This window comes from Streptomyces sp. NPDC058674, from assembly GCF_042716505.1.
Lineage (GTDB): Bacteria > Actinomycetota > Actinomycetes > Streptomycetales > Streptomycetaceae > Streptomyces.
Genome location: NZ_JBHXSC010000047.1, coordinates 1 through 57,671 on the forward strand (window position 1 = coordinate 1; position 57,671 = coordinate 57,671).

Genomic DNA, 57,671 nt, shown 5'->3' on the forward strand with positions numbered 1-57,671 from the left:
CCGCGGGCCCCGCGGCACGACGGCGCCCCGCCACCGGAGGATCTCCGGTGGCGGGGCGCCGTCGTGCAGGTGTCGGGCGGTCAGCCGATGGTGCGGTAGTTCAGGTTGCCCTTGAAGAAGACGGGCGCGGTGAGGACCTCGCTGCCGAAGAGGCTCTTGCCGCCCTCGGAGCGGAACACGTTGCCGTTGGCGTCGGTCAGGACCAGGTCCGCCTTGCCGTCACCGGTCAGGTCACCGGGGGACACGGCGTCCTTGTAGGCCTGGTAGCCCCCGCCGACCAGCCAGCGGGCGGCGAACGGCGCGTTCGCCTTGCCGGCGCCCGGGTGGAAGTACAGGTCGCCGCCGTTCGTGATGCCGACCGCGTCGGCGTAGCCGTCGCCGTTGAAGTCACCGGAGGCGACCAGCCGGTACTGGTCCCAGCCGTTGCCGACGTTGACCGGGGCGGCGAAGGCGTTGCCGGTGCCGTTGCCCTGGTGGACGTAGAGGCTGCCCCAGATGTCGCGGGTCAGCAGGTCGCCCTTGCCGTCGCCGGAGACGTCGCCGCCGCCGACGACCAGGTTCGTGACGCCCCACCAGTCACCGGCGATCGACTGGTTCGTGCTGCGGTTGGTCAGGCCCCACTGGTTGAACTGGAACTTGTGGCCCCAGTTCACCTTGTCCAGGCCCGAGGCCACGACCAGCTTCGACCCGTCGTCCGGCCAGACGAAGTCGCCGGCCTTGCGCGGATCGAAGAGCGAGCCGTCGCTCTTGGCGTCGTGCGACCAGTACTGGCCGCCGGCGTCGAGGGTGCCGACGTTGTGCTTGCCGTAGACCGGCGTGACGCCCGAGCCGAGGAAGAGCTCGGTGCTCTTCCAGTTCGAGCCGCAGTCGTACTGCGCGGAGAACAGGCCGTTGCCCTCGGAGAAGTGGCAGAAGAGGTCACCGGTGACGGTGACGCCCATCATGTCGGCCTTGCCGTCGCCGTCGATGTCGTCGGCCGCGATGATCTGGGTGTAGCCGGTCCAGCCGCTGGCGATCTGGTTCCGCCACTCCAGCGGGCCGGCGCCGTTGCCGGTGCCCTTGTGGACGAACAGGTCGCCCGTGTAGGTGCGGCCCATGACGTCGCCGTCGCCGTCGCCGTCGATGTCGCTCAGGCCGACGATCTGGTCGTACTGGTTCCAGCCGCCGCTGACCTTGACCCGGTCCGCGAACGGGTTGGAGAGGTTGCCGGTGCTCTTGTAGTAGTACAGGTCGCCGGCGTGCGTACGGGCGAGCAGGTCCGGACGGCCGTCCTTGTTCAGGTCGCCCGCCGCGATGACGCGGTTGTAGACCTGCCAGCCGGTGCCGGTCCACTTCGGAGCGCCGGCCGTGCCGCCGGAGGTCTCGCGGAGCTGGAGCTTGCCGTCGAAGGTGAGCGTGAGGATCTCGGGGTTCCAGCCGCCGCCGACGTTGCCGAGGGCGATGATGTCCTTGACCGTCTCGGACTCGTCGCCCTCGATGCGGAAGTCGGTGGACGGGTCGCCCGCGGGGGCGCCCGTCGCGAAGACACCGGCGTAGCCGAGGGTCGAGCGGAAGACCAGGTCGCTGAAGCCGTCGCCGTCGAGGTCCAGACGCGGCTGCGCCACGCTGCTCGCGGCCGCGAGGCTCTGCGGAGCCGCGGCGCGCGCGCCCTTGTCCTTGGTGGTCGCCTTCGGTGCCACGACGCCCGGCGCCGGGGTGGCGGCGTGCGGGACGGTGGACTTGGGGGCGGTCGAGGCCTTGGCCGCGGCGGGCGCCGGGCGGTCCGAGGCCTTGCCGGCGGCGGTGGCCTGGCCGACGGAGAGCAGGGTGCCCGCAGAGAGGGCAAGGGCGGTGCAGGCCGCGATGCGGCCGAGGCGCGAAGAGCGCAAGAGGGTTCCCCCGTGATCGCAGGTAGAACCGGGTGGCCGTCACGACGACGACCGGCGCACGCGGAACGCGGCGCTGCGGATCGTCCGTACGTCCCCCCCGGGAAGTGATCACACAGTACCGCTGCGTTTCCCGAGGTAGAAGTGGTTTTCCGTACAACCTTCCGGGCTCGGGGCGATGCGGGGCCGCCGCCCGCTCAGCTCTTGCGGCGGCCCACCAGCTGGGGCTTCGCCTCCAGGTTCTCCAGCCCGTGCCAGCACAGGTTCACCAGGTGGGCCGCGACCTCGGCCTTCTTCGGCTGCCGGGTCTCCAGCCACCACTGCCCGGTCAGCGCCACCATCCCGACCAGCGCCTGCGCGTACAGCGGGGCCAGTTTCGGGTCGAAGCCGCGGGCCTTGAACTCCAGCCCCAGGATGTCCTCCACCTGCGTGGCGATGTCACTGATCAGCGAGGCGAAGGTGCCCGTCGACTGGGCCACCGGCGAATCCCGCACCAGAATGCGGAAGCCGTCCGTGTACGACTCGATGTAGTCCAGCAGCGCGAACGCGGCCTGCTCCAGCAGCTCCCTCGGGTGCCCGGCCGTCAGCGCGCTCGTCACCCCGTCCAGCAGCTGGCGCATCTCCCGGTCCACCACGACCGCGTACAGGCCCTCCTTGCCGCCGAAGTGCTCGTACACCACCGGCTTGGAGACCCCGGCCTTCGCCGCGATCTCCTCCACCGACGTGCCCTCGAAGCCCTTCTCGGCGAAGAGGGCGCGACCGATGTCCAGCAGTTGCTGACGCCGCTCGGCGCCCGTCATCCTGACCCGGCGACCGCGCCGGGGCTTGTCGCTGCTGGAACTGCTGCCGTCGATCGCCACACCCCCCATCATGCCGCGTTCGGCTCGTCGCCCCTGCGCCGGGCGTCGATGCGGGCCGCGGACGGCCAGCGCACGTCCGTGGCCCAGCCCAGCAGCTCGAACCAGCGGATCAACCGCGCACTCGAATCGACCTGGCCGCGCAGCACGCCGTGCCGCGCCGAGGTCGGATCGGCATGGTGCAGGTTGTGCCAGGACTCCCCGCAGGAGAGCACCGCCAGCCACCACACGTTGCCCGAGCGGTCGCGGGACTTGAACGGCCGCTTGCCCACCGCGTGACAGATCGAGTTGATCGACCAGGTCACGTGGTGCAGCAGCGCCACCCGCACCAGCGAACCCCAGAAGAACGCCGTGAACGCACCCCACCAGGACATCGTCACCAGACCGCCCACCAGCGGCGGGATCGCCAGCGAGAAGATCGTCCAGAAGATGAAGTCGCGCGAGATCCGCCGGATCACCGGGTCCCTGACCAGGTCCGGGGCGTACTTCTGCTGGTCGGTCTGCTCCTCGTCGAAGAGCCATCCGATGTGCGCCCACCACAGGCCCTTCATCAGCGCCGGCAGCGTCTCGCCGAACCGCCACGGCGAATGCGGGTCGCCCTCGTGGTCGGAGAACTTGTGGTGCTTGCGGTGGTCGGCGACCCAGCGCACCACCGGACCCTCCACCGCCATGGACCCCATGACGGCCAGCGCGATCCGCAGCGGCCGCTTCGCCTTGAAGGAGCCGTGCGTGAAGTAGCGGTGGAAGCCGATGGTGATCCCGTGGCACGCCAGGAAGTACATGAAGATCATCAGGCCGAGGTCCAGCCAGCTCACCCCCCAGCCCCAGGCCAGCGGGACCGCGGCCAGCAGCGCCACGAAGGGCAGGGTGATGAACAGCAGCAGGGCGATCTGCTCCACGGACCGTTTGTTCTCGCCGCCGAGCGTCGCGGACACGGCGGTGTCGGACTGCGCGGAGGCGTCCTCGATCAGATCGGGCGGGGTGGGCATGGGGCCCCCTGGGGGGTGAGGAGTCAGCGGGAAGGGCGCCGCCCCGAGCACGGGCGGAACCGGGTGGCACGGAGCCTACGGACCCGTAACCTACGGCATCGTAAGTATGGCAAATCGAGGAGCGGGGGCAAGTGGGGTGCGGCCGGAGCGGTCCGCCACACGCCGTACACGCCCCGTGAACGAAGGCGCGTAGCGCCTCCACAGGGCGTACACCGCCCGCCCCGGAGCCGCCTCGCGAGACAACTGCCCGGACACGGCAGTCCGACACCTATCCTGGTGTCGTCGGACAGCGCGGTCCGCACGGGCAGCCCGGGCTGCGCACCAGCCGGGGACCCCTCCCAGACGAAGTCTGGGGGAGGCACCGCCGCGCGCGGCCGGGAGCCCACCGCCCCGTAGCTCGAAACACTGCAAGGAGCCGCACCTGTGAGCAGTGCTGACCAGGCCCCCCGGGCCTCCCAGCCGGCCGCCCCCCTCACCCAGGCCGCCACCGCGAACGCGGAGCTGCGCGCGGACATCCGCCGCCTCGGCGACCTTCTCGGGGAGACCCTCGTACGACAGGAGGGCCAAGACCTCCTCGACCTCGTCGAACGCGTCCGCGCCCTCACCCGCACCGACGGCGAAGCCGCCGCCGCGCTGCTCGGCGACATCGGTCTGGAGACCGCGGCCAAGCTGGTCCGCGCCTTCTCCACCTACTTCCACCTCGCCAACGTCACCGAGCAGGTGCACCGCGGCAAGGAGCTGCGCGCCCACCGCGCCGCCGAGGGCGGGCTCCTCGCCCGCACCGCCGACATGCTCAAGGACGCCGACCCCGACCACCTGCGCGAGACGGTCAAGAACCTCAACGTCCGCCCGGTCTTCACGGCCCACCCCACCGAAGCGGCCCGCCGCAGCGTCCTCAACAAGCTGCGCCGCATCGCCGCCCTGCTGGAGGAGCCCGTCACCGGCGCCGGCGACCGCCGGCGCCACGACCTGCGCCTGGCCGAGAACATCGACCTCGTATGGCAGACCGACGAGCTCCGAGTGGTGCGCCCCGAGCCCGCCGACGAGGCCCGCAACGCCATCTACTACCTCGACGAGCTGCACGCCGGCGCCGTCGGCGACGTCCTCGAAGACCTCGCCGCCGAACTCCAGCGCGTCGGCGTCGAGCTGCCCCCCGGCACCCGCCCGCTGACCTTCGGCACCTGGATCGGCGGCGACCGCGACGGCAACCCGAACGTCACCCCCGACGTCACCCGGGACGTGCTGATCCTCCAGCACGAGCACGGCATCACCGACGCCCTCGAACTCGTCGACTTCCTGCGCGGCCTGCTGTCGAACTCCATCCGCTACACCGGCGCCACCGAGGAGCTCCTCGCCTCCCTCCAGGCCGACCTGGAGCGCCTCCCCGAGATCAGCCCGCGCTACAAGCGGCTGAACGCCGAGGAGCCCTACCGCCTCAAGGCCACCTGCATCCGCCAGAAGCTCGTCAACACCCGCGAGCGACTCGCCAAGGGCACCTCCCACGAAGAGGGCCGCGACTACCTCGGCACCGCCGAACTCCTCGCCGACCTCACCCTCATCCAGACCTCCCTGCGCGAGCACCGCGGCGCGCTCTTCGCCGACGGCCGCATGGACCGCACCATCCGGACCCTGGCCGCCTTCGGGCTCCAGCTCGCCACCATGGACGTGCGCGAGCACGCGGACGCCCACCACCACGCGCTCGGCCAGCTCTTCGACCGCCTCGGCGAGGAGTCCTGGCGGTACGCCGACATGCCGCGCGAGTACCGCGGCAAGCTGCTCGCCAAGGAGCTCCGCTCCCGGCGCCCGCTGGCCCCCACCCCGGCACCCCTCGACGCCGCCGGCCAGAAGACCCTCGGCGTCTTCTTCGCCATCAAGGACGCCTTCGAGAAGTTCGGCCCCGAGGTCATCGAGTCGTACATCATCTCGATGTGCCAGGGCGCCGACGACGTCTTCGCCGCCGCCGTCCTCGCCCGCGAGGCCGGCCTGATCGACCTGCACGGCGGCTGGGCCAAGATCGGCATCGTGCCGCTCCTGGAGACCACCGACGAGCTGCGCGCCGCCGACGTCATCCTCGACGAGATGCTCGCCGACCCCTCCTACCGCCGCCTGGTCTCGCTGCGGGGCGACGTCCAGGAGGTCATGCTCGGCTACTCCGACTCCAGCAAGTTCGGCGGCATCACCACCTCCCAGTGGGAGATCCACCGCGCCCAGCGCCGACTGCGCGACGTCGCCCACCGCTACGGCGTGCGGCTGCGCCTCTTCCACGGCCGCGGCGGCACCGTCGGCCGCGGCGGCGGCCCCTCGCACGACGCCATCCTCGCCCAGCCCTGGGGCACCCTGGAGGGCGAGATCAAGGTCACCGAGCAGGGCGAGGTCATCTCCGACAAGTACCTCGTCCCCTCCCTGGCCCGCGAGAACCTCGAACTGACCGTCGCGGCCACCTTGCAGGCCTCCGCCCTGCACACCGCCCCCCGCCAGTCCGACGAGGCCCTCGCCCGCTGGGACGCGGCCATGGACACGGTCTCCGACGCCGCCCACGCCGCCTACCGCGCGCTCGTCGAGGACCCCGACCTGCCCGCGTACTTCTTCGCGGCCACGCCCGTGGACCAGCTCGCCGACCTGCACCTGGGGTCCCGCCCCTCGCGCCGCCCCGACTCCGGCGCGGGCCTCGACGGACTGCGCGCCATCCCGTGGGTCTTCGGCTGGACCCAGTCCCGCCAGATCGTCCCCGGCTGGTACGGCGTCGGCTCGGGCCTCAAGGCCCTGCGCGAGGCCGGCCAGGACGACGCGCTCGCCGAGATGGGCGAGCGCTGGCACTTCTTCCGCAACTTCCTGTCCAACGTCGAGATGACCCTGGCCAAGACCGACCTGCGGATCGCCCGGCACTACGTCGACACCCTCGTGCCCGAGAACCTCAAGCACGTCTTCGCCCGCATCGAGGCCGAGCACGAGCTCACGGTCCGCGAGGTCCTGCGCATCACCGGCGGCGAGAAGCTCCTGGACTCCCACCCGGTCCTCCAGCAGACCTTCTCCGTCCGCGACGCCTACCTGGACCCCATCTCCTACCTCCAGGTCTCGCTGCTCGCCCGCCAGCGCGCCGCCGCAGCCCGCGGCGAGGAGGCCGACCCGCTGCTCGCCCGCGCCCTGCTGCTCACCGTCAACGGCGTCGCCGCAGGCCTGCGCAACACCGGCTGACCGGCTGACCGGCCCCCGGGCCACGACACACGGGAGCCCCCGCACCTCGAAGCTCGAAGGTGCGGGGGCTCCCGTACGCCTACGTGTTGTACGTGGACTGCGCGCGCTCCAGGCCGTCGGAGATCAGGCACTCCACCGCGTCGGCCGCCCGGTCCACGAACCAGTCCAGCTCCTTGCGCTCCGTCGAGGAGAAGTCCTTCAGCACGAAGTCCGCGACCTGCATCCGGCCCGGGGGACGGCCGATGCCGCAGCGGACGCGGTGGTAGTCCGGGCCCATCGACTTCGTCATCGACTTCAGGCCGTTGTGGCCGTTGTCCCCGCCGCCCAGCTTCAGGCGCAGCGTCGGGTAGTCGAGGTCCAGCTCGTCGTGGACCGCGACGATCCGCTCCGGCGCCACCTTGTAGAAGTCGCGCAGCGCCGTCACCGGGCCGCCGGAGAGGTTCATGTACGTCATGGGCTTGGCCAGCACCACCCGGCGGTTGCCCGGCCCCGGCGGCCCGATGCGGCCCTCGACCACCTGGGCCCGGGCCTTGTGCGCCTTGAACCTCCCGCGGATCCGGTCCGCCAGCAGGTCCGCCACCATGAACCCGATGTTGTGGCGGTTGCCGGCGTACTCCGGCCCCGGGTTGCCCAGGCCGACGATCAGCCAGGGCGCCGCGTCGTCCGACATCACAAGCTCCTTGAGCGGGAACGACCGCCGTCCCGCTCCAGTGGAGCCGGACGGCGGTCGGTCAGTACGTGCCGTAAGGGGAAGGGGAGGCTCAGGCCTCGGTGCCCTCGGCCTCGGCGGACGGCTCCTCGGCCTGCGGGGCGACGACCTGGAGGACGGCGATGTCGCCGTCGACGGCCAGGGTGGTGCCCTTCGGGAGGACCAGGTCCTTGGCGTGGATGGTGTCGCCGGCCTGCAGGCCCTCGATCGAGACGGTGACCTCGGTCGGGATGTGCGTGGCCTCGGCCTCGACGGAGATGGTGTTCTGGAGGGTCTCCAGCATGTTGCCGCCGACGGCCAGGTCGCCCTCGGTGACGATCGCGACGTCGACGGTGACCTTCTCGCCCTTCTTGACGATCAGGAAGTCGACGTGCGAGATCGAGCGCTTCAGCGGGTGACGCTGGACGGCCTTCGGGATGACCAGCTCGGTGCCGGCGCCCGCGATGTCCAGGGAGAGCAGGACGTTCGGGGTGCGCAGCGCGAGCAGCAGGCCGTGGCCCTCGACGTCGACGTGCTGGGGGGCGGTGCCGTGACCGTAGATGACGCCGGGCACCTTGCCCGCGATGCGGGCCTGGCGGGCGGAGCCCTTGCCGAAGGACGTGCGGAGCTCGGCGGAAAGCTTGACCTCGGACATGCTCACTCCTCGTGGGGTGACGGAAGGACGGAACTGGTCACCCGGCCGGAACGGCCTGCTACGAAGAGCGCGTCGATAACGGAGCGTCCGTACCGGAAACAGGTACGGCCTCCCTCGCCGAGCAACTCGTGGAGTGTACCCGGCGGGGGAGGCCGAACCCAAAAGGATCTACCGCGCAGCGGCTACTGCTGCTCCTCGAAGAGGCTGGTGACCGAGCCGTCCTCGAAGACCTCGCGCACGGCGCGGGCGACCATCGGGGCGATGGACAGCACCGTGATCTTGTCGAGCTCCAGGTCGGACGGGTCCGGCAGGGTGTTCGTGAAGACGAACTCGCTGACCTTGGAGTTCTTCAGGCGGTCGGCGGCGGGGCCCGACAGGATGCCGTGCGTGGCCGTCACGATGACGTCCTCCGCGCCGTGCGCGAAGAGCGCCTCGGCCGCGGCGCAGATGGTGCCACCGGTGTCGATCATGTCGTCGACCAGGACGCAGACGCGGCCCTTGACCTCACCGACGACCTCGTGGACGGTCACCTGGTTGGCGACGTCCTTGTCACGGCGCTTGTGCACGATCGCCAGCGGGGCGTCCAGGCGGTCGCACCAGCGGTCGGCGACGCGCACGCGGCCGGCGTCCGGGGAGACGATCGTCAGCTTGGAGCGGTCCACCTTGGCGCCGACGTAGTCCGCGAGGACCGACAGGGCCGACAGGTGGTCCACCGGGCCGTCGAAGAACCCCTGGATCTGGTCCGTGTGCAGGTCGACCGTGAGGATGCGGTCCGCACCCGCGGTCTTCAGCAGGTCGGCGACCAGACGGGCCGAGATCGGCTCGCGGCCCTTGTGCTTCTTGTCCTGGCGGGCGTACCCGTAGGACGGCACGATGACGGTGATGGAGCGAGCCGACGCGCGCTTCAGCGCGTCGATCATGATCAGCTGCTCCATGATCCACTTGTTGATCGGAGCCGTGTGGCTCTGGATCAGGAAGCAGTCCGCGCCGCGAGCCGACTCCTGGAAGCGGACGTAGATCTCACCGTTCGCGAAGTCGAAAGCCTTGGTCGGCACGAGGCCGACTCCCAGCTGGTGCGCGACCTCCTCGGCCAGCTCGGGGTGGGCGCGGCCGGAGAAGAGCATCAGCTTCTTCTCGCCGGTCGTCTTGATCCCGGTCACAGCACTGTCTCCTCAGACGTGTTGAAAGCTGCTCGCCCCCGCGTGCGTCCGTCCCGCACACGGTGAGCCAGCCGAATTGCGTGCACCTATCACGGTACGCCGTCGCAGGCGCAGCCGTTTCCGGCCCGTTCACCTCAGTGGTGGCCGGAGTCCTCCGCGCCCGCCGACCGCGCCGCCGTCGCGGCGGCGCTCCCCGGGCGCTTGCGGGCCACCCAGCCCTCGATATTGCGCTGCTGGCCGCGGGCCACGGCCAGCGCGCCGGGCGGCACGTCCTTGGTGATCACCGATCCGGCCGCCGTGTAGGCGCCGTCCCCGATGGTGACCGGCGCCACAAACATGTTGTCGGAGCCCGTCTTGCAGTGGGAGCCGACGGTGGTGTGGTGCTTGCTCTCACCGTCGTAGTTCACGAACACGCTGGCCGCACCGATGTTGGTGTACTCGCCGATCGTCGCGTCGCCCACGTACGACAGGTGCGGCACCTTGGTGCCCTCGCCGATCGTCGCGTTCTTCATCTCCACGTACGTACCGGCCTTGGCCTTCGCGCCGAGCCGGGTGCCGGGACGCAGGTACGCGAAGGGGCCCACGGTCGCGTCCGGGCCCACGACGGCGCCGTCCGCCACGGTGTTGTCCACCCGGGCGCCCGCGCCCACGGTCGTGTCCGTCAGGCGGGTGTTGGGGCCCACCTCGGCCCGCTCCGCGACGTGCGTGGCCCCGAGGAGCTGGGTCCCCGGGTGGACGAGCGCGTCCTGGCCGAAGGTGACGGTCACGTCCACGAACGTACTGGCCGGGTCCACGACCGTCACCCCGGCGAGCATGGCCTGCTCCAGCAGGCGCGCGTTCAGCAGGGCGCGGGCCTCGGCGAGCTGCACGCGGTTGTTGATCCCGAGGATCTGGCGGTGGTCGCCGCCGACCGCTGCGCCGACGCGGTGGCCGGCCTCGCGCAGGATGCCGAGGACGTCCGTGAGGTACTCCTCGCCCTGGCTGTTGTCGGTGCGGACCTTGCCGAGGGCGTCGGCGAGGAGGGCCCCGTCGAAGGCGAAGACCCCGGAGTTGATCTCGCGGACGGCGCGCTGGGCGTCGGTGGCGTCCTTGTGCTCGACGATGCCGGTCACCGCGCCGTCGGCGCCCCGGATGATGCGTCCGTAGCCGGTGGAGTCGGGCACCTCGGCGGTGAGCACGGTGACGGCGTTGCCGTCGGCCCCGTGCGTCCGCGCGAGCTGCCGGAGCGTCTCGCCGGTCAGCAGCGGGGTGTCGCCGCAGACGACGATCACGGTGCCCGTGACGTCGCCGCCGAGCTCTTCGAGCGCCATCCGGACGGCGTGCCCGGTGCCGTTCTGCTCGTACTGGACGGCGGTGCGGACCGCGGGGTCGAAGGCGGTGAGGTGCGCGGTGACCTGCTCGCGGGCGTGCCCGACGACGACGACGAGGTGGGCGGGGTCCAGTTCGCGGGAGGCGGCGACGACGTGACCGACGAGCGAGCGCCCGCAGATCTCGTGCAGCACCTTGGGGGTGGCCGACTTCATGCGGGTGCCTTCCCCCGCTGCGAGTACGACGACGGCTGCCGGGCGGTTGGCGCTCACGGGTGGGCCCTTCGGCTTCGGGGGTGGACCCGTGAAGGATAGCCGGGGCCCCGGGCCCCCGAACGAAGGCGGGTCCCGACCGCGGAGGTCAGGACCCGTACGTGTGGAGCTCCCCTGTCAGGACTCGAACCCGAACATAAGGCACCAAAAGCCTCAGTGCTGCCAATTACACCACAGGGGACTATTCGCGACTAAACCGAACATCAAGGCTGCGTGGTCGAGTCGACGGCACCTACTATGCCGCACCACCGCCCCTCGATGCGACGGTATGGATCGCCACCTTATGGGACGCGGAATATCGGTCGCGGGCGTGCTGGGGGCGCTGCGTACGCTGGACGGCATGACCAGTACGGGGGAAGAGCAAGGCCGCGCTGGGCCGCCTTTGTGGTGGACGCGGCGGCGGGATGCCGTGGGGGACGTGGTGCTCGGCGGGCTGTCCGCCGCCGAGTGCGCCTGGGAGGGGGTGGCCTTCGCCGCCGAGACGGGCGCGCCGACCGTGCTCGGAGTGCTGTTCGGGTTCCTGGTGGGATCGGTGCTCGTGCTGCGGCGCCGCTGGCCGATCGCGGTGGTGCTGGTCGGGATCGCCGTGGCGCCGGCCACGATGGGGTTCCTGCTCGCGGTCGTGGGCCTGTACTCGCTGGCGTCGTCCGAGGTGCCGCGGCGGATCATCGCCACGCTGGCCTCGATGTCGCTGTCCGCGACCTTCGTCGTGATGTACCTGCGCACCCGCGGGGACGTGGAGGCCGACGCGACGCTGGTCGTCGTCCTGGCGGCGTTCGTGGCGGTGGCGCTGACGGTGCCGCCGGTGCTGTTCGGCCTCTACATCGGGGCCCGGCGGCGGCTGATGGAGAGCCTCCAGGAGCGGGCGGACTCCCTGGAGCGGGAGTTGTCGCTGCTGGCCGACCGGGCGGAGGAGCGGGCCGAGTGGGCCCGTACGGAGGAGCGGACCCGGATCGCCCGCGAGATGCACGACGTCGTCGCGCACCGGGTGAGCCTGATGGTGGTGCACGCCGCGGCCCTGGAGGCGGTGGCGCTGAAGGACCCGGCGCGAGCCGTGAAGAACGCGGCTCTCGTGGGGGACATGGGGCGGCAGGCGCTGACGGAGCTGCGGGAGATGCTCGGGGTGCTGCGGGCCGGGGCCGCGGGGAAGCCGACACCCGCGGCGGCGGTGGCGGCCGCGGCGGTGGCGGCGGTGGCCGCGCCGCCGACCGGGGGCACCGACGACGGACCCACGCTCGGGGAGCTGGAGGTGCTGGTCGGCCAGTCGCGAGCGGCCGGGATGGCCGTGGAGGTGGTGGTGCGGGGCGAGGGGGCGCGGTACCCGGCGGAGGTGGAGCAGACGGCGTACCGGGTGGTGCAGGAGGCGCTGACCAACTGCCACAAGCACGCGCCGGGCGCCCGCGTCGTGGTGCGGCTCGCCCACCGGGAGGGCGAGGTGGCGATGCAGGTGGAAAACGGGCCCTGCGACGGCAGCTCCGCCGAGCCGGGGCTGCCCAGCGGGGGCAACGGCCTCGTCGGGATGCGCGAGCGGGTGCTCGGGCTGGGCGGGGTCTTCGTGTCCGGGCCGACGGACGCGGGCGGCTTCCGGGTCTCGGTGGTGCTGCCCTCGCGCCAGGGCGCGGCCGCACGGTAGCGCCCGCAGCCCGACCCCCGCCCCCCGCGGCGGGCGCCTTGCCCGCGCGGTGACCCCCGTCCGGGGCCGAGCCCCGTCCGGGCCGGCGTCGCGGACGGGCCGGCGTCGCGGACGGGCCGGCGTCCCGGGCGGGGGTCAGGCCGTGGTGAGGCGGGTGGGCTGGAGGCCCGTCAGGAGGAGGGTGAGGGCCTCGTCCACACTCATTCCGAGGTACCAGTCGCCGGTGTGGTCGATGCCGTACGCGCGGCCCTCGCGGTCGATGGCGAGGTGGGAGCCCCCGTCGGCCTCGACGCCAAGGGGGCAGAGCTCGGTGGACAGGGCGCGGCCGAGGTCGGCGAAGGTCCGGGCCAGGTGGAGGCCGGTGAGGGGGTCGATCCGCACGGGGACGGGTGCTATCTGGCGCCCGGGCCCGGGCGCGGTGACGGTGAGGCCGCCGAATTCGGCCCAGGCCTCGACGGCGGCGGGGAAGACGGTGTGCCGGTGTCCGGCGGGGGTGGTGTGGTCCCGGAGCGCGTCGGCCCAGTACTCGGCCTGCTTGATGTCCCAGCGGCCGGGCTCCCAGCCGGCGGTGCGCAGGGCGGAGTTGACGGCGGCCGGGAAGCGGGTCGCCGCGGAGCGGTCGTACGAGGCGGAGGTGGGGGTCATGGCTACTCGGCTGGGGTGAGGTCGACGGAGCGTACGCCGAAGTGGGCGAGGAGGGCCTCGCAGGAGCGGCAGGGGGGTGCGTAGCTGCCGTGGAGCGGGTCGCCGTCCTCGCGGATGCGGCGGGCGGTGATCTTCGAGTGCTTGAGGGAGCGGCGCGCCTCGCTCGCCGTGAGGGGCTTGCGGGAGGCGCGCTTGGAGCGGGCGCCCTCGACGCCGGCCAGGTGGCGGGAGAGCAGGATCGCCTCGGGGCACCGGCCGGTGAAGCGTTCGCGCTGGCCGCTGGTGAGGGTGTCCAGGAAGTCCTGGACGAGGGGGTGCAGCGCCGGTGGATGGTCGGCCTTGCCCGCGGTGCCGGTGAGGGTCTCGCCGCGTACGGAGAGGGCGGCGGCCACCGTGGGCAGGATGCCGTCGCGCCGGAAGCGCAGGACGGGCGGGGTGGGGCGGCCGTCGGCGCTGCCCCAGCGCAGGCGGGGGTCTCCGGCCGGGCCGCCCGGTTCGGCGGGGCCGCCGGGGCCTCTCCGTACCAGGGCTCCGTGCGGTGCCGGCAGGCCTTGCGGTGCCTGCGGTCCTTCCGGGCCTCCTGTGCCGTCGGGTGCTGCCGTTGCCGCGGGTCCTTCCGGGCCTGCTGCGGCGGTGTCGGCCGGATCCGGCCGTGTTGCCGTGTGGTGCATGGTCGCGCTTTCCCTCCCGTGGCGGCGGTGGTGGCCGCGGTCGCGCACGCCCCCGTGCTGCGGGGACAGCCTGCCAAACGTCACCTGTCATGTGGAAGCGGGGTCGAATATTCGTATCAATTCGGATGTTCCCGGCCCTGTCCGGAGGGTGCGGCTCCGGCGCGGGTGAGCCTCTTGCCCCAGCGCATAGGCTGTGGTGAACCAGCCAGATCCAGCAGGGGGCTACCGCCATGACGACAGGTCGGCTCGGGCAGCAGGCCGCGCCACCCAACGCCGCTTACGCGGGGCAGGTCGTGCATTTCCCGGACCCCGTCCGGGCCGCTCGGCATCCCCACGGAGTGCGGATGGACGGCAACGGGCATCCGGACTTCTCCGCGTACGCCCGCGCGGCGGTGGAGATCGCCGACCCCCCCGAGGGCTTCGGCGTCGACGAGCTGCGCCTGACGGACTGCGTGTCCGCGAACGCGGCGATGCAGGCCGCCGGGCACGAGCTGTGGGACACGGTCGGCCCGGTGGCCACCCCTCACGGCTGGACCTGGCACCACGTGTCGGGCTCGCGGCGCATGGAGCTGGTCCCGGTCGAGGTGAAGGCCCTGTTGCGGCACCACGCGGGGCTCGTGACGGCCCCGGTGGACCACGAGAAGCGCGGGACGCGGTCGCTGCAGGAGGTGCGCCCGGTCCACCTGGGCCTGCCCAAGTCGGTGGTGTCGGTCTCCGAGGAGCAGGTGCAGGGCGTCGAGGAGGACCTCGGCTACCGGCTGCCGGAGGCGTACCGCTCGTTCCTGAAGGCCGCGGGAGGCTGCGCGCCGGTCGGCGCGGGGCTGGACGTGGAGCTGGGCCTGCTGGTGGACCAGCCGTTCTTCACGGTGCGCGACGAAGCCGCCGTCAACGACCTGGTGTACGTGAACAAGTGCCTGCGGGACCACCTGACGAAGGACTACCTGTGCGTGGCCTTCGTCCAGGGCGGGCTGCTCGCCCTGAAGGTGAAGGGCGAGGGCATCGGCTCGGTGTGGTTCTCGCCGTACGACGACGCCCGCGACCGGGACGGCTGGTCGGTGCAGGAGCGCGTGGAGCGGCTGTTGCTGCCGTGCGGCGGTGATTTCGACGCCTTTCTGGAGCGGCTGGCGGGGAATCCGCCGGAGTTGGAGACGGTGGCCGGTCTGATGGTGGACGGCGGATTCGCGCGCTCGGTTCCCGTGGCGGGGCCGGGCCCGGCGGCGAGTACCGGTTCGGATGAGGGGTGACGGCGCGGTGGTGACGTTTGCGCAGGCGCAGGAGCGCGCCGAGGAGTGGATCAACGGTGAGGTGCCCGCGTACCAGCACCGTGAGGTGCGCGTACGGGAGTTCGGGCTCGGGTTCGTGGTGTGGGCCGAGGACCGCGCGGCCGGCCCGGTCTCCGGGGGCGGCCGGCAGCGGCTGGTCATCGCCCGGGACAGCGGGGAGGTGACGCTGTGGCCCGGACTGCCGGTGGGTGAGGTGATCCGCCGGTACGAGGAGGAGTACGGGGCCGCGGCTGCGGCCGTGGCGTCGGAGGCCTCGGTGCCGCCGCCGCGGATCGACTCGGAGCAGACCTCGTTCATGCTCAGTCCGCCGGAGTGGCTCCAGGAGGCCGCGGACCGGGCCGGGATCCCGCGCGGGCCGTCGTCGGCCGCGTCCTCGGGTGTGTCCTCGGCCGCGTCCGGACCGGTCGCGCCCGGTGCTGACCCGGTTGTCTCCTCTTCCTCCTCCCCTTCCCCTGTCGCCTTGCCGTCGGACGCGGACGCGGACGCGGACACGGACGCGGCGTCGGCTCCGGCCGCCTCCGGGCCGGTGGACGCCGTACCGCTGCGGCGCGGGGGCGAGGTTCCGTACGAGCCGACCGCCAACGACGGGGTCCCGGCGGGGGTCCCCATCGGTTCCACGCCCTGGGCGGGTACCGATGTGAACCCCGGTGCGGACGACGCGTCCGTACCGCTGCCCGCGACCGTGTTCGCGCCCCCGCTGTCCGGGTCGGACCTGGACGACGCACCCGCCTCCGGGGTCGCCCCGGAGGCCAAGACCACGCTGATGCCCGGGGGCAGCCGGCTGCCCCGTACGGCGGTGGTACAGGCACTCGGCCCGGACGCGGGCGACATCGCCGACGCGCCGACCAGCAAGGCCTCCCGGCCGGGCGCGCCCGGCCCCGGGCAGCCGCCCGCGCAGCCGGGTGGGCCGGCTGCGCCGGGTACGCCTGCCGGTGGGATCGACCACGCCGCCACCATGCTGGCGGGTCCTGGTGTTCCGTTGCCCCCTGGTCCGCCCGGTGTTCCGGGTGGTACGGGTGGGGGTCGGCCGTCGGCGCCTCCGGGTCCGCCCGGTGCGCCCGGTGGTGGTGCGCATCATGCGGCGACGATGTTGGCGGGTCCGGGTGTTCCGCAGCCGCCCGGTCCGCCGGGGGCTCCCGGTGCGCCGGGCGGGCCCGGTACGCCCGCCGGCGGGATCGACCATGCCGCGACGATGTTGGCGGGTCCTGGTGTTCCGTTGCCCCCTGGTCCCCCCGGTCCGCCCGGTGTTCCGGGCGGTACGGGTGGGGGTCGGCCGTCGGCGCCTCCGGGTCCGCCCGGTGCGCCCGGTGGTGGTGCGCATCATGCGGCGACGATGTTGGCGGGTCCGGGTGTTCCGCAGCCGCCCGGTCCGCCGGGGGCTCCCGGTGTGCCGGGCGGGCCCGGTACGCCCGCCGGCGGGATCGACCATGCCGCGACGATGCTGGCCGGCCCCGGCCCCGACGCGGGCCGCCCGCCCGCGCCCCCCGGCCCGCCGCCGGGCGGCCCGGTCGCGCAGCCGCCGGCGCCCACCGGCGCGCCCACGGTGGGCCCCGGCTACCAGGCCGTGCTTCGCTACCGTGCGCCCGACGGCTCCGAGCAGCAGCTGATCCGCCGCTCGGCGCCCGGCACCCCGCACCCGGAGTGGCAGATCCTGTACGAACTGCGCGCCATGAACGTGCCGCCGCAGCAGGTGCTGGAACTGCACACCGAGCTGGCGTCCTGCGAACTGCCGGGCGGCTACTGCGCCCGGATGATCCGGGAGACCTGGCCGCAGGTGCGGATCACGAGCGTGGCCCCGTACGGCACGGAGCACGCGAGCCGTCAGCAGGGCATGCGCCACCTCATCACCCACCAGAGCGAGCTGCACCAGGTGGCGGACGGTCCCGCGCGCCCCGCGCCCGTACGGGCGCCCCTGCCGCAGGTCCCGCTCCAGCCGGCGATCCCGCTCGACGCCATCGCCCAGGAGCTGGCGGGGGCCTTCGGTCCGCAGGGCGTCTTCCGCTTCGAGCAGCGGGCGGTGTCCCGTCAGGGCGTGCCGGAGATCGTGGCGCAGACGCTGATGTGGGCGGGTGTCCCCGTCGACTTCGGGCCGTTCTTCTGGGGTCAGGCGGTACCGGGACAGCCGGTGCCGACGCTGGCCGAACTGGCCGCGCAGCGGCAGGTGCAGCCGGCCTCGGACGCGGGCTCGTACCTCGTGGTCGGCAGCGACTTTGGCAAGGCCCTGTGCGTGCAGTACGGCACGGCGAACATCGTGGCGGTGCCGGTGGAGGGCGGTCCGGGCGGCGCCCCGGTGCCGCCGCAGTTCGTGAATTCGAGCCTGCCGCAATTCGTGCGGTCCCTCGCGATGCTGGGTCACATGTGGCGGCTGCGGCAGCACCTGACGCCGGAGCAGGCGGGCCGCTGGACCGTCGATTTCCAGGCGAATCTCGCGGGGCTCGACAGCGCGGCGCTGGCGTCGCCGGAGAGCTGGTGGTCGGTGCTGCTGGAGCAGATGTGGGACGGACTGCTGTGATCGGATGCTGATCGGTTGATCGGTGGGATGGCCGGGTCGAGACCTTCGAACAGGGTCTCGGCCCGGCCATTCCGGCTTCTGCCCGCAAATGACGCATCCTTGGCAGGAACCCCCGCGAGAGAGGCGCTTCCCGGATGAGTGCACCCATTGCGACCGTGCGTGGCCGCGGCTACCGCACGGAAGAGGTCGACCGGTACCTCGCCCGGCTCTCCGGCAGCCGTGACGAGGCCTGGGAGCGGGTGGCGCGGCTGACCGTCCTGGCCAAGCAGATGGAGGCGGAGGCGGCTCGGCTGCGCGAGGCGGTGTCCGCGCTGGCGCCGCAGACGTACGAGGAGCTGGGCGAGCGGGCCCGGCGGATTCTGTCGCTGGCCCAGGAGGAGGCGCAGGCGCTGCGGCTGGACGCGCAGGCGGACGCGGCGGACGCGCTGGGCGCGGGCGAGGCGCACGCCGACCGGGTGGCCGAACTGGCCCGCCACGACGCGGAGGCGGTGCGCGAGCAGACCGAGGTCCGGGCCCGGCAGGGGCTGCTGCGGGCGCAGCGGGAGGCGGACGACGCGCGGGCGGCGGCGCGGGAGGACGCCGAGGCGTGGCGGGCGCAGGCGCAGGCGGCGCTGGACGGGATGCGCCTGCGGTCCGAGGAGCTGCTGGCCGAGCGGGAGCGGGAGCAGGCGGAGCGGTGGGAGGCGTCGGAGCGGGAACTGGCGGCGCGCGAGGCGGAGTTCGAGGCCCGGCATGCGGAGCTGGAGCGGTCCGCGGAGGCGCGGCTGGCCGAGGCGCGGCGGGGGTTCGCGGAGGCGGAGGAGGCGGCGCGGCACGGGCAGGAGGACGCGGAGGCCGCCGCCGCCGCGGTGGTCGCGGAGGCCAGGGTCGTGGAGGAGCGGGTGGGGCGGGAGACGGAGCGGGTCCTGCGGGAGCACGCGGAGTCCCAGGAGGAGATGCGGGCCCACATGAACCACGTCCGGTCCAGCCTGGCGGCGTTGACGGGGCGGGCGGCGGCGGAGGGCTGACGCTGTGACCGCGAGCCCCTGGTGCTGTGACCGGAAGGGTTTGCCGGGGCGCGGTGTCCGGTGCGGTGGATCGCAAGGCGGAGGGCCGCGGCTCGTACTGGACGTACTCGCGGGGTCCGACAACGCGGCGAGGTGCCGTGCCGGGCGCTGCGACCCGGTGAATCTTTCCGGTCACAGCACTAGGGAGCGGGCGGCTTCGCGGCGGTCCCCTCGTAGCAGTACGGGTCGCTGCGCAGGCCGCGGGCGGTGACCACCACCGTGAAGGGGGGCTGCGCGGCGAGGGGGAGGCGGGCCGTCAGGGCGCCGGTCAGCGGGTCGGCCGCCGCCGGGACGACCGTGTCGGAGACCGTGACGCGGGTGGCGGGGCCCGCCCGGCGGGGGGTGAAGCCGCCGCCGTCGACGGTGACCAGGCCGTCGGCGACGGTCACGTCCGTGATCACCGGGTTGGCCGGGGTGGCGACCTTGTTCAGCAGGTACGCCCCCGCCGGGGCGCCCGTCAGCGCCCAGATCTCGTGGGGCAGGCGCGGCAGGCCGCCGCCCACGTCCGCGAGGAAGAAGAGCACCACGTAGAGCATGGTGACCGCGCTCAGCGCCACGTACTGCAGGTCGACGAGGTCGGTCCGGCCGCTGTCGTTCGCGATGAGCTCCCGGAGCGGGCGCCGGCCCGTCGCCGTGGGCTTGGGGGCGGGCTTGGCCAGGGTGCCGTTCCCGACGCGCACGCCGACGATCGCCTTCGCCGTGATCATGGCGACGTACGGGCCGCCGAGCAGCGGCAGGTACACGCTCGTCAGGGTGGACAGCGGGCCGCGGTCGCCCTGGAACCAGTCGACGCCGCCGCCCGCGGTGAGCCCGTACGCGAGGACCGCGAGCAGCAGCCAGAGCAGGATCACCGTCCAGGCCAGGGCCAGCGCCGTCGAGGTGGAGAGGCGGCCGTCGCGGCCGGTGACGAAGGCCGGGTGGCGGCGGAGCCGCAGGGCGAGCGGGCCGGCCAGTGCGGCCAGTAACGCCAGTGCGAAGAGTGCGGAAGCCATGTACGTCCCCCCGGGAGCGGTGCCGGCGACGAGCGTCACCCATCGGACCGGTCCATGACAAGCAGGACCCGCGGTGCCTCAGTCCTCCGGCAGGACCGGGAACGTCCGGGGTGCCACCAGCAGCAGGACCAGCAGCACGACCAGGGCGGCGACGGCCGCCACGAGGAAGACGTCGTCCACGGCGTCCGCGACGGCCGCGCGCAGGTGGTCGGCGGCGGCGCGCGGGAGCAGCTCCGGCCGGTCCAGCGCCTTCGCCACGGCGTCCAGGCCGTCCGGCGGTCCGGCCGCGGGGGCTCCCGCCAGCCGGGCGGCTAGGGTGGCGTTGGCGACGGCCGCGAGCACGGCCGCGCCCACGCTCTGGCCGACCTGCCGGCAGAACAGCACCGAGGCCGTCGTGGTGCCCCGCTGCGCCCAGCCCACGGTGGCCTGCACCCCGACGATCAGCGGCAGTTGGAAGAGTCCGAGCGCGGCCCCCAGCGCCAGCATGACCAGCGCGGGCTGCCAGGGCCGGGCCGGGTGCGGGAGCAGGGTGAAGGAGTACAGGGTCACGGCGGCCAGGGCGATGCCGACGGCGGCGGTGTCGCGGAAGCCGATGCGCCGGTAGACGTGCTGGCTGAGGGCGGCCGACAGCGGCCAGCTCAGGGTCATCGCGGACATGACGAAGCCGGCGGCGACGGGGTCCAGGCCCAGGACGGACTGGGCGTACGTCGGCACGAACACGACCGGGGCGACCATCAGCAGCCCGAACACCGCCATCGCCAGGTTGACGGCGGCGAGGGTGCGCCGGCGCCACACCCAGCCGGGCAGGATCGGCTCCTCGGCCCGGCGCTCGACCCGTACGACCAACGCGGCCAGACCGGCGCTCGCGCCGAGCAGCCCCAGCGAGGGCGCGGACAGCCAGGGCCAGGCCACCCCGCCCTGGACGAGCGCGAAGAGCAGGACCCCGCCGCACGCGAAGACGGCCAGGGCCCCGGCCCAGTCGACCGGGCCGCGGCGACCGGGGGACCGGACCGGCTCCGCCAGGTGGCGGCCCACCATCCACAGGGCGAGTGCGGCCAGCGGCAGGTTCAGCAGGAAGATCCAGCGCCAGTGCGCGTACGCGGCGAGCAGCCCGCCCACCGCCGGTCCGGCCACGGACGAGGCGGCCCACACGGTGGACATGCGGGCCTGGATGCGCGGCCGGTCCCTGAGCGGGTAGAGGTCGGCGGCCAGGGTCTGGACGGTGCCCTGGAGCGCGCCGCCGCCCAGCCCCTGGACGATCCGGAAGGCGATGAGGGCGCCCATGTTCCAGGCGAGCCCGCACAGCAGCGAGCCGACGAGGAAGAGGCCGGTGCCGAAGAGCAGCACGGGCTTGCGGCCGAAGGTGTCGGACAGCTTCCCGTACACGGGCAGGGTGACGGTGACGGCCAGCAGGTAGCCGGAGAAGAGCCAGGAGAAGAAGGAGAAGCCGCCGAGGTCGCCCACGATCTGCGGGACCGCCGTGGCGACGATGGTGCTGTCCAGGGCGACGAGGCTCATGCAGAGCATCAGAGAGGCCACCACGGCCGGCCGCGGCCGGCCCGGGGACCCGGCCGCGGCAGGCGCCGGGGCGCCCGGGGACGCCGCCGCTCCCGCGGACCCCGCGGCCGCGCCGTCAGGGCCCGCGCCCGCGCTCTCCCCTGACGCCACCGAGATCCCTTCCCCCTGCACGCATCTGCCCAGAGCACCTTCTCACCGGCGGTGTGTCCGGCGGTATCCCCCAGGGCGGCTCCTCCGCAGGGTGGAGAACCCCTAGGGGGCGCTCCGTACGAGGGGCCAGGGGTAGTTCGTCCCGGGGGAGGAGGCCGCAGGGCCCGCCGCGTCCTTAACTGGTCCACATGGGCGGGGAGCCCCGGGGGGTGGGGTTAACCCCCGGGCGGATACGGCGATGGGCACCAGCGCGCCGCACCCCCCGCCCGCCCCAGACTTCACCACGGCGACGCACGCAGGCAGTCACCCAGGCACGCAGGCAGACGACGCACACCGATCAAGGAGAGCACCGTGACAACGGCTATGACCGAAACCAGGCACGGGGGTACTGGAGGGCATGAAGCCGTCGCGGCCCGGGCGCGGAAGGTCGTCAAGGCCTACGGCTCCGGCGAGACGCGCGTGGTCGCCCTCGACGAGGTGGACGTGGACATCCGGCGCGGCCAGTTCACCGCCATCATGGGCCCCTCGGGCTCCGGGAAGTCCACGCTGATGCACTGCCTCGCGGGCCTCGACACGGTCACCAGCGGACAGATCCACCTGGACGACACCGAGATCACCGGGCTGAAGGACAAGAAGCTCACGCAGCTCCGGCGCGACCGGATCGGCTTCATCTTCCAGGCGTTCAACCTGCTGCCCACCCTGAACGCCCTGGAGAACATCACCCTCCCCATGGACATCGCGGGCCGCAAGCCCGACGCGGAGTGGCTCAACCGGGTCGTGGAGACCGTCGGCCTGGCCGGCCGGCTCAAGCACCGTCCCACCGAGCTCTCCGGCGGCCAGCAGCAGCGCGTGGCCGTCGCCCGCGCCCTCGCGGCCCGGCCGCAGATCATCTTCGGTGACGAGCCGACCGGGAACCTGGACTCCCGGGCCGGCGCCGAGATCCTCGGCTTCCTGCGCCGCTCGGTCGACGAACTCGGCCAGACCATCGTGATGGTCACCCACGACCCGGTGGCCGCCTCGTACGCGGACCGCGTCGTCTTCCTCGCCGACGGCCGGATCGTCGACGAGATGTTCGCGCCCACCGCCGAGCAGGTCCTCGACCGCATGAAGGACTTCGACGCGCGCGGGCGGACCTCATGAGCGGCACCGTCCTGAAGACCTCGCGGCGCAACTTCGTCGCGCACAAGGGGCGGATGGCGCTCTCCGCCGTCGCGGTCCTGCTCTCCGTCGCCTTCGTCTGCGGCACCCTGGTGTTCACCGACACCATGAACACCACCTTCGACAAGCTGTTCGCCGTCACCAGCTCCGACGTGACGGTCGCCCCGAAGGCCGCCGGGGACGGCGAGGAGACCCCGGACCGCGGCAGGCCCGAGGTGCTGGACGGCGCGGTCGTCGGGAAGGTTGCCGCGGCCGAGGGCGTCAGGAGCGCCGAGGGCGGCGTCGTCTCGATGTCCGTCACGGTGGTCAACGCCGAGAACAAGAACATGGGCTCGACCACCGGCGCCCCGACCGTCGCGGGCAACTGGAGCGACAACGAGCTCAAGTCCATGAACATCACCTCGGGCAACGCACCGCGCGGCCCGACCGAGGTGATGGTCGACGCCGACACCGCCGAGAAGCACCACCTGAAGCTCGGTGACGAACTGCGCACCATCGCCATCACCGGCGACATCCGCGCGAGGATCAGCGGTATCGCCACCTTCACCGTGACCAACCCGGGTGCGGCGATCGTCTACTTCGACACCGCCACCTCGCAGCAGGCGCTGCTCGGCTCCGCCGGCTCCTTCACGCACGTCAACGTCACCGCCAAGGACGGGGTGAGCGACGAGCAGCTCAAGCAGAACATCGCCACGGCCGTCGGCGCGGACACGTACAAGCTGCAGACCGCCAAGGAAGCCGCGGACGCCAACCGCAAGGACGTCGGCTCCTTCCTCGACGTCATGAAGTACGTGATGCTCGGCTTCGCCGGGATCGCCTTCCTCGTCGGCATCTTCCTGATCTTCAACACCTTCTCGATGCTGGTCGCCCAGCGCACCCGCGAGATCGGCCTGATGCGCGCCATCGGCGCCGACAGCGGGCAGGTCCTGAAGTCCGTGGTCGTCGAGGCCTTCCTGCTCGGCGTCGTCGGCTCGCTCCTGGGCGTCGGCGCGGGCGTGGGCCTGGCGATCGGCCTGATGCAGCTCATGGGCGCCATGGGCATGCACCTGTCCACCGACGACCTGACGATCGCCTGGACCACCCCGGTCATCGGCATCGTCCTCGGCGTCATCGTGACCGTCGTCTCCGCCTTCATCCCGGCCCGCCGGGCCGGCAAGGTCTCCCCGATGGCCGCGCTGCGCGAGTCCGGTACCCCGGGCGACAAGAAGGCCGGCGTCGTCCGCGCCGTCCTGGGCCTGGTCCTCACCGGCACCGGCGGCGCCGCGCTCTACCTCGCGACCGCCGCCGAGAAGGCCGGACCCGGCTCGCTCTGGCTGGGCCTGGGCGTCGTCCTCACCCTCATCGGCTTCATCGTGATCGGCCCGCTGCTCGCCGCGGGCGTGGTGCGGGTGCTCTCCGGCGCGGTGCTGCGGCCCTTCGGGTCCGTGGGCCGGCTCGCCGAGCGCAACGCCCTGCGCAACCCGCGCCGCACCGGTGCCACCGCCGCCGCGCTGATGATCGGCCTCGCGCTGGTCGCCTGCCTGTCGGTGGTCGGCTCCTCGATGGTGGCCTCCGCGACCGAAGAGCTCGACAAGTCGGTCGGCGCGGACTACATCGTCAACTCCGAGACCGGCCAGCCCGTGCTGCCGCAGGCCGAGCAGGCCCTGCGCGCCACCAAGGGCCTCGACCACGTCACCGCCTACCGCGAGGTGGCGGCCAAGATCACCGCCGCCGACGGCTCCACCGTGGAGGAGGGGATCGGCGCCACCGACCCGACGTACGCCAAGGACATCCGGCGCAAGATGGTCGCCGGCGAGCACGCGGCGGCGTACGGCAAGGACTCCATGTCGGTGGGCTCGCAGTACGCCACCGCGCACGGCATCGGGCTCGGCGACGAGCTGACGGTCGCCTTCACCGGCGGCAGCACGGTCAAGCTGAAGGTCGCCGCGATCACCAGCGACGAGGGCAACCTCGACAAGGGCATGAAGTACATCAGCACCGAGGCGGCCCGGGGACACGTCCCGGCCGACAAGCTGCCGCTCCCCTTCATGCTGCTGGCCAGCGCACAGGACGGGCAGTCGGACGCCGCCGCGTACCAGTCGGTCAAGACGGCGCTGGCCGAGTACCCGCAGTACATGGTGCGCAACCAGACCGACTACAAGCAGGCCCTGAAGGACCAGGTCGGCCAGCTGCTCAACATGGTCTACGGGCTCCTCGGCCTCGCGATCATCGTCGCGGTCCTGGGCGTCGTGAACACCCTGGCCCTGTCGGTGGTCGAGCGGACCCGCGAGATCGGCCTGATGCGCGCCATCGGCCTCTCCCGCCGCCAGCTGCGCCGCATGATCCGCCTGGAGTCGGTGGTCATCGCCCTCTTCGGCGCCCTGCTCGGCCTCGGGCTGGGCATGGGCTGGGGGATCGGCGCGCAGCAGCTGCTGGCGCTCCAGGGCCTGAAGGTGCTGGAGATCCCGTGGCCGACGATCCTCGGGGTGTTCGCCGCCTCGGCCTTGGTGGGCCTGTTCGCCGCGCTGGTCCCGGCCTTCCGGGCGGGGCGGATGAACGTACTGAACGCGATCGCGAGCGAGTAGCTGCGCCGCGGTCGAAACGGGGGAACAACGGGGGACGGCCCCGGACCTGCCCGCGAGGGGGGGGTCCGGGGCCGCCGTCGTCCCCGGGGCGCAGGCCGCGGACGCGCGGCCGGCCGCCGTCAGCCGCGGCGCATCAGCACGACGCCCCCGGCCTCGCCGACCACGCTGAACCGCTCGCCCGGGTGCAGCTGGAGCGCGTAGCCCGTAGGGTCCTCGCCCGCCCACTTGGAGGAGTTGTCGATGGCGATCCAGTCGGGGACCACGCCCTTGCTTCCGCCGATCCACAGGACGCGGCAGCGCGAGGTCAGCCGGGTCAGCGGCGTGGTGTCGGCCTCGACGGTCGCCCCGTCGGGTATCCGGTCGAGGAGCCGTTCGACGGCGCCGACGCGCGCGGGCCGTTCGTACGTACGGGCCTCCGCGAGCCCGGCGCTGGGCAGGGTGGTGGCGGCGAGGGTGAGGCCGGCCGCGAGCACGGCGGTGGGCAGGTGGAGGGCGTACGCCCGCAGCCAGGGGTGCTCGGCGCGCCGGACGGTGTCGACGGCGTCGACGAGGGCCAGCGTCACGACGGGCATCAGCACGGCGCTGTAGTGCCAGTCGGTCGACCAGTAGTGGTCGTCCCCGGACAGGAACCGCCAGCCGAGGGTGGGCGCGGCGACGAGCAGCAGCGGCGAGCGCAGGGCCAGCAGGCCGCTGGTGGGGACGAGCACCCAGCCCAGGGTCGCGAGCTTGGTGCCCAGGCCGGCCAGCGGGCCGGATCCGTCGATCTTGTCCCAGTAGCCGTAGCCCGCGGTCGCGAAGGCCGGAATGACGACGGTGAACACCAGGAGGGCGAAGACGGCCGAGCCGGCGGCGACGCCGAGCGCGATCCGGCCTGCCCGCCGGTCGGTCGGCAGCGCCCGCCAGGCCACCACCACGGCCAGGGCTGCCAGGGTGAAGCCGAGGTCCTCCTTGACGAGGACCAGCGGCAGCCCCCACAGCAGGGCGGCCCGCCAGCGCCGGGCGAGGACCGCCTCCAGGGCGAAGGCCAGCAGCGGCACGGCGAAGGCGATCTCGTGGAAGTCGAACTCCACGGCCCGCTGGACGCCCCAGGACAGCCCGTACGCCACCCCGAGGGCCAGGCCGCGGGGCCGTCCCAGGAGGCGCCCGGCGGCCCGGGTCACCGGGACGGCCGACAGCGCGAACAGCGCGGCCTGCACGACGAGCAGGGTGACGGGCCCGGGGAAGACCCGGTAGACGGGGGCGACCAGCGCGATGATCGGGCTGAAGTGGTCCCCGAGGATGTTGGCCCCGGGCCCCTTCAGGTCGGCGACGGGCTCCCGCAGGTGGGCGTAGGCGCGGATGGCCTGCTCGAAGATGCCCAGGTCCCAGGAGGCCCACTCCATCCGGCGGAACCGTCCCACGGACAGGACGAGGTACACGGGGAACAGCGCGGCGGCCACCGCGTAGGGGCCGGCCCACCGGGTCCCGCCCTGCCCCACCGCGGCCGGGGCCGCGGGGGCAGGGCGGGTTATCGCGTCGCTCGTCACGGTCTCGTACTCCTCGGCCGGGGCGGCGTGAACTCCCGCGGAAGGCGGCGGGCCCAGACGGTCATTGCGGTCGTTACGGGAACACATCGTAGAGCGGCGGCGGCACGGACCGGCCCGGACCGGCCCGCGGCGCCCCTCCCGCCCCGGGTCTGGAGGTACGGCCCGGGGCGCCGCCCCGCGCGCGCCGGGGGGCGCGCCCGCGCCACCTCCGCGGGCGGCTCGAATCCCTCGCGCGCGGCGGCTGCCCGCGTCGTAGGGTGGGAGCCCCCGGCCCGTTCGACGTGTCGGGTCCTTCGCGTTGCACCCCGCACGACCACCACCGGACGGAAAGCCTCCTTCATGAGCCTGCACGGACTGCTCGACGCCGTCACCCGGGACTCCGCCCTCGCCGAGGCGGTCACCGCGGCCGGGGACGGCACCCGCATGCACGTGGACCTCGTCGGCCCGCCCGCGGCGCGGCCGTTCGCGATCGCCGCGCTGGCCCGGCGGACCGGGCGGACCGTCCTGGCGGTCACCGCCACCGGGCGCGAGGCCGAGGACCTGGCGGCCGCCCTGCGCTCGCTCCTGCCTCCCGACGAGGTGGTGGACTACCCGTCCTGGGAGACGCTCCCGCACGAGCGGCTCAGCCCGCGCAGCGACACCGTGGGCCGCCGCATCGCGGTCCTGCGCCGGCTCGCGCACCCCCGCGAGGACGACCCGGCCGCCGGGCCCGTCAGCGTCGTGGTCGCTCCCATCCGGTCCGTGCTCCAGCCGCAGGTCAAGGGGCTCGGGGACCTCGAACCGGTGAGCCTGCGCATCGGGCAGAGCGCCGACCTCGCGGAGGTCACCGCCGCCCTGGCCGCGGCCGCGTACGCGCGCGTCGAGCTGGTCGAAAAGCGCGGCGAGTTCGCCGTGCGCGGCGGCATCCTCGACGTGTTCCCGCCCACCGAGGAGCACCCGCTGCGCGTGGAGTTCTGGGGCGACGACGTCGAGGAGATCCGCTACTTCAAGGTCGCCGACCAGCGCTCCCTGGAGATCGCCGAGCACGGGCTGTGGGCCCCGCCCTGCCGGGAGCTGCTGCTGACGGACCAGGTGCGGGAGCGGGCCGCCGCCCTGGCCGAGGCCCACCCCGAGCTCGGCGAGCTGCTCGACAAGATCGCCGAGGGGATCGCCGTCGAGGGCATGGAGTCGCTGGCCCCCGTCCTCGTCGACGACATGGAGCTGCTGATCGACGTACTGCCGGCCGGGGCGATGGCCGTGGTCTGCGACCCCGAGCGGGTCCGAACGCGCGCCGCCGACCTGGTGGCGACCTCGCAGGAGTTCCTGATGGCCTCCTGGGCGGCCACCGCGGGCGGCGGCGAGGCTCCGATCGACGTCGGCGCGGCCTCGCTGCGCGGGATCGCGGACGTGCGCGAGCACGCCCGCGAGCTCGGCATGATGTGGTGGTCGGTGTCCCCCTTCGCCGCGGACGAGGAGGCGTCGGGCTCGGACACCCTCAAGCTCGGCATGCACGCCCCCGAGGCCTACCGGGGCGACACCGCCCGCGCGCTGGCCGACACCAAGGGGTGGATCGCCGACGGCTGGCACACCGTCTTCCTCACCCAGGGCCACGGCCCGGCCGCCCGCACCGTGGAGGTGCTCGGCGGCGAGGGCATCCCGGCCCGCCTGGAGGCGGACCTGCGCGCCCTGGAGCCCTCGCTCGTCCACGTCTCGTGCGGCTCGATCGACAACGGCTTCGTCGACCCGGCCCTGAAGCTGGCCGTGCTGACCGAGACCGACCTCACCGGCCAGCGCACCGCCACCAAGGACCTCGGCCGGATGCCGACCCGGCGGCGCAAGACCATCGACCCCCTCACCCTGGAGGTCGGCGACTACATCGTCCACGAGCAGCACGGCGTCGGCCGCTACCTCGAAATGGTGCAGCGGACCGTCCAGGGCGCCACCCGCGAGTACCTCCTCGTCGAGTACGCCCCCGCCAAGCGCGGCCAGCCCGGCGACCGGCTCTACATCCCCACCGACCAGCTGGAGCAGGTCACCAAGTACGTCGGCGGCGAGGCCCCGACCCTGCACCGGCTCGGCGGCGCCGACTGGACCAAGACCAAGGCGCGCGCGAAGAAGGCGGTCAAGGAGATCGCCGCCGACCTCATCAAGCTGTACAGCGCCCGCATGGCGGCCCCCGGGCACACCTTCGGTCCGGACACCCCCTGGCAGCGGGAGCTGGAGGACGCCTTCCCGTACGCGGAGACGCCCGACCAGCTCACCACCATCGCCGAGGTCAAGGAGGACATGGAGAAGTCCGTTCCCATGGACCGGCTGATCTGCGGCGACGTCGGCTACGGCAAGACCGAGATCGCGGTCCGCGCCGCCTTCAAGGCGGTGCAGGACGGCAAGCAGGTCGCCGTGCTGGTGCCGACCACGCTGCTGGTGCAGCAGCACTTCGGGACCTTCTCCGAGCGGTACAGCCAGTTCCCGGTCAACGTGCGGGCGCTCTCCCGCTTCCAGAGCGACGCCGAGTCCAAGGCCACCCTGGAGGGCCTGCGCGAGGGCTCGGTGGACCTGGTCATCGGCACCCACCGCCTCTTCTCGCAGGAGACCAGGTTCAAGGACCTCGGCCTGGTCATCGTCGACGAGGAGCAGCGCTTCGGTGTGGAGCACAAGGAGCAGCTGAAGAAGCTCCGCGCCAACGTGGACGTGCTGACGATGTCCGCGACCCCCATCCCCCGCACCCTGGAGATGGCGGTGACCGGCATCCGCGAGATGTCCACGATCACCACCCCGCCGGAGGAGCGGCACCCGGTGCTCACCTTCGTCGGCCCGTACGAGGAGAAGCAGATCGGCGCGGCCGTCCGCCGCGAGCTGCTGCGCGAGGGCCAGTGCTTCTACATCCACAACCGGGTCGAGTCCATCGACCGGGCGGCGGCCAAGCTGCGCGAGATCGTGCCCGAGGCGCGGATCGCGACCGCCCACGGGCAGATGTCCGAGCAGGCCCTGGAGCAGGTCGTCGTGGACTTCTGGGAGAAGAAGTTCGACGTGCTGGTGTCGACCACGATCGTGGAGTCCGGCATCGACATCTCCAACGCGAACACCCTGATCGTGGAGCGCGGCGACAACTTCGGGCTCTCCCAGCTGCACCAGCTGCGCGGCCGGGTGGGCCGCGGCCGCGAGCGCGGGTACGCGTACTTCCTGTACCCGCCGGAGAAGCCGCTGACCGAGACCGCGCACGAGCGGCTCGCCACGATCGCCCAGCACACCGAGATGGGTGCGGGCATGTACGTGGCCATGAAGGACCTGGAGATCCGCGGCGCGGGCAACCTGCTCGGCGGCGAGCAGTCCGGCCACATCGCGGGCGTCGGCTTCGACCTGTACATCCGCATGGTCGGCGAGGCCGTGGCCGACTACCGGGCCGCGATCGAGGGCGGGGTGGAGGAGGAGCCGCCGCTGGAGGTCAAGATCGAGCTGCCGGTCGACGCGCACGTCCCGCACGACTACGCGCCCGGCGAGCGGCTGCGCCTGCAGGCCTACCGGTCCATCGCCTCCGCCGGCTCCGAGGCCGACATCAAGGCCGTGCGGGAGGAGCTGACCGACCGCTACGGCAAGCTGCCGGAGCCGGTGGAGAACCTGCTGATGGTGGCCGGGCTGCGGATGTTCGCGCGGGCCTGCGGGGTCGGGGACATCACCCTCCAGGGGCCCAACATCCGCTTCGGCCCGGTGGAGTTGCGCGAGTCGCAGGAGCTGCGCCTCAAGCGGCTCTACCCGGGGGCGGTCCTCAAGCCGGCCACCTCGCAGGTGCTGATCCCGCGCCCGAAGACGAGCACGGTCGGGGGGAAGCCGCTGGTCGGGCGGGAACTGCTCGCCTGGACGGGGGAGTTCCTCACCACCATCCTCGGGTCCTGAGGAGCGCCGGACCGGGACGGGGGTCCGGACGGCGGCGCCACGGCGGCCGCCTCCGGGCCGTTCCGTCCCAGGACGCGCCGCGCCGGGCGGCGCGGCGACGCGGCGCGGGCGGGGCGCGGCGCGGCGAGCGGCTCGTCCACGGCCCCCGCGGCGGCCCGGCGGACGGCGCGGCCACGCCGCGGGGGGCGCTGTGCAGCGACCCTGCAACGGTTGGGCGCATCCCCTCACCCGTGGCCGGAAAGGCTGTATACCCTTCGATCCGAAACTTCTTCCGCACGGCCCGTCAGGAGCAGCGATGCACGGCCCCGGCCTCCCGCCGCAGCACGGTCACCAGCCCAGTTCCGGGGGCGTGGTGACGCTGCGCGTGCTCTTCGCGCTGCTCCCCGTCCTCAGCTGCGGTTTCTTCGCGTGGGGATCGCTGCTCCGGCTGGCGCTGGTCACCCGCAAGGCCCGCGACTGGGTGCTGCTGCTGGCCAGCGGCGCGGCCTCGGTGATCTGGATCACGCTGATCCAGCTCGACCACACCCCCGACACGAGCGGCTGGCAGAGCGACCTCGGCGCCGGGGGAGCGATCCTGACCGGCTTCGGGGTCTGCGTGTACTTCCTCGTGGCCGACATCAGGCACCACGAGGCCAGGCCGTCCGCCCCGGGCGGCCCCTGGTACGGGACGCAGCCCGCTCCGTACCTTCCTCCCCACCTGCCCCAGCAGCAGGGCTACGGATACCCCCAGGTCCAGCAGACGCAGCCGATGCAGCAGTCCCCCGCCCGGCCCCCGCAGCACACCCCGCCCCCGCAGCACACCCCGCCGCCGCAGCACACTCCGCCGCCGCGCATCGGCCAGGTCCGCGCCGAGCTCGACGAGCTCAGTGAACTCCTGCGCAAGCAGCCGCCGCGCGACGAGGACCGGAATCGGTGACCGACCGGCTCATCGGAGACCGCTACCAGCTCGCGTCCATCCTGGGCCAGGGCGGCATGGGCCAGGTCTGGACGGCGTACGACCAGCGCCTGGACCGGCGGGTCGCCGTCAAACTGCTGCGCCCCGACAAGGTCGCCGGCCCCGGCACGGTCGCCGAGGAGCTGCGGCGCCGGTTCGTGCGCGAGTGCCGGGTCACGGCGCAGGTGGACCACCCCGGCCTGGTCACGGTGCACGACGCGGGCAGCGACGGCGACGAGCTCTACCTGGTCATGGGCTACGTCGAGGGCGCCGACCTCGCCGACCACCTCGCGGAGCACGACCCGTACCCCTGGCCCTGGGCGGTGGCGGTCGTGGCGCAGCTGTGCGCCGTGCTGTCCGCCGTGCACGCGGTGCCGATCGTCCACCGCGACCTGAAGCCGCGCAACGTGATGGTCCGCCCGGACGGCACCGTGCTGGTCCTGGACCTCGGTGTGGCCTCGGTGATGGACACCGACACCACCCGCCTCACCAGCACCGGAACGCCCATCGGCAGCCCCGCGTACATGGCCCCCGAGCAGGCCATGGGCGGAGCCGTCGGCCCGTACACCGACCTCTACGCGCTCGGCGTGCTGCTCTACGAACTGCTCAGCGGCACCGTCCCCTTCGCCGGGTCCACCGCCCTCGGGGTCCTGCACCGCCACCTGTACGAGCCCCCGCTCCCGGTCCGCCGGCTGCGCCCCGAGGTCCCGCCGGCGCTGGAGGCCGTCCTGCTCCACCTCCTGGCCAAGGACCCCCAGGACCGCCCCGCCTCCGCGCAGGAGGTGTACGAGTCCCTCGTGCCGCTGCTGCCCGCCCGCGGCAGCGCCGCCCCCGGCGTCACCCCGGACGGGGTCCGGGGGACGGGCGCGCTCGACCCGACCCGCCCCTTCCTGCGCCCCCACGCCCCCTGGCCGGACCGGGCCACCGTCATCCCGCCGCGGCCGGCCGACCCGCCGAGGCCCTCGCGCCCGGACATCCCGGCCGCGGTGGACGAGGCCCGCACCCTCCTGGACCAGGGGCAGCTGACCCAGGCCGTGGACATCCTGGGCGGCATCCTCCCGGAGGCCGTCGCCCAGCACGGCGAGCACTCCCCGGTGGTCCGCTCGCTGCGCAAGCAGTACGCCGCCACGCTGATGGACGACGGCCAGTACCGCCGCGCCCTGCCCGAACTGCGCCGTCTGGCCGACCAGTTCCCGGCCGGGGACCCGCAGTCGCTGCGCTTCCGCTACGACTCGGCGCAGTGCCTGGAGCAACTGGGCGAGCCGGCCGCCGCGCTGGCCGAGTACCGCTCGCTGCTCCCGCTCTTCGAGAACCACTACGCCAACCCGGATCCCGGCCTGCCCCTGGAGGTCCGCCGCCGGATAGCGCACCTGCTGCTCTCCCTCGGCGACCGCCCGGCGGCCCACGGCACCCTGGTGCGCCTGCTGTTCGACGCGGAGCGCCTGCACGGTCCGGGCCACCCGTTCCCGACGGAGGTGCGCCGCACCCTGCACTGGCTCGGTCAGGTCCGCTGACGGAGCGGTCCCGGGACCGCCCGCACCGCCCGCCGCCGCCCCCCGGCCAGCCCCGCCACGACCAGCGCCGCGGCCCCCGCGAGCGCCGTGCCCGCGACGAGGCCCGGCGGGCGGAAGGAACAGGCCACCGTCGCGGTGCGGCCGTCCAGCGGAACGGCGACCAGGCCCAGGCGGGCCGCGGCCGGGCGCCCGTTGCAGGTCCAGCCGGCGATCGCGGGGACGGCGAGGACCGCCGTGCCCGTGCTGCCCGGCGGGAGCACGGCCCGCAGGTCGGACGGGCCGGCCCGCACCGAGGAGGCACCCGTCGCGCGCAGCGCGGCCACGGCCGCGTCGAGTCGGGCGCGGTCCAGGCAGGACAGGGTCCACCGCGCGGGCGGCGCCGCGTCGAAGACCAGGGCCGAGGCGTCCCCCCGGGAGGCGCCCATCGGCTGGAGCGCGGCCCGGTTGCGCGGGGCGGCCCCGTTGAACCGGAAGGCGGGCCCGTCCGCCAGGCGGGCCGTGGCGTTGTACTCCGGGGCCCACAGGAAGGCCTCCGTGCCCGCGCGGCACACCCCCGGCGCGAGCGGGTCCTCGTACACGCGTGCACCCAGCAGCAGTTCCTGGTTGGCGAAGGGCGAGCCGCCGTACGCCGGGGGCGGGCCCGGCGGCCGGACGGTGACCAGCGGCGGGACCGGGGCCCGGCCGACCGTGCCGTCCGGCCGCAGCCGCGCCCCGACCGCGAACACGGCGTCCGTGACCGGGTTGTCGATGCTCTGGACGTTGCGTCCGCGCGAGGTCCAGCCCGCCCCGAGCGCGGCCATCGTCTCCGTGAGCACCTCCGGCGTGTGGCTGCTGTAGTACGAGCCGCCCTCCCCGCCCAGCAGCAGCGGGTCGTTGCCCGACAGGGCGGGACGGCCGGGGTCGGTGCGGTACGCGGGCCAGCCCCCGGCGTCCGACAGGGCCTGCGCGCGCGCCGCGTGGGCGGCCCCCCAGGAGGGGTAGTCGTCCAGGCCGCCGAGCTTGCCCCGGTGCCCGTACGCCGTCGTCGCGGCCGCCTGCGCGAGGAGCACCACCGCCAGCAGCGCACCGGCCGGCCGGACCAGCCGGGGCCGCCGCAGCGCCGACCAGGCGAGCACCCCGGCCGCCAGCCCGCCGCCGAACAGCGCGTACCCCCAGGCCGTCACCAGCGTGCTGTCGTACGCCCACAGCGCCGCGGCCACGGGCAGGACCGCCCCGGCGGCCAGTGCCCGAGGGCCCGGCGGCCCCGCCGCCAGCCCCGCCCAGGCGGCGATCACGACGATCCCGGCCAGCACGAAGGTCTGCCGGTACGGGCTGCCGTTCGGGGTCGCGAACAGGTGCCAGGCCAGGTGCGTCGGCGCCCACTGGAGGGAAAGCGCCGCCGCGGCCGCGAGGCCCGTCCACCACAGCCGGGTCCGCAGCGGCGCGGCCCGGTGGAACGGCAGCGCGGCCGCCAGCAGCAGCGTCCCGGTGCCGATGAAGACCGCAGGGGAGGAGAAGGAGTACGTGGCGGGCAGCAGCCGGGCGGAGAAGTCCGCCCAGGACACCGGACGGAACTCCCTGGACCACCCCGGGTACGCCTGCCCGGAGCTGAGGAGCAGGGGCGCCAGGACCGGCGCCGCGAGCGCGAGGCCCAGGACGGCCGTCCCCGCGGCCCGGCCGGCGGCCCGCAGCCGCGGCCCCGCGCCCTCCCGCGCCAGCACCACCCGCACGACCAGCACGGCCGCCGCCCCCAGCGTCGCCATGTACGCGGTGTAGAAGTTCGCCGTCCAGCAGAGCGCCACCACCAGCACCCCCAGGACCGGCCGGCGCCCGCGCAAGGCCCACTCGCCCGTCAGGCACAGCAGCGGGAAGGCGATCAGCCCGTCCAGCCACATCGGGTTGTAGGAGGCCTCGATCACCGACCAGCCGCACAGGCCGTACGAGGCGCCCAGCAGCCCGGCCGCCCACCACGGCCCGCGGTGCTGGGTCCGCAGCAGCCAGGCCAGCGCCGCCGCCGCGGCCGCGGTCTTCAGCACCGTGACCACGTACACCGCGAGGTCGATGCCGTCCCGCGGGAAGAGCCCGACGAGGAGGGCGAACGGGCTGGTCAGGTAGGTGCCCAGATCCGGCAGGAAGCTCGTGCCGTAGCCGGACTGCCAGTTGAACAGCAGCCCGCCCCGCGCCCGCCCGTGCAGCAGGTCCCACAGGTGCGCGTGGAAGGGGACGAACTGGTTCCCGAGGTCGTTGACGCTGCGGTGGCGGGGCCCGTACGGGAAGACGCGGGCGACGGCGTCCCCCGCGCACACGGCCGCCGCCGTGAGCAGGGCGGCGGCCGCCGAGCCGAGCAGGCTCCGGCGGCGCGGCGAGCGGTGCGGTGTCGACATGGTGGGCCGACCCTGGCAGTGCCGGAGGTCCGAAGGGTGGCCACCGGGTGAACACGTGCCCCAACACCCCGGGAATCGTTGGTCGAACCGGTGGCCCGGACCACCCTGACTGCATACCATCGATCACCGCACGGCCCCTTGTGCACCGAAGCACAATCTCCCGGCCCTGGAGGCTCCTTTGCACCGTCGCACAGCGCTCTCCGTCTCCACCGCCCTGCTCCTGGCGGCTCCCCTGCTGTCCGCCTGCTCGGGCGCCGAGACCCGCCCCGGCACCGCGGCCGTCGTGGGCGGCGAGCGAATCACCACCTCCGCGCTCCAGGCCCAGGTCAACGAGGTGCGCACCGCGCAGAACCGTTCCGGGCAGGCCGCCGCCGAGCTGATCGCGAGCACCCCCAACCTGGACCGGCTCAAGCTCGGCTCGATGCTCCAGAGCCGGATCATCGACCGGATGGCCGCCACCGCCGGGCTCACGGCCTCCACCAAGGAGATCGAGGACGAGCGCAAGGCGTTCGCCGACGGCAACGGCGGAGCCGCCCAGTTCGAGGCGCTGCTGCTGCAGAAGGCGGCCACCTCCCCCGAGCAGGTGGACCGCTTCCTCACGGACCGGGTGCTGCTCGCCAAGCTGAACGCCGCGTACGGCAGCGGCAAGCTCGCCGGGCCGGCGTCCGCCGCCGCGAAGGCCCTGCACATCGAGGTGAACCCGCGCTACGGCGCGTGGGACGCCGCGCAGGTCCAGCTCGGCGAGGCGCAGACCCCCTGGATCACCCAGCGGACCCGGCCCGGGCAGGCACCCGCCGGAGCCTGACCCGCGGCGCCGGAGGTAGGTTCGGAGGGTGACCGACCACGTACCCGCCGAGCCCGCCCCCGCCGAGCCCACCGGCCGCATCGTCCTGCTGACCACCAGCCACCGGGTCGCGCCCGGCGTGCTGTCCTGGCCCGCCTGGCAGGTGCTGCACGCCGCGGACCGGGTCCTGTGCGCCGACCCGGACCACCCGCAACTGCCGTACCTGCGGGAGGCGGGCATCGAGGTCGCGCGGGAGGTGCCGGACGCGCACGCGCTGGTCGGGGCCTGCGCCGGCGGGCGCACCGTCGTGGTGCTCCCGGGCGGCGAGGGCGACCGGCGGCTGACCGACGGCCTGGCCCGGCTGGCCGGCTCGGGCCGGGTCGCCATGCCGGAGCTGGAGCTGCTGCCCGGCTCGTACGACCTGCCGGGGGCGCGCCTGCTCGACCTGGTCCAGGTGATGGACCGGATTCGGCGCGCATGTCCGTGGTCCTCCCGCCAGACCCACCGCGGCCTGGCCAAGTACGCGATCGAGGAGGCGTACGAGCTCGTCGAGGCCATCGAGGACGGGAGCCGGGAGGAACTGCGCGAGGAGCTCGGCGACGTGCTCCTCCAGGTGGTCTTCCACGCCCGGATCGCCGAGGAGTTCACCGCGGACGCCGCGGGCGCCGACACCGACGAGGACGACGAGGGCGCCGCGGACGGCGGCGGTCAGGGGCCGTTCTCCGTCGACGACGTGGCCGCGACACTCGTGGAGAAGCTGATCCGGCGGCACCCGCACGTCTTCGGGGACGCGCAGGCGCGGACCCCGGACGAGGTCAAGGAGCACTGGCTGCGGACCAAGGCGGTCGAGAAGCAGCGGGAGTCGGTCACCGACGGCATCCCGCTCGGCCAGCCCGGCCTCGCACTCGCGGCCAAGCTCGCGGGACGGGTCCGCACGGGCGGGGTGGCCGTGGAGCTGCCCCGCGGCGAGGGCATCGGGTACGAGCTGCTGGCGCTGGCGGCGCGCGCCGAGGCGGCGGGCACCGACCCCGAGACGGCGCTGCGCGCGGCGGCCCGCGTCTACCGGGACGCGATCCGGGCGGCGGAGGGCGTCAGCTGAGGGTGCCGGCGGAGGGCGTCAGCTGAGGGCGTCGGCCGGGGGCGTCGGCCGAGCGGGCCGGCCGAGGGCTGTCCCGGGCGGACGGCCCCGGGCCCGGGCCCGCGGGGAGCTCAGCGGTCCCGCGGCGCGCGGCCCGAGGGGTTGTGCCAGTGCGGCGAGGGGCGGTCCAGGAACCACTCCCCGAATCCCAGCGGGCGGCCGCCGGGACCCTGGCCCCGGCCGGGGACGGGCACCGCGTCGTGGAAGATCCGCCCGGGGCGGGCGCCCAGTTCCTCCAGGAGGTGGGCGGTCTCCTCGACGAACGCCGGCGGCCCGCTGAGGTAGACGTCCTGGTCGGGCCAGAGCCCGCGGTTGCCGAGGGCGGTGGCCAGCCGGCCGGTGGCCTGGTTGCGGTGCTGCCCGGGGGCGGGCGTGATGTAGGTGACGGCGAGCCAGGGGCAGGCCGCCGCATACGCGTCGATGAGCGGGCGGTCGTACAGGTGGGCGGCGTCCCGGGCGACCACGAAGAGCCGTACGTCCTGATCGGGGGGATGCTCGGCGAGGTCCTCCAGGATCGCCCGGATCGGTGCCCAGCCGGTCCCCGCGGCGATCAGGCTGACCGGGCGGTCCTCGCGGCGGAAGACCAGCCGGCCGCCCGGGGCGCCCAGCCGCAGCACGTCGCCGGGCAGCGTGTCGCGGACCAGGACGCCGCTGAGGCTGCCCCGCTCGATCCGGCTGACGTGGAGGTCGACGGTGCCGTCGGGGCGGGGGGCGTTGCCGAGGGAGTAGGTGCGCCAGGTCGTCGGGACCCGCCCGCTGCTCACGCTCGCGTACTGGCCCGGCACGTACGGGAAGGGGAGCGCCGGCCGCAGGGTCACGACGGCGAGGTCCTGTCCGTACCGGAGGTGGCGGACGACCCGTGCGTCCCACCAGGGCGGGTCCTCGCTCGCGTCGGCGCCGGCCGCCATCGCGTCGGCGATCATCTGGTAGGCCTCGGCCCAGGCCTTCTCGGCCTGCGGGCTCCAGGCGTCTCCGGAGGTCTCGGCGAGGGCGGCGAGCAGGCTGGCGCCGACGGCCGCGTAGTGCTCGGGGCCGGCGAGGAACTTGCGGTGGTCGCGTCCGAGCTCGTGGAGGTAGGGGACCAGGGCCTCGTCCTCCAGCCCGGCGACCACGTGCGTGAGCGCGGCGAAGAGCCGGTCCCGCTGCCGCTCCATGTCCTCCGGGGAGGTCGGGAAGAGCTCACGGATTCCGGGGTTGTGCCAGAAGAGGTGGGAGTAGAAGTACTTGACCGCGTGCTCGGCCCGTCTCTCCACCACCGCGAAGCTGCTTTTCAAGATCCTCACATCCACAAAACCGAAAGTAGGAACGGAGCGGAACCTGAGGTCAAGGGATGGGGGATCTACGGACAGCCGCGACGAAGCGGCCATATGGGATCGCCGCCCGGCGCCGGGATACGGTCGTCGGGTGCACGAGCAGACCCCCGCCACCCCGGCCGACGCCCCTCCCGCCCAGGGCCCCACTCTCTTCGACTGGGAGTTCGCGACCGACCCCTACCCCGCCTACGCCTGGTTGCGCGAGCACTCCCCGGTGCACCGCACCGAGCTCCCCAGCGGGGTGGAAGCCTGGCTGGTGACCCGGTACGCCGACGCCCGCCAGGCCCTCGCCGACCAGCGGCTCAGCAAGGACCCGGCCCACCACGCGGGGTCCGCGCACGCCAAGGGCCGGACGGGCATCCCCGGGGAGCGCAAGGCCGAGCTGATGACGCACCTGCTCAACATCGACCCGCCGGACCACACCCGGCTGCGGCGGCTGGTGTCGAAGGCGTTCACCCCGCGCAGGGTCGCCGAGTTCGCCCCGCGGGTGCAGGAGCTGACCGACCACCTCATCGACGCCTTCGCGGAGAAGGGGGAGGCCGACCTCATCCACGAGTTCGCCTTCCCGCTCCCCATCTACGCCATCTGCGAGATGCTCGGCGTACCGCGCGAGGACCAGGACGACTTCCGGGACTGGGCCGGGATGATGATCCGGCACGGCGGCGGCCCGCGGGGCGGCGTCGCCCGCTCCGTCAAGCAGATGCGGACGTACCTCGGCGAGCTCATCCATCGCAAAAGGGATGATCTGGGCGACGACCTGATCTCCGACCTGATCCGGGCGAGCGACCACGGCGACCACCTGACGGAGGGTGAGGCCACCGCGATGGCCTTCATCCTGCTGTTCGCCGGCTTCGAGACCACCGTGAACCTCATCGGCAACGGCGTCCACTCGCTCTTCGCGAACCCCGGTCAGCGCGAGCGTCTCCAGCGGTCGCTGGCCGCCGGGGAGCGCGGCCTGCTGGAGACCGGCGTCGAGGAGCTGCTGCGCTACGACGGCCCCGTCGAGCTGGCCACCTGGCGGTTCGCCACGGAGCCGCTGACCCTCGGCGGGCGGCAGGTCGCGGCGGGCGATCCGGTGCTGGTGGTCCTCGCCGCGGCCGACCGGGACCCCGCAAGGTTCGCAGAACCGGACACTCTGGACCTGAGCCGACGTGACAATCAGCACCTGGGATACGGACACGGGATCCACTACTGCCTCGGTGCGCCGCTCGCCCGGCTCGAAGGGCAGACGGCGCTCGCGACTTTGCTGATGCGTCTGCCGGATCTGGAACTGGCCGTTCCAGCAGCGGACCTGCGCTGGCGCGGCGGACTCATCATGCGTGGCCTGCGCACCCTTCCGGTTCGCTTCACACCCCGAAACAACTGAGGAGCGATCGGAAACGGTCTGACCGAGGGTCAGTTTTCGACCGAACTTGTTACCTGCGTGCTAAGGCCGCTAGGTTCTGCCGTTACCCCGCCGTTATGCGAAAGGTGCACCCTCATGCGTTCCGGGAACGGCCGCCACAGACGCCCCCGCCAGGTCCCCGCGCTGGTAGTCACCGCCGGAGTCACTGGCTCCGCGCTGGCCCTGCCGCTGCTTGCCGCCGCCAACGCCTCGGCCGCGGACACCTCCACCTGGGACCAGGTCGCCGAATGCGAGAGCGGCGGCAGCTGGAGCGCCAACTCCGGCAGCGGCGCCTACGGCGGGCTGCAGTTCACCCAGGAGGAGTGGCGCAACGCGGGCGGACTCGACTTCGCCGAGCGTCCCGACCTCGCGAGCCGGTCCCAGCAGATAGCCGTCGGCGAGCGGGTGCTCGCCTCCCAGGGGCCGCAGGCGTGGCCGCTGTGCGCCGTGTCCTCGGGCCTGTCCCAGCAGGGCCCCGCGGCCCAGGTGGACCCGGGCCTGCCCGGCGCCGCCGGGTCGGTGAGCCGCACTCCCAACCGTCCGGACTCCGATGTGCCCGTCCACCGCTCCGGTGCGCGTCCCACGGACTTCGGCGCGCCCACGCCGGTCCCCGCCCCGTCCGGCACCCCGTCGTTCACCCTCCCCGACGGCCCGCAGGCGCCCCCCGGCAGTCTGCCCGTCATGCCGGCCCCGGACCAGCCGACCACGGCCCCGGCCGACCCGACCGCGCCGACCGTTCCGACCGCTCCGGTGGACCCGACGGCACCCGTGGACCCGACGGCGCCCGTGAGCCCCACAACCCCCGTGGACCCGACGGCGCCGACCGCTCCGGTTGATCCGACGACGCCCGGCCCCTCGCCCTCGTCCTCGGGCGGGTCCGCGCAGAGCCCCTCCAACGGGCCCACGGCCCAGACCACTCCGGGGGCCTCCGTGAACCCCGCGGCCGTGCCCGCCGTCCCCGAGGGCAGCGGCAAGCACCGCGGTCCGGCCGCCCCCGAGGCGTCCGGCGCGTCCGGTGCCGCGTCGGACCCCACGTACACCGTCAAAACGGGCGACAGCCTGACCGCCATCGCGGACGCCAAGGGACTCAAGGGCGGCTGGAACGCGCTCTACGAGGCCAACGAGCAGGTCATCGGCAAGGACGCGGATCTGATCAAGCCTGGCCAGAATCTGGATCTAAGCGCAGAATAGGGGCACTTCGGGCACCCAGAAGGCGTTGATTGTCCGTTTTCCGCAAGTGAGACATGTGTCTCTTCCGGTCAACTGGCGTGTCCCGCCCAGGGGCTTCCGCAAACCCCGTCCTCACCTGCGCAAACACCCCTGCGAGGGGCGCAAGTAGGGGCCGTTTCTCCCCGATGTTGCTCGTTGAACATCGGGGAGGGACCTGTCTACCTTCTGAATCGCCCGCCACCGCGGGCTCCTTCGACCGCATCGCCGAATCCTGCCGGCGGACGGGGGGAACAGTCGTCGCGTCAAGCGCCGAAGGCAGGAGCGGGGGAACCAAGGTAGGCGCCGGGAGCGGCCGTTGAGAGACGGTCACGCCACCGGCTAGGGGTTAAGACGTGCGCTAGGTCGCACGGCCGGGCAACTCACTCGCCCGAACCCGACAGCTCACCTCGTAGGCGTCGGTGAGGAGAAACTCCATGCTGCTTTCCGGCAAGGGCAAGCACCGCCGCGGTTCCAAGGCCGTTCGCATCGTCACGCTCGCCGGTGTCGCCGGCGTGGCCGTCGCCGCCCCCCTGATGGCCGCCGGCTCCGCCAGCGCCGCCACCGCCTCCGAGTGGGACAAGGTCGCGCAGTGCGAGGCCGGCGGCAACTGGTCCATCAACACGGGCAACGGCTTCTACGGCGGACTGCAGTTCACGTCCTCCACGTGGGCGGCCTTCGGCGGCAAGGCCTACGCCGCCCAGGCCAACCAGGCCACCAAGGCGCAGCAGATAGCCATCGCCGAGAAGGTCCTCAAGGGCCAGGGCAAGGGCGCCTGGCCGCACTGCGGCAAGGGCCTGTCCAACGCCTCCGGCGCCGCCGCCCCGGCTCCGGCCGCCAAGCCGAAGACCGAGCAGAAGGCAGCCCCCAAGGCAGCCCCGAAGGCCGCGCAGAAGGCGGCCCCGAAGGTCGCTCCGAAGGCGGAGGCCAAGCGCGCCGAGGCTCCGACCACGCGCTCCGAGCGCGCCGAGGCCCCGGTCGCCAAGCCGAAGGCCCAGGCCCCGAAGACCGGCAACGGCTCGTACGAGGTCAAGTCCGGCGACACGCTGGGCACCATCGCCGAGGCCAACAACGTCCAGGGCGGCTGGGAGAAGCTGTTCCAGCTGAACAAGGAGATCGTCCCGGACGCCGACCTGATCTTCCCGGGTCAGAAGCTGAACCTGGCCTGACCCCTGCGGCCACGGCCGTAGGAGCAGGCGCAACACGCACGATGTCCACCGCCCGGCGCGTCCCTCCACGCGCCGGGCGGTGGCGTTTGTGCTGGCAGGACCCGGTCGACCGAGAGCTCTATGTCCTGAATCCGGGGTATTCGGACCCTTTTTCGTCCCAGCACCCGGGCGGTCGGCCGACCGAGTGCCCGGAGCCGGTTAGGCTCTAGGCGGCAAGGCCATCCCACGGCCTGACGCCACCGCACATCCAGCGTCACATCCCAGAAGGAGATGCTCGTGCCGTCCATCGACGTCGTCGTAGCCCGGGAAATCCTGGACTCCCGAGGCAACCCCACGGTCGAGGTCGAGGTGGGCCTCGACGATGGCAGCACCGGCCGTGCTGCTGTTCCGTCCGGCGCCTCCACCGGTGCATTCGAGGCCATCGAGCTCCGTGACGGCGACCCCAACCGTTACTTCGGCAAGGGTGTCGAGAAGGCCGTCCTCGCCGTCATCGAGCAGATCGGGCCGGAGCTCGTCGGCTACGACGCCACCGAGCAGCGGCTGATCGACCAGGCCATGTTCGACCTGGACGCCACCGACAACAAGGGCTCGCTCGGCGCCAACGCCATCCTCGGCGTGTCCCTCGCCGTCGCGCACGCCGCGTCCGAGGCCTCGGACCTGCCGCTCTTCCGCTACCTCGGCGGTCCGAACGCGCACCTGCTGCCCGTCCCGATGATGAACATCCTCAACGGCGGGTCGCACGCCGACTCCAACGTGGACATCCAGGAGTTCATGATCGCCCCCATCGGCGCGGAGTCCTTCTCCGAGGCGCTGCGCTGGGGTGCCGAGGTCTACCACACCCTCAAGAAGGTCCTCCACACCAAGGGCCTGTCCACCGGTCTCGGTGACGAGGGCGGCTTCGCGCCGAACCTGGAGTCCAACCGCGCCGCGCTCGACCTCATCGTCGAGGCCATCAAGCAGGCCGGCTACGTCCCGGGCAAGGACATCGCGCTCGCGCTCGACGTCGCCGCGTCCGAGTTCTACAAGGACGGCAAGTACGAGTTCGAGGGCCAGTCCCGCTCGGCCGCCGAGATGACCGAGTACTACGAGGAGCTCGTCTCCGCGTACCCGATGGTCTCCATCGAGGACCCGCTGTACGAGGACGACTGGGCCGGCTGGAAGACCCTCACCGACCGCCTGGGCTCCAAGGTCCAGATCGTCGGCGACGACCTCTTCGTCACCAACCCGGAGCGTCTGGCCCGCGGCATCGAGGAAGGCTCCGCGAACGCCCTGCTCGTGAAGGTGAACCAGATCGGCTCGCTGACCGAGACCCTGGACGCCGTCGAGATGGCCCAGCGCAACGGCTTCAAGTGCATGATGTCGCACCGCTCCGGCGAGACCGAGGACGTCACCATCGCCGACCTCGCCGTCGCCGTGAACTGCGGCCAGATCAAGACCGGCGCCCCGGCCCGCTCGGACCGCGTCGCCAAGTACAACCAGCTGCTGCGCATCGAGGAGATCCTCGACGACGCCGCCGTGTACGCGGGCCGCTCCGCCTTCCCGCGCTTCAAGGGCTAAGGGCCAATCAGCGCCTTGCGGCGCTGGCCTCCGTACGTCCCCGCACTCGGTCCCGTACCGTGTGCGGGGACGTAGTGCGTAGTGCGTACACAGGGGAGGCGGGATCAATGGCCGGGAACCGGGATCGGTTCTCCACCTTCTCCACCGCGACCAGGCTCAAGCAGCTCGGTGAACGGACCGCGGCGCACGTCTACCGCTCGCAGTCGCGCCGGCAGGTCCGCCGCAGCCGGCTCACCGGGCGGGCCGCGCTGCTCGTGCTGGTCCTCTGTACGCTGGTCGTGGCCCTCGCGTATCCCATGCGCCAGTACGTGTCCCAGCGCTCGGAGATCGCGGAGCAGCAGAAGGCCGCCGCCTCCGCGCGGACCCGCCTGGAGCGGCTCCGCGACGAGAAGGCCCGCTGGCAGGACGACGCGTACGCCGAGCAGCAGGCGCGCAAGCACCTGCACTTCCTGCGCCCCGGCGAGATCGGCTACATCATGCACGACCCCGGATCGCAGGGCCCCGAGCGGCCCCGGACCGGCCAGGGCGGCTCCGACCGGCCCTGGTACTCCAACGTCTGGGACGGCGTCGACAAGGCCGACCGCCCCGGCGACTGACCGGCGCCGGCACCACCCGGCACCGGCCCGGCACCAGCACCACCCGTCATCGAACCGCGAACGAAGAGACTTCCTCCAGGCATGCAGACGCCCCCGCCCCAGACCGACCGGACCGAGCCGACCGACGCGGACATCGAGGCGTTCGAGCAGCAGCTCGGCCGCCCGCCGCGCGGGCTGCGCGCCATCGCGCACCGCTGCCCCTGCGGCCAGCCGGACGTGGTGGAGACCGCTCCGCGGCTCCCCGACGGCACGCCCTTCCCGACGCTGTACTACCTGACCTGCCCGCGCGCGGCCTCCGCGATCGGCACGCTGGAGGCCAACGGCGTGATGAAGGAGATGCAGGCCCGGCTCGCCGAGGACCCGGAACTCGCCGCCGCCTACCAGGCCGCGCACGAGGACTACATCCGCCGCCGCGACGCCGTCGAGGTGCTCCAGGGCTTCCCGAGCGCCGGCGGCATGCCGGACCGGGTCAAGTGCCTGCACGTGCTGGTCGGGCACTCCCTGGCCGCCGGTCCGGGAGTGAACCCGTTCGGCGACGAGGCCCTCGCCATGCTTCCCGAGTGGTGGGCCAAGGGCGCCTGCGTCGTCCCGTGCGGGGAGAAGCAGGCCGGGGAGCCGGCGTGACCCGGGTCGCCGCCGTCGACTGCGGTACGAACTCCATCCGCCTGCTCGTCGCGGACCACCACCCGGCCACCGGCGAGCTGGTCGAGCTGGACCGGCGGATGACCGTCGTCCGCCTCGGTCAGGACGTGGACCGTACGGGCCGGCTGGCCCCGGAGGCGCTGGAGCGCACCTTCGCCGCCTGCCGCGAGTACGCGGCGGTCATCGAGGAGCACGGCGCGGAGCGGGTGCGCTTCGTGGCCACCTCGGCCTCGCGGGACGCCGAGAACCGGGAGGACTTCGTGCGCGGGGTCCTGGACATCCTCGGCGTCGAGCCCGAGGTGATCACGGGCGACCAGGAGGCGGAGTTCTCCTTCACCGGCGCCACCAAGGAGCTCGCCGGCCGCGACGACCTCGTGAAGCCGTACCTGGTCGTGGACATCGGCGGCGGCTCGACCGAGTTCGTGGTCGGCGGGGACGGCGTGCGGGCCGCGCGCTCCGTGGACGTGGGATGCGTCCGGATGACCGAGCGCCACCTGGTGGCGGACGGACGGGTCACCGACCCGCCCGCGCCGCAGCAGGTGGCGGCGATGCGCGCCGACATCGAGGCGGCGCTGGACCTGGCCGCCGAGGCCGTCCCGCTGGCCGAGGCGCGCACCCTGGTGGGCCTGGCCGGCTCGGTGACCACGGTCGCCGCGATCGCGCTCGGGCTGCCGGAGTACGACTCGGCGGCGATCCACCACTCCCGGATCCCCTACGAGCGGGTCCGCGAGATCAGCGAGCGGATGCTGGCGTCCACGCACGCCGAGCGCGCGGCGATCCCCGTGATGCACCCGGGCCGGGTGGACGTGATCGGCGCGGGCGCACTGGTCCTCCTGGCGATCATGGAGCGCACCGGGGCCGCGGAGGTCGTGGTCTCGGAGCACGACATCCTCGACGGGATCGCGATCAGGACGGCGGAAGAGGCCGAGGCCGACAAGCTGCGGTCCTGACGCGGCGGATCTGCGCAGGCGGTGTCCCGGTCGGCCGACCGGGACACCGCCTGTGTCGTCAGTCGCCGCGGCAGACCTCGCGGCGCTCGCCACCGCTCGCGCGGGGTGCTCAGGTGAGCGGGGGGCGCGACCTTTGAATCCTTCGCGTACGCGGGCGACTTCAGAGGAAAGGGCGGACGCAGGGGCGCGGTCCGCCACCCGACAGGGGCTCCGCGGGGGTTCGGGGGAGGCTTTCGGGGGTCTTTCGGTCTGTGATCCACACGAAGTTCGTGAAGTTCTTCACAAGGAAAAGGTGCCCGATGGTCCAACTGGAGTGCTCCGAGGGGCTTCCAGAGGCCTCGCGGGCCCCCTTCTCCGCTCGTTCGTACGAATGGCGGACCCGGCCGGTTCCGCCTCGGAGCATCGGACGAAGCCCGGTGGTCCAGTCCGGTTGACGGCCTGCGGGCCAGTTCAGGACGGGTGAACAACGATTCCCGCGGGGCACTGGTTCCCGTCGCGCGGCATGACCTGGGTCACGTGGGCGGCGGAGTGTAGCAGAGGGTTCCCCACCCCTTGTGAAGGGGCTCACGAGCGTCACCCCTGGGGGTGCTGGATACTCGTTCCATGAGCACCACGGAGCGTCCCAGGATCCTCGTTGTAGGAGGTGGGTACGTAGGCCTGTACGCAGCCAAGCGCATCATGAAGAAGATGCGCTACGGCGAGGCGACCGTCACGGTCGTCGACCCGCGCTCGTACATGACCTACCAGCCCTTCCTCCCCGAAGTGGCCGCAGGCAGCATCTCGCCTCGGCACGTCGTCGTCCCGCTGCGACGCGTGCTGCCCAAGGCAGAGGTCCTCACCGGCCGGGTCACGACCATCGACCAGGACCGCAAGGTCGCCGTCGTCACGCCGCTGGTCGGCGAGGCGTACGAGCTGCCCTTCGACTACCTGGTGATCGCGCTCGGCGCCGTCTCCCGCACCTTCCCGATCCCCGGCCTCGCCGAGCAGGGCATCGGCATGAAGGGCGTCGAAGAGGGCATCGGCCTGCGCAACCACGTCCTCGAGCAGCTCGACAAGGCCGAGTCCACGACGGACGCGGACGTCCGCCGCAAGGCCCTCACCTTCGTCTTCGTGGGCGGCGGCTTCGCCGGCGCGGAGACCATAGGCGAGGTCGAGGACATGGCCCGCGACGCCGCGAAGTACTACTCCAGCATCAAGCGCGAGGACATGCGCTTCATCCTGGTCGACGCGGCCGACAAGATCCTTCCCGAGGTCGGGCCCAAGCTCGGCACCTGGGGCAAGGAGCACCTCGAGTCCCGCGGCATCGAGATCTACCTCAACACCTCCATGGACTCCTGCGTGGACGGCCACGTGGTGCTGAAGAACGGCCTCGAGGTCGACTCCAGCACCATCGTGTGGACCGCCGGCGTGAAGCCGAACCCGGCGCTGGCCCGCTTCGGCCTGCCGCTCGGACCGCGCGGCCACGTCGACGCCGAGCCGACCCTCCAGGTCAAGGGCACGGACTACATCTGGACCGCGGGCGACAACGCCCAGGTGCCGGACGTGGCCTCCCGCAAGGCCGGCGTCGAGAACGCCTGGTGCCCGCCGAACGCCCAGCACGCGCTGCGCCAGGCCAAGGTCCTCGGCGACAACGTCATCTCGGGCATGCGGGGCTTCCCGCAGGCCGAGTACTCGCACGCCAACAAGGGTGCGGTGGCGGGCCTCGGCCTCCACAAGGGCGTCGCGATGATCGTCATGGGCAAGATGAAGATCAAGCTCAAGGGCCGGCTCGCCTGGTACATGCACCGTGGCTACCACGGCATGGCCATGCCGACCTGGAACCGCAAGATCCGCGTCTTCGCCGACTGGACCCTCGGCATGTTCCTCAAGCGCGAGGTCGTCTCCCTCGGTGCGCTGGAGACCCCGCGCGAGGAGTTCTACGAGGCCGCCAAGCCGGCACCGGCTCCGGTCGCCGCCGCGGCCCCGGCCCAGAAGGCCAAGGCGTCCTGACCCGGCGTCCGCCGGCGGGGCCCTGAGCGCCACCGGTACGCCCCGCAGGACCTGTACGACCCGTACGACCTGTGCGACCCGAAGGGGCCGTCCGCCATCCGTGGTGCGGACGGCCCCTTCGGCGTGCCTGTCGGCTTACCCGCGCCCCCGGATGGGTAGATCGTGTGGTCGGACCTTTGTGGAGGTGCGCCATGACCGACGCCGCGCCGCGGCTGGCCGCTGTTGCCGAGACCCTGCTGGGCACCCCGCTTCCGGTGCGCATCCGCGCCTGGGACGGCAGCGAGGCGGGCCCGCCCGGGACCCCGATCCTCGTCGTCCACGACCGCCGGGCACTGCGCCGGATGCTCTGGAAGCCCGGCGAGATGGGCCTCGCCCGAGCCTGGGTGGCGGGCGAACTGACGGTCGAGGGAGACCTGTTCGAACTGCTGGCCCGGGTCGGCGGCCTGCTCTGGGAGCGCCCGCGCGCGCCCCTGTCCGACCCCGCGGAGCCCCCGCGCCCGGCGCGCGCCACCGGTGCGCCCCACCCGCCCGGGCCGCGCCCGCGGCCGCTCGGCCGGCTCGCGCGGGCCGCCGCCGGCGCCGCGCTGCTGCGCGATCCGCAGGCGCGGACCGCCGTACGGGATCTGACCACCCTGGCCCGGCCCTGGCCGGCCCCGGCGCGACCGCCCGAGGAGGCCCGCCGCCGCGGCGGCGGCCCCCGCCACACCAAGGACCGCGACCGGCAGGCCGTCCACCACCACTACGACGTCGGCAACGACTTCTACGCGCGGGTCCTGGGCCCGTCCATGGTGTACTCCTGCGCCTACTGGAGTCCGGGCGGAAGCCTGGAGGAGGCCCAGTACGAAAAGCTCGACCTGGTCTGCCGCAAGCTCGCGCTGCGCCCCGGCGCCCGCCTCCTCGACGTCGGCTGCGGCTGGGGCTCCCTGGCGCTGCACGCCGCCCGCGGGTACGGCGCCCGCGTCACCGGCGTGACCCTGTCGCGGGAACAGGCCGCGTACGCCCGCAAGCGGGTCGCCGACGAGGGGCTCGCCGACCTGGTCGAGATCCGGATCCAGGACTACCGGGACGTCGCTGACGGCCCGTACGACGCCGTCTCCTCCATCGGGATGGCCGAGCACGTCGGCGCCGACCGCTACCGCGGCTACGCCCGCACCCTGCACGCGCTGCTGCGGCCCGGCGGCCTGCTGCTGAACCACCAGATCGCCCGCCGGCCGGAGCCCGACGAGGAGGCGTACCGGATCAACGCGTTCATCGACGCCTACGTCTTCCCCGACGGAGAGTTGTCCCCGCTCGGCACCACCGTGGGCGAGCTGGAGCGGGCCGGCTTCGAGGTCCGCGACGTGGAGGCCCTGCGCGAGCACTACGCGCTGACCCTGCGGGCCTGGGTGGCGCGGCTGGAGGAGCACTGGGACGAGGCGGTCCGGCTGACCTCGCCGGGGCGGGCCCGCGTCTGGCTGCTGTACATGGCGGCCTCGGCGCTCGGCTTCGAGCACGGCCGGCTCGGGGTCAACCAGGTGCTCGCCGTGAAGCACGCCGCGGGCGGCGACGCCCGCCTCCCGCTCCGGCTGCGCACCTGGGGCGCCGGCACGGACTAGCTTGATCTTTAACCTGTGCGGCGACCGGGAAGGGCCCCGGGGCGTGTGCCCCGGGGCCCTTGCGCGTGCCGCGTTCCCGAACTGCCGGGCTACTCGGTCTTGATGGCCGTCAGCATGTTCAGCCGGGCGGCGCTGCGGGCGGGCCACATGGCCGCCAGGACGCCGACCACCCCGGCGAGCAGGAGGAAGACGCCGATCCGGTCGAAGGGCAGGACCAGCGCGTAGTCGGGGACGGACTTGGCGACCGTGGTGCCGACCGCCCAGGCGAGGAAGACGCCGATGACGACACCGAGGACCGCGCCGAAGAGCGAGATGACCACGGCCTCCAGGCGGATCATGTTCTTGACCCGGCTCCGGTCGAGGCCGATCGCCCGCAGCATGCCGATCTCCTGGGTCCGCTCGAAGACGGACATCGCCAGGGTGTTGACCACGCCGAGCACCGAGATGATCAGCGCCATGCCGAGCAGGCCGTACATGATGTTCAGCGCCGTGTTGATCATGCCGCCCATCTCGTCCCGCATGTCCTGCCGGGTGGCCACGGTCATCGCCGGGTTCTTGCCGAGGGCGTCGACCACCGTCTGCTGGGCGGCCTTCGAGGCGCCGCCGTCGACGTTGACGTAGACCTCGCGGATGTACGGCTCCTCGGAGTGCGCGTTCAGGATCTTCTCGTCGACGACGTACGGGGAGAGCAGGCCCTCCATGTCCTCGTAGACGGCGCCGACCTTCAGCGGGCCCTTCTGGCCGTCGTCGTACTGGACCTGGAGCGTGGAGCCGACCGCGAGCCCCTGCTCCTTCGCCGTCTTCTCCGCGACCGCCACCTCGCCCCTGCCGAGGCTGTCCAGTGAACCGCCGACGACCTCGATGTTCAGCAGCCGGCCGATGGCGCCCGGGGTGACGCCCGAGGCGGAGCGGAACTCGTCACCGATCTTCAGGAAGCCCGCGATCTGCGGGGAGACGTCCTTGATGCCGGGGGACGCGGCCAGGGTCTCGGAGACCGACTTGTCCAGGAGGCCCATGCCGCCGGACATGGAGACCTTGTAGTCGGCCTTCAGCTTGTCGGTGCTCATCCGGTCCACGGCCTTGCCCATGGTGATGCCGAGCACCGACAGGGTGGTGACCAGGGTCAGGCCGATGGCGAGGGAGGCGGCGGTGACGGCGGTGCGGCGCGGGTTGCGCACCGCGTTCTGCGCGGCCAGCTTGCCGGGGACGCCGAAGAGCTTCTGCAGCACGGGGCGGACGGCCGCGATGACCGGCCTGGAGAGCAGCGGCAGCAGCACGATCATGCCGATGAGCATGAAGAACGCGCCGGCGCCGATGACCATGCGTCCGTCGCCGCCCATGGACACGCCGAGCAGGACCACGCCGATGCCGAGCACGCTGATGACGGAGCCCAGGACGTTGCGCAGGACCAGGGACTTCGCGCTGGCCGGCAGGTGGGCGCTGCCCATGGCGGCGACCGGGGCGATCCGGCCGGTGCGCCAGGCGGGCAGCATGGCGGCCAGGGTGGTGACCAGGACGCCGATGACCAGGGCCGCGACGACGGTGCCCGGTGCGATCACCAGGTCGCCGCCCGGCAGCTTGGCGCCGAAGGAGCCGATCGCGGAGCGCATCCCGACGGCCAGGCCGATGCCGCTGACCAGCCCGATGGCGGCGGACAGGGCGCCGACGACCAGTGCCTCGGCGAGGACCGAGCGCATGACCTGGCCGCGGTTGGCGCCGACGGCGCGCAGCAGGGCCAGTTCCCGGGTGCGCTGGGTGACCAGCATCGTGAAGGTGTTGTAGATGAGGAAGACGCCGACGAAGAGCGCGATGCCGGCGAAGGCGAGCAGCATGGTGCTCATGCCGCCCAGTTCCCGCTCGATGCCCTTGGCCTGCTCCTGGGCGAGCGCGGCGCCGGTCTGCGCCTTGGTGCGCTCGCCGTCGAGCAGCGGCTTGATCTCGGCGAGCAGCTTGTCGGCGGAGGTGCCCGGCTTGGCGGACACCGACAGCTCCTCGAAGAAGCCGGGCTTGAGGTAGAGCTCCTGGGCGACCGCGGTGTCGAAGAGCACCAGGCTGCCGCCGGCGCTCACGGCGCCGTCCTCGGTGGTGAAGACGCCGGAGAGCGAGTACTCCTTGACGGGCCCGTTGGTGGCGACGCGGACCTTGTCGCCGACCTCGTAGCGGCCGGCGACCGCGGTGGCCTTGTCCAGGGCGATCTCGCCGGGCGCGGCCGGACCGGTGCCGGAGGTGAAGGCGTAGCGCGGGTCCTTGCCGTCCTTGACGGGGGCGTAGTTGGAGCCCTTGTTGGACCAGCCGGAGCCGATCAGCTTGCCGCTCTCGTCGCCCACGCCCGCGAAGCCCTGCACGCGGCCGGAGACGGAGTCGACGCCGCCCAGTGCCTTGACCTTGTCGAGGGTCTGCCGGCTGATGCCCGGCTCGCCCTCGGGACGGCCTTCGTCGTCGCGGCCCTGGCCGTAGGAGGTGACGGAGACGGCGACGCCGTCGTAGCTCTTGGCGGACTGGCCGGAGAGGGACTTCTTGAGGGTGTCGGTGAAGACGAGGGTGCCGGAGACGAAGGCGACGCCGAGGGTGACGGCGAGCACCGTCATCAACAGCCGGGCCTTGTGCGCGAGGACGTTGCGCAGGGCGGTACGGAACATGAGGGAAGGTCCAGGGGTTCGGTTGCGGTCAGCGGAGGCCGGGCGGGAGGGTCGACTGCCTCAGCTGGTGCGGCCCTTGGCGTCGAAGGCCTTCATGCGGTCCAGTACGCCGTCGGCGGTGGGGCTGAGCATCTGGTCGACGATGCGGCCGTCGGCGAGGAAGATGACGTGGTCGGCGTAGGAGGCGGCCACCGGGTCGTGGGTGACCATCACGACGGTCTGGCCCAGCTCGCGCACCGAGTTGCGCAGGAAGCCGAGGACCTCGGCGCCGGACCGGGAGTCGAGGTTCCCGGTGGGCTCGTCACCGAAGATGATCTCGGGGCGGGAGGCCAGGGCGCGGGCGACGGCCACGCGCTGCTGCTGTCCGCCGGAGAGCTCGGTGGGGCGGTGGCCCAGGCGGTCGGAGAGGCCGACCATGGAGATCACGTCGTCCAGCCACTGCCGGTCGGGCTTGCGGCCGGCGATGTCCATGGGAAGCGTGATGTTCTCCAGGGCCGTCAGGGTCGGCAGCAGGTTGAAGGCCTGGAAGATGAAGCCGATCTTGTCCCGGCGCAACTGCGTGAGCTGCTTGTCCTTGAGGGAGCCCAGCTCGGTCTCGCCGATGCGGACGGAGCCGGCGGAGAAGGTGTCCAGTCCGGCGACGCAGTGCATCAGCGTGGACTTGCCCGACCCGGAGGGGCCCATGATCGCGGTGAACTGGCCCTGCGCGAAGTCGACGGAGACGTTGTCCAGGGCGACCACCTGGGTCTCGCCCTGGCCGTACACCTTGGAGAGGCCGGTGGCGCGGGCGGCCACGGCCTGGGTGGTGTGCGGGGCGTAGTTCGTGGTGGTCACGGGTGCGACTCCTGGGGCTGCGGACCGGCTGCGGTCTACGGATCGGCGGGACCTTCCCATCCTCACCGGCCCCGACCCGCTCCGGATCAGCCGAGGTGCCCGTTCCCAGGCCCACTGGAGTCTGACCGCGCGGGCCCCGACCTCCTCCTCTGGTATGACAGGGGCCCTCCCCCCAGGACGGATACGAGGGGCCGGGCCCGCTCCGCCACCGGGGTGGCCGGGGGTGGCGCAGGGGTGGCGGACGGGGGTGGCGGATGCCGTCGAAATCCCGTCATTCCCGCATGCGGGGTGAGGGCCTCCCGAAAGGTGCCCACCGTGCGTTCTCACGTCTGACGGCCACTCAAGCGCCAATAAAATCAGACAACATCGCCCAGACGGCCCGTCGGCGTCGATCGTCTTCCGGATAGGCTCGGCACAGCGTTCAAGGTTTTTGTCACGGGGCCGCTGCGCCTTGCCCGGATGGTGGAATGCAGACACGGCGAGCTTAAACCTCGCTGGCCCTCGGGCCGTGCCGGTTCAAGTCCGGCTCCGGGCACTCCGCAGCTCCCGCGAGGCCCCGCCCGCTCCCGCGCGGCCCCGCCGCGATATTCCCGCCTCGATATCCCCTGCGCTTCACGCTGCCGTCTCCTAAGATCCTCCTCCAGCAGTAGGGTGCTTTCTTTGCGAGCGCATTACTCTTGAGTCAAGGCCGCGCTCGGTGGCCACGGAGGAGTGAGATGAGGAGCAGTAACCCGGTCTTCTCGCGACGGGGGTTCAGCCGCGACACCGGTGGCTACGCGGGTTTTGACGCGCAGCACCAGCAGGCCGGGACGGCGACCAACCCGTACGCGACCAACCCGTATGCGACCGACCCCGCCACGGGCATGCCCCAGGCGCCGGCGCGCACGAATGTGATGACCATCGACGACGTGGTGAGCCGTACGGCCATCACGCTCGGCACGGTCATCCTGACGGCGACGCTCGCCTGGGTCCTGCTGCCCGTCGACCCGGCGAACCTCGGCACGTCCTACGGCATCGCGATCGGCGCGGCCCTGGTCGCGTTCGTCCTGGCCATGGTCCAGTCGTTCAAGCAGAAGGCCTCCCCGGCGGTCATCGTGGCCTACGCGGCCTTCGAGGGCGTCTTCCTCGGCGTGATCAGCGCGGCGGTCAGCACCTACCTCGGCGCCGGCGTGGTCATCCAGGCCGTCATGGGCACGATGTGCGTCTTCGCCGCCGTGCTCCTCGCCTACAAGATGGGCTGGATCCGGGTCAACCGGCGCTTCACCGGCTTCGTGATGGCCGCGGCCATGGGCTTCGTCCTGCTGATGGTCGCGAACTCCCTGTTCGCCATCTTCGGCGGCGGTGACGGCCTCGGCTTCCGCAGCGGCGGCCTCGGCATCCTGTTCGGCGTCATCGGCGTCATCCTCGGCGCCTGCTTCCTCGCCCTGGACTTCAAGCAGGTCGAGGACGGCGTGGCGTACGGCGCCCCGCGCGAGGAGGCGTGGCTGGCGGCCTTCGGCCTCACCATGACCCTGGTGTGGATCTACCTGGAGATGCTCCGTCTCTTCTCGATCCTCTCGGGCGACGACTAGCAGGACCGGCGGCCTCCGGGCCGCACGGCACCGGGGAAGGCCCCGCGAGCACTGCTCGCGGGGCCTTCCCGCGTTCCTGGGGGAGGGGGACCGGGGCGGATGCAGGAGCTCAGCCGAACCGGCGTGCGGCTCTGCGCAGGTCGTACTCGTGGATGATCGCCTTGGCCTGGCCGTACGACAGCTCGTGCGCGCCGAGGAGCCAGCTGACCTTCTCCTCGAACCGGACGAGGGAGGGACCCTCGTCGACGGTGCGGAGCCAGTCGGAGAGATCACGACCGGTGGTCTGGGGGATTCTGTCGATCATGTTGCGGTGGGTCTGTTCGGAGAACTCTACGGACATGGGCGCCTCCGGAGGTATCGCCGTGCTGTTCCCGTCACGCCACCGTGCCGGAGAGTGCGGCCGTTGGCAATGGTGCACGGCGCGCGCGTAAGGTCGGCCGCGTGCTCGATACCTCACCCCTGAACGCCGCCGTGGAACGTTTCGCCGACCGGCTGCGGACCGTGCCGCAGAGCCGCCTCCAGCAGGGGGCCGCCGCCGTCGCACTGGAGCTGGCCCGCGAGCTCTCCGTACGGGCGCAGCGCCTGGAGGGGGCCGCCGAGGTACGGGAGATGCCGGACGCGGGGATCTTCACCGTGGGGGACCAGGTGGCCGTGGCCGGGCTGGACCTCGCCGAGGCCCTGCGGCTCGGCGCGGGCGCCGGGGACGGCGCGACGGCCCCGTCCGAGGTGCTGGACGAGGCCGTGCGGCTGGTGGAGCAGGCGGAGGTCAGAGCGATGCGATGACGCGGTCCGCGAGGATGTAGACGTTGTTGTCGGGGTCCTCGGAGTCACCGCAGGAGAAGGTCAGGGCGTAGGCCCCGGAGATGCCCGAGCCGCCCAGCAGGACCGGCGCGGTGCCCGAGCGCAGGGCCTCGGCGAGGCGCTCCGCGGTCTCCCGGTGGCCCGGGGTCATGCACAGCGTGGTGCCGTCGGTGAAGACGTACACGTCGAGCGTGCCCAGGGGCCCCGGCCGGACGTCCGCGAGGGCCGTACGGGCCTCCGCGAGCTCCTCCAGGCGGCTGACGGTGCGCTCGTGGTCGGCGCCGGGGTGCGAGGCCTGGACCGGTACGAAGTCGGGGTGCGAGGGGTGGCGCCGGCGGGCGGCGGCCAGCTCGGCCGAGTCCTCCGGGTACACCGGGTACGCGGGGTACTCCTCGAGCGCGTCGTCGCCGAGAGCGGACTCCAGACCCACCATGTCGGACTGCCGGGGCAGGAAGACCGGGCTGTCCTCGCCGAGCCCGGGGAGGCCGCCCAGCAGCGAGGGGGCGTCCGCGGCGTCGCGGGCCTCCTGCGCGGCCCAGAAGGCGCGCGCCTCGGCGAGCTCGCGCTCGCGCTCCTCGGCGAGGGCCTCGGCCACGGCGGCTCGTATCTCCGCGGCGGGGGACTCGACGGCGCCGCGGGCGTGCGGCACGGTCACACCACGGGGGTGGGCCGGCACCGCGAGCTCACCGCGCAGGGCCGTGACCTGCTTGCGCAGACCGTGGACGGCGTGCAGCGCAGCAGCGCCCACGGCCGTGGCAGCGGCCGTGGTCAGCAGCAGGGCAAGAGACATGGCGCTCACTGACTAACTCCCGATTGATTCGATCCCCCGACTTCCTACATCAGAGTGTCCTGACCTGGGAATGGCGTGCAGTGCATTACGTCACGAATTGGACAGGGCTTTCGTCCCGGACCCTCCTCGGGCACACCATCTGACCTGCATATATGCCACTCCCCCAGGACAAAGGTCACATCCTGGGGGAGATTCGGTCACAGGTCGGCCGCGACAGGGTTGGATCCGGCGCCGGGCACACCGCGCGGGAACCGGCCGAATCCCTTGCGGCAACAGGGCTCCGCCGTACGGGCGAACCCCCGGCCCGGCCGCGCCGCCCGACCGGCCGGTGACGCTGGGCCGATGGCAGGGTCACGCTGCGCTTCGCCTGCGCTGCGGGCAGGTGCCGCCCTCGTTCCTCGGGCGACCCCTACCCTCCGCTCCGGCTCAGCTCAGCCGCTCGCGTCCCTGGTCGCGCTGCGCTTCGCCTGCGCTGCGGGCAGGTGCCGCCCTCGTACCTCGGGCGACCCCTACCCTCCGCTCCGGCTCAGCTCAGCCGCTCGATGACCATGGCCATGCCCTGGCCGCCGCCGACGCACATCGTCTCCAGGCCGAACTGCTTGTCGTGGAACTGCAGGCTGTTGATCAAGGTGCCGGTGATCCGCGCGCCGGTCATCCCGAACGGGTGACCGACGGCGATGGCCCCGCCGTTGACGTTCAGCCTGTCCAGCGGGATCTCCAGGTCCCGGTACGACGGGATGACCTGCGCCGCGAAGGCCTCGTTGATCTCGAACAGGTCGATGTCGCCGACGGTCAGACCGGCCCGCTTCAGTGCCTGCCTGGACGCCTCGACCGGGCCCAGCCCCATGATCTCGGGGGAGAGGCCGGTGACGCCGGTGGAGACGATCCGGGCCAGCGGCGTCAGCCCGAGGTCCCGCGCCTTGGTGTCGCTCATGATGACCAGCGCGGCGGCGCCGTCGTTGAGCGGGCAGCAGTTGGCGGCCGTGATCATGCCGTCGGGGCGGAAGACCGGCTTGAGGCCCTGGACGCCCTCCAGCGTGACGCCGGCCCGGGGGCCGTCGTCGGTGGAGACGACCGTGCCGTCGGGGGTGGTGACGGGGGTGATCTCCCGCTCCCAGAAACCGTTCTTGATCGCTGCCTCGGCGAGGTTCTGCGAGCGGACGCCGAACTCGTCCATGTCCTGGCGGGTCACGCCCTTCACGCGGGCCAGGTTCTCGGCGGTCTGGCCCATCGCGATGTACGCGTCGGGGATCAGGCCGTCCTCGCGCGGGTCGTGCCAGGTCGCGCCCTCGCTCTGCGCGACGGCGGCGGTACGGGCCTCCGCGTCGGCGAAGAGCGGGTT

At 72.9% G+C, this 57,671-nt stretch carries 42 protein-coding genes, 2 tRNA genes and 1 riboswitch (1 of these 45 running past the window's edge); of the genes, 24 read left to right on the top strand and 20 right to left on the bottom strand.

Going from position 1 to position 57,671, the window contains the following annotated elements; translation table 11 throughout:
* Positions 1-80 precede the first annotated feature (80 nt).
* The 3 genes from ACFWU6_RS22780 to ACFWU6_RS22790 all read right to left on the bottom strand — a co-directional run bounded on the left by ACFWU6_RS22780 (position 81) and on the right by ACFWU6_RS22790 (position 3,711).
* A complete protein-coding gene (locus ACFWU6_RS22780) occupies positions 81-1,868 on the bottom strand; it encodes an FG-GAP repeat domain-containing protein (RefSeq protein ID WP_383982776.1) in 1,788 nt (595 codons plus the stop codon).
* A 194-nt stretch (positions 1,869-2,062) separates the two neighbouring features.
* On the bottom strand, positions 2,063-2,737 hold the full coding sequence (locus ACFWU6_RS22785) for a TetR family transcriptional regulator (RefSeq protein WP_383806061.1): 675 nt from the start codon (positions 2,735-2,737) through the stop codon (positions 2,063-2,065).
* A complete protein-coding gene (locus ACFWU6_RS22790) occupies positions 2,734-3,711 on the bottom strand; it encodes an acyl-CoA desaturase (RefSeq protein ID WP_383982778.1) in 978 nt (325 codons plus the stop codon). The genes ACFWU6_RS22785 and ACFWU6_RS22790 overlap by 4 nt, the downstream gene beginning before the upstream one ends.
* A 423-nt stretch (positions 3,712-4,134) precedes the next feature.
* On the opposite strand from ACFWU6_RS22790, the gene ppc reads away from it, so the two are divergent.
* Complete coding sequence (ppc, locus tag ACFWU6_RS22795) at positions 4,135-6,906, top strand: phosphoenolpyruvate carboxylase (protein WP_383806065.1); 2,772 nt, start codon at positions 4,135-4,137, stop codon at positions 6,904-6,906.
* A 79-nt stretch (positions 6,907-6,985) separates the two neighbouring features.
* Here ppc and pth read toward each other — a convergent pair whose 3' ends face one another.
* The 5 genes from pth to ACFWU6_RS22820 all read right to left on the bottom strand — a co-directional run bounded on the left by pth (position 6,986) and on the right by ACFWU6_RS22820 (position 11,170).
* A complete protein-coding gene (gene pth, locus ACFWU6_RS22800) occupies positions 6,986-7,576 on the bottom strand; it encodes an aminoacyl-tRNA hydrolase (protein WP_383806067.1) in 591 nt (196 codons plus the stop codon).
* A gap of 91 nt (positions 7,577-7,667) precedes the next feature.
* Complete coding sequence (locus ACFWU6_RS22805; RefSeq protein WP_383806069.1) at positions 7,668-8,249, bottom strand: 50S ribosomal protein L25/general stress protein Ctc; 582 nt, start codon at positions 8,247-8,249, stop codon at positions 7,668-7,670.
* A gap of 182 nt (positions 8,250-8,431) precedes the next feature.
* Positions 8,432-9,409: a ribose-phosphate diphosphokinase gene (locus ACFWU6_RS22810; RefSeq protein WP_383806071.1), complete on the bottom strand. Its 978-nt coding sequence runs from the start codon at positions 9,407-9,409 to the stop codon at positions 8,432-8,434.
* A gap of 134 nt (positions 9,410-9,543) precedes the next feature.
* Positions 9,544-10,989, bottom strand: coding sequence for a bifunctional UDP-N-acetylglucosamine diphosphorylase/glucosamine-1-phosphate N-acetyltransferase GlmU (gene glmU / locus ACFWU6_RS22815; RefSeq protein WP_383982780.1), 1,446 nt, complete (start codon positions 10,987-10,989; stop codon positions 9,544-9,546).
* Positions 10,990-11,098: 109 nt separating this feature from the next.
* Positions 11,099-11,170 (bottom strand) — tRNA-Gln (locus ACFWU6_RS22820).
* A 159-nt stretch (positions 11,171-11,329) separates the two neighbouring features.
* On the opposite strand from ACFWU6_RS22820, the gene ACFWU6_RS22825 reads away from it, so the two are divergent.
* Positions 11,330-12,622 (top strand): sensor histidine kinase, encoded by a 1,293-nt coding sequence (locus tag ACFWU6_RS22825; protein ID WP_383806075.1) that lies wholly within the window; start codon positions 11,330-11,332, stop codon positions 12,620-12,622.
* 135 nt (positions 12,623-12,757) lie between these two features.
* On the opposite strand, the gene ACFWU6_RS22830 is transcribed toward ACFWU6_RS22825, so the two are convergent.
* Complete coding sequence (locus ACFWU6_RS22830) at positions 12,758-13,267, bottom strand: SUKH-3 domain-containing protein (RefSeq protein WP_383982782.1); 510 nt, start codon at positions 13,265-13,267, stop codon at positions 12,758-12,760.
* Between the two features lie 2 nt (positions 13,268-13,269).
* The gene (locus tag ACFWU6_RS22835; RefSeq protein ID WP_383806079.1) at positions 13,270-13,938 is read right to left on the bottom strand and encodes a YwqJ-related putative deaminase; all 669 of its coding nucleotides are present in this window, start codon (positions 13,936-13,938) and stop codon (positions 13,270-13,272) included.
* A 230-nt stretch (positions 13,939-14,168) separates the two neighbouring features.
* Here ACFWU6_RS22835 and ACFWU6_RS22840 point away from each other — a divergent pair, with 230 nt between their 5' ends.
* The 3 genes from ACFWU6_RS22840 to ACFWU6_RS22850 all read left to right on the top strand — a co-directional run bounded on the left by ACFWU6_RS22840 (position 14,169) and on the right by ACFWU6_RS22850 (position 18,740).
* The gene (locus ACFWU6_RS22840; RefSeq protein ID WP_383982784.1) at positions 14,169-15,182 is read left to right on the top strand and encodes an SMI1/KNR4 family protein; all 1,014 of its coding nucleotides are present in this window, start codon (positions 14,169-14,171) and stop codon (positions 15,180-15,182) included.
* Positions 15,183-15,189: 7 nt separating this feature from the next.
* Positions 15,190-17,733, top strand: a complete 2,544-nt coding sequence (locus tag ACFWU6_RS22845) for an SUKH-4 family immunity protein (RefSeq protein ID WP_383982785.1) — start codon at positions 15,190-15,192, stop codon at positions 17,731-17,733.
* Between the two features lie 134 nt (positions 17,734-17,867).
* Positions 17,868-18,740 carry a cellulose-binding protein gene (locus ACFWU6_RS22850; RefSeq protein ID WP_383806086.1) on the top strand — a complete coding sequence of 291 codons (873 nt, stop codon included), beginning with the start codon at positions 17,868-17,870 and terminating at the stop codon, positions 18,738-18,740.
* Positions 18,741-18,919: 179 nt separating this feature from the next.
* On the opposite strand, the gene ACFWU6_RS22855 is transcribed toward ACFWU6_RS22850, so the two are convergent.
* Both ACFWU6_RS22855 and ACFWU6_RS22860 read right to left on the bottom strand, forming a co-directional pair.
* A complete protein-coding gene (locus ACFWU6_RS22855) occupies positions 18,920-19,771 on the bottom strand; it encodes a hypothetical protein (RefSeq protein ID WP_383982787.1) in 852 nt (283 codons plus the stop codon).
* Between the two features lie 78 nt (positions 19,772-19,849).
* On the bottom strand, positions 19,850-21,439 hold the full coding sequence (locus ACFWU6_RS22860; RefSeq protein WP_383806090.1) for an MFS transporter: 1,590 nt from the start codon (positions 21,437-21,439) through the stop codon (positions 19,850-19,852).
* A gap of 363 nt (positions 21,440-21,802) precedes the next feature.
* On the opposite strand from ACFWU6_RS22860, the gene ACFWU6_RS22865 reads away from it, so the two are divergent.
* Positions 21,803-22,579, top strand: a complete 777-nt coding sequence (locus ACFWU6_RS22865; RefSeq protein ID WP_383806092.1) for an ABC transporter ATP-binding protein — start codon at positions 21,803-21,805, stop codon at positions 22,577-22,579.
* Positions 22,576-25,161 carry an ABC transporter permease gene (locus ACFWU6_RS22870; RefSeq protein ID WP_383982789.1) on the top strand — a complete coding sequence of 862 codons (2,586 nt, stop codon included), beginning with the start codon at positions 22,576-22,578 and terminating at the stop codon, positions 25,159-25,161. Before ACFWU6_RS22865 ends, ACFWU6_RS22870 begins: the two co-directional genes overlap by 4 nt.
* A 119-nt stretch (positions 25,162-25,280) precedes the next feature.
* On the opposite strand, the gene ACFWU6_RS22875 is transcribed toward ACFWU6_RS22870, so the two are convergent.
* Positions 25,281-26,774 (bottom strand): DUF2079 domain-containing protein, encoded by a 1,494-nt coding sequence (locus ACFWU6_RS22875; protein WP_383982791.1) that lies wholly within the window; start codon positions 26,772-26,774, stop codon positions 25,281-25,283.
* A 252-nt stretch (positions 26,775-27,026) separates the two neighbouring features.
* Between ACFWU6_RS22875 and mfd the strand changes: the two genes are divergently transcribed.
* The 3 genes from mfd to ACFWU6_RS22890 all read left to right on the top strand — a co-directional run bounded on the left by mfd (position 27,027) and on the right by ACFWU6_RS22890 (position 33,008).
* Positions 27,027-30,560 (top strand): transcription-repair coupling factor, encoded by a 3,534-nt coding sequence (mfd, locus tag ACFWU6_RS22880; protein WP_383982793.1) that lies wholly within the window; start codon positions 27,027-27,029, stop codon positions 30,558-30,560.
* 295 nt (positions 30,561-30,855) lie between these two features.
* Entirely contained in the window at positions 30,856-31,476 is a 621-nt protein-coding gene (locus ACFWU6_RS22885; RefSeq protein ID WP_383982794.1) for a hypothetical protein, read from the top strand.
* Complete coding sequence (locus ACFWU6_RS22890) at positions 31,473-33,008, top strand: protein kinase (protein WP_383982796.1); 1,536 nt, start codon at positions 31,473-31,475, stop codon at positions 33,006-33,008. The genes ACFWU6_RS22885 and ACFWU6_RS22890 overlap by 4 nt, the downstream gene beginning before the upstream one ends.
* Here the strand turns inward: ACFWU6_RS22890 and ACFWU6_RS22895 are convergent.
* Positions 32,996-35,371, bottom strand: a complete 2,376-nt coding sequence (locus tag ACFWU6_RS22895) for a YfhO family protein (RefSeq protein ID WP_383982798.1) — start codon at positions 35,369-35,371, stop codon at positions 32,996-32,998. The two genes, ACFWU6_RS22890 and ACFWU6_RS22895, sit on opposite strands and share 13 nt — an antisense overlap.
* A 178-nt stretch (positions 35,372-35,549) precedes the next feature.
* Between ACFWU6_RS22895 and ACFWU6_RS22900 the strand changes: the two genes are divergently transcribed.
* A complete protein-coding gene (locus ACFWU6_RS22900; protein WP_383806106.1) occupies positions 35,550-36,176 on the top strand; it encodes a SurA N-terminal domain-containing protein in 627 nt (208 codons plus the stop codon).
* 28 nt (positions 36,177-36,204) lie between these two features.
* Positions 36,205-37,254, top strand: coding sequence for a nucleoside triphosphate pyrophosphohydrolase (locus ACFWU6_RS22905; RefSeq protein WP_383982800.1), 1,050 nt, complete (start codon positions 36,205-36,207; stop codon positions 37,252-37,254).
* 110 nt (positions 37,255-37,364) lie between these two features.
* Here ACFWU6_RS22905 and ACFWU6_RS22910 read toward each other — a convergent pair whose 3' ends face one another.
* Positions 37,365-38,576 carry a globin domain-containing protein gene (locus ACFWU6_RS22910; protein WP_383806110.1) on the bottom strand — a complete coding sequence of 404 codons (1,212 nt, stop codon included), beginning with the start codon at positions 38,574-38,576 and terminating at the stop codon, positions 37,365-37,367.
* A 121-nt stretch (positions 38,577-38,697) separates the two neighbouring features.
* Here ACFWU6_RS22910 and ACFWU6_RS22915 point away from each other — a divergent pair, with 121 nt between their 5' ends.
* From ACFWU6_RS22915 to ACFWU6_RS22955, 9 genes are all read left to right on the top strand, one after another.
* On the top strand, positions 38,698-39,972 hold the full coding sequence (locus ACFWU6_RS22915; RefSeq protein ID WP_383806112.1) for a cytochrome P450: 1,275 nt from the start codon (positions 38,698-38,700) through the stop codon (positions 39,970-39,972).
* 114 nt (positions 39,973-40,086) lie between these two features.
* Entirely contained in the window at positions 40,087-41,181 is a 1,095-nt protein-coding gene (locus ACFWU6_RS22920; protein ID WP_383982801.1) for a transglycosylase family protein, read from the top strand.
* Positions 41,182-41,457: 276 nt separating this feature from the next.
* A riboswitch (cyclic di-AMP (ydaO/yuaA leader) is annotated at positions 41,458-41,630 on the top strand.
* A gap of 3 nt (positions 41,631-41,633) precedes the next feature.
* Entirely contained in the window at positions 41,634-42,365 is a 732-nt protein-coding gene (locus ACFWU6_RS22925; RefSeq protein WP_383982803.1) for a transglycosylase family protein, read from the top strand.
* 270 nt (positions 42,366-42,635) lie between these two features.
* Positions 42,636-43,922, top strand: coding sequence for a phosphopyruvate hydratase (gene eno / locus ACFWU6_RS22930; protein WP_383806118.1), 1,287 nt, complete (start codon positions 42,636-42,638; stop codon positions 43,920-43,922).
* Between the two features lie 107 nt (positions 43,923-44,029).
* Entirely contained in the window at positions 44,030-44,518 is a 489-nt protein-coding gene (locus ACFWU6_RS22935) for a septum formation initiator family protein (protein ID WP_383806120.1), read from the top strand.
* Positions 44,519-44,599: 81 nt separating this feature from the next.
* The gene (locus ACFWU6_RS22940) at positions 44,600-45,142 is read left to right on the top strand and encodes a DUF501 domain-containing protein (RefSeq protein WP_383806122.1); all 543 of its coding nucleotides are present in this window, start codon (positions 44,600-44,602) and stop codon (positions 45,140-45,142) included.
* Entirely contained in the window at positions 45,139-46,110 is a 972-nt protein-coding gene (locus tag ACFWU6_RS22945; RefSeq protein WP_383982805.1) for an exopolyphosphatase, read from the top strand. The genes ACFWU6_RS22940 and ACFWU6_RS22945 overlap by 4 nt, the downstream gene beginning before the upstream one ends.
* 603 nt (positions 46,111-46,713) lie before the next feature.
* Positions 46,714-48,099: an NAD(P)/FAD-dependent oxidoreductase gene (locus ACFWU6_RS22950; protein WP_383806126.1), complete on the top strand. Its 1,386-nt coding sequence runs from the start codon at positions 46,714-46,716 to the stop codon at positions 48,097-48,099.
* A 191-nt stretch (positions 48,100-48,290) separates the two neighbouring features.
* Entirely contained in the window at positions 48,291-49,694 is a 1,404-nt protein-coding gene (locus ACFWU6_RS22955) for a class I SAM-dependent methyltransferase (protein WP_383982807.1), read from the top strand.
* A gap of 89 nt (positions 49,695-49,783) precedes the next feature.
* Here ACFWU6_RS22955 and ACFWU6_RS22960 read toward each other — a convergent pair whose 3' ends face one another.
* Both ACFWU6_RS22960 and ACFWU6_RS22965 read right to left on the bottom strand, forming a co-directional pair.
* On the bottom strand, positions 49,784-52,333 hold the full coding sequence (locus ACFWU6_RS22960; protein WP_383982809.1) for an ABC transporter permease: 2,550 nt from the start codon (positions 52,331-52,333) through the stop codon (positions 49,784-49,786).
* Positions 52,334-52,393: 60 nt separating this feature from the next.
* Complete coding sequence (locus ACFWU6_RS22965) at positions 52,394-53,167, bottom strand: ABC transporter ATP-binding protein (RefSeq protein ID WP_383982811.1); 774 nt, start codon at positions 53,165-53,167, stop codon at positions 52,394-52,396.
* A gap of 453 nt (positions 53,168-53,620) precedes the next feature.
* Between ACFWU6_RS22965 and ACFWU6_RS22970 the strand changes: the two genes are divergently transcribed.
* Both ACFWU6_RS22970 and ACFWU6_RS22975 read left to right on the top strand, forming a co-directional pair.
* Positions 53,621-53,702 (top strand) — tRNA-Leu (locus tag ACFWU6_RS22970).
* 181 nt (positions 53,703-53,883) lie between these two features.
* Positions 53,884-54,738 (top strand): Bax inhibitor-1/YccA family protein, encoded by an 855-nt coding sequence (locus ACFWU6_RS22975; protein WP_383812747.1) that lies wholly within the window; start codon positions 53,884-53,886, stop codon positions 54,736-54,738.
* A gap of 109 nt (positions 54,739-54,847) precedes the next feature.
* Here the strand turns inward: ACFWU6_RS22975 and ACFWU6_RS22980 are convergent, their stop codons facing one another.
* Complete coding sequence (locus ACFWU6_RS22980) at positions 54,848-55,078, bottom strand: DUF4287 domain-containing protein (protein ID WP_383812749.1); 231 nt, start codon at positions 55,076-55,078, stop codon at positions 54,848-54,850.
* Positions 55,079-55,179: 101 nt separating this feature from the next.
* Between ACFWU6_RS22980 and ACFWU6_RS22985 the strand changes: the two genes are divergently transcribed.
* Positions 55,180-55,521: a hypothetical protein gene (locus ACFWU6_RS22985; RefSeq protein ID WP_383812751.1), complete on the top strand. Its 342-nt coding sequence runs from the start codon at positions 55,180-55,182 to the stop codon at positions 55,519-55,521.
* Here the strand turns inward: ACFWU6_RS22985 and ACFWU6_RS22990 are convergent.
* On the bottom strand, positions 55,505-56,329 hold the full coding sequence (locus ACFWU6_RS22990) for a hypothetical protein (RefSeq protein ID WP_383812754.1): 825 nt from the start codon (positions 56,327-56,329) through the stop codon (positions 55,505-55,507). The genes ACFWU6_RS22985 and ACFWU6_RS22990 overlap by 17 nt on opposite strands.
* A gap of 526 nt (positions 56,330-56,855) precedes the next feature.
* Positions 56,856-57,671 carry the 3' portion of an acetyl-CoA C-acetyltransferase gene (locus ACFWU6_RS22995; RefSeq protein ID WP_383982813.1) on the bottom strand. Its footprint extends 405 nt past the window's final position, so the window shows 816 of its 1,221 coding nt (coding positions 406-1,221); the start codon falls outside the window, past its right edge — the gene reads right to left on this strand; the stop codon is at positions 56,856-56,858.

Bases quoted from the DNA above. Each gene is read 5' to 3' on its own strand.
- ACFWU6_RS22785 (WP_383806061.1), bottom strand. From the start codon at position 2,737: ATGATGGGGGGTGTGGCGATCGACGGCAGCAGTTCCAGCAGCGACAAG.
- ACFWU6_RS22960 (WP_383982809.1), bottom strand. From the start codon at position 52,333: ATGTTCCGTACCGCCCTGCGCAACGTCCTCGCGCACAAGGCCCGGCTG.
- ACFWU6_RS22980 (WP_383812749.1), bottom strand. From the start codon at position 55,078: ATGTCCGTAGAGTTCTCCGAACAGACCCACCGCAACATGATCGACAGA.
- ACFWU6_RS22840 (WP_383982784.1), top strand. From the start codon at position 14,169: ATGACGACAGGTCGGCTCGGGCAGCAGGCCGCGCCACCCAACGCCGCT.
- ACFWU6_RS22885 (WP_383982794.1), top strand. From the start codon at position 30,856: ATGCACGGCCCCGGCCTCCCGCCGCAGCACGGTCACCAGCCCAGTTCC.
- ACFWU6_RS22790 (WP_383982778.1), bottom strand. From the start codon at position 3,711: ATGCCCACCCCGCCCGATCTGATCGAGGACGCCTCCGCGCAGTCCGAC.
- ACFWU6_RS22955 (WP_383982807.1), top strand. From the start codon at position 48,291: ATGACCGACGCCGCGCCGCGGCTGGCCGCTGTTGCCGAGACCCTGCTG.
- ACFWU6_RS22830 (WP_383982782.1), bottom strand. From the start codon at position 13,267: ATGACCCCCACCTCCGCCTCGTACGACCGCTCCGCGGCGACCCGCTTC.
- ACFWU6_RS22850 (WP_383806086.1), top strand. From the start codon at position 17,868: ATGAGTGCACCCATTGCGACCGTGCGTGGCCGCGGCTACCGCACGGAA.
- ACFWU6_RS22835 (WP_383806079.1), bottom strand. From the start codon at position 13,938: ATGCACCACACGGCAACACGGCCGGATCCGGCCGACACCGCCGCAGCA.
- ACFWU6_RS22975 (WP_383812747.1), top strand. From the start codon at position 53,884: ATGAGGAGCAGTAACCCGGTCTTCTCGCGACGGGGGTTCAGCCGCGAC.
- mfd (WP_383982793.1), top strand. From the start codon at position 27,027: ATGAGCCTGCACGGACTGCTCGACGCCGTCACCCGGGACTCCGCCCTC.
- ACFWU6_RS22990 (WP_383812754.1), bottom strand. From the start codon at position 56,329: ATGTCTCTTGCCCTGCTGCTGACCACGGCCGCTGCCACGGCCGTGGGC.
- ACFWU6_RS22825 (WP_383806075.1), top strand. From the start codon at position 11,330: ATGACCAGTACGGGGGAAGAGCAAGGCCGCGCTGGGCCGCCTTTGTGG.
- ACFWU6_RS22855 (WP_383982787.1), bottom strand. From the start codon at position 19,771: ATGGCTTCCGCACTCTTCGCACTGGCGTTACTGGCCGCACTGGCCGGC.
- eno (WP_383806118.1), top strand. From the start codon at position 42,636: ATGCTCGTGCCGTCCATCGACGTCGTCGTAGCCCGGGAAATCCTGGAC.
- ACFWU6_RS22940 (WP_383806122.1), top strand. From the start codon at position 44,600: ATGCAGACGCCCCCGCCCCAGACCGACCGGACCGAGCCGACCGACGCG.
- ACFWU6_RS22865 (WP_383806092.1), top strand. From the start codon at position 21,803: ATGACCGAAACCAGGCACGGGGGTACTGGAGGGCATGAAGCCGTCGCG.
- ACFWU6_RS22935 (WP_383806120.1), top strand. From the start codon at position 44,030: ATGGCCGGGAACCGGGATCGGTTCTCCACCTTCTCCACCGCGACCAGG.
- ACFWU6_RS22875 (WP_383982791.1), bottom strand. From the start codon at position 26,774: ATGTGTTCCCGTAACGACCGCAATGACCGTCTGGGCCCGCCGCCTTCC.
- ACFWU6_RS22805 (WP_383806069.1), bottom strand. From the start codon at position 8,249: ATGTCCGAGGTCAAGCTTTCCGCCGAGCTCCGCACGTCCTTCGGCAAG.
- ACFWU6_RS22950 (WP_383806126.1), top strand. From the start codon at position 46,714: ATGAGCACCACGGAGCGTCCCAGGATCCTCGTTGTAGGAGGTGGGTAC.
- ACFWU6_RS22870 (WP_383982789.1), top strand. From the start codon at position 22,576: ATGAGCGGCACCGTCCTGAAGACCTCGCGGCGCAACTTCGTCGCGCAC.
- ACFWU6_RS22895 (WP_383982798.1), bottom strand. From the start codon at position 35,371: ATGTCGACACCGCACCGCTCGCCGCGCCGCCGGAGCCTGCTCGGCTCG.
- pth (WP_383806067.1), bottom strand. From the start codon at position 7,576: ATGTCGGACGACGCGGCGCCCTGGCTGATCGTCGGCCTGGGCAACCCG.
- ACFWU6_RS22925 (WP_383982803.1), top strand. From the start codon at position 41,634: ATGCTGCTTTCCGGCAAGGGCAAGCACCGCCGCGGTTCCAAGGCCGTT.
- ACFWU6_RS22920 (WP_383982801.1), top strand. From the start codon at position 40,087: ATGCGTTCCGGGAACGGCCGCCACAGACGCCCCCGCCAGGTCCCCGCG.